This is a genomic window from Actinoalloteichus sp. AHMU CJ021 (assembly GCF_002895405.1).
GTDB lineage: Bacteria > Actinomycetota > Actinomycetes > Mycobacteriales > Pseudonocardiaceae > Actinoalloteichus_B > Actinoalloteichus_B caeruleus.
Window position 1 is genome coordinate 6,622,469 of the sequence record NZ_CP025990.1, and the last position, 57,671, is coordinate 6,680,139.

General features: G+C 72.7%; 34 protein-coding genes and 2 pseudogenes (2 of these 36 running past the window's edge). 18 read left to right on the forward strand and 18 right to left on the reverse strand.

The window, feature by feature from the left end:
- Nucleotides 1–1,019, reverse strand: partial view of an alpha/beta fold hydrolase gene (locus C1701_RS26380; protein ID WP_211237596.1) — the 5' portion only. Its footprint begins 34 nt before the window's first position; the window shows 1,019 of its 1,053 coding nt (coding positions 1–1,019); the start codon lies at nucleotides 1,017–1,019; its stop codon lies beyond the left edge, outside the window.
- 1,503 nt (nucleotides 1,020–2,522) lie between these two features.
- On the opposite strand from C1701_RS26380, the gene C1701_RS26385 reads away from it, so the two are divergent.
- The 4 genes from C1701_RS26385 to C1701_RS26400 all read left to right on the forward strand — a co-directional run bounded on the left by C1701_RS26385 (nucleotide 2,523) and on the right by C1701_RS26400 (nucleotide 7,790).
- On the forward strand, nucleotides 2,523–3,422 hold the full coding sequence (locus C1701_RS26385; protein WP_103056867.1) for a helix-turn-helix domain-containing protein: 900 nt from the start codon (nucleotides 2,523–2,525) through the stop codon (nucleotides 3,420–3,422).
- 853 nt (nucleotides 3,423–4,275) lie between these two features.
- Complete coding sequence (locus C1701_RS26390) at nucleotides 4,276–5,454, forward strand: acyl-CoA dehydrogenase family protein (RefSeq protein WP_103056868.1); 1,179 nt, start codon at nucleotides 4,276–4,278, stop codon at nucleotides 5,452–5,454.
- 27 nt (nucleotides 5,455–5,481) lie between these two features.
- Nucleotides 5,482–5,925, forward strand: coding sequence for an SgcJ/EcaC family oxidoreductase (locus tag C1701_RS26395; protein ID WP_103056869.1), 444 nt, complete (start codon nucleotides 5,482–5,484; stop codon nucleotides 5,923–5,925).
- A gap of 644 nt (nucleotides 5,926–6,569) precedes the next feature.
- Nucleotides 6,570–7,790 carry a class I SAM-dependent methyltransferase gene (locus C1701_RS26400; RefSeq protein WP_103056870.1) on the forward strand — a complete coding sequence of 407 codons (1,221 nt, stop codon included), beginning with the start codon at nucleotides 6,570–6,572 and terminating at the stop codon, nucleotides 7,788–7,790.
- A gap of 180 nt (nucleotides 7,791–7,970) precedes the next feature.
- Here the strand turns inward: C1701_RS26400 and C1701_RS26405 are convergent, their stop codons facing one another.
- On the reverse strand, nucleotides 7,971–9,125 hold the full coding sequence (locus tag C1701_RS26405; protein ID WP_026420243.1) for a DegT/DnrJ/EryC1/StrS aminotransferase family protein: 1,155 nt from the start codon (nucleotides 9,123–9,125) through the stop codon (nucleotides 7,971–7,973).
- A 336-nt stretch (nucleotides 9,126–9,461) separates the two neighbouring features.
- On the opposite strand from C1701_RS26405, the gene C1701_RS26410 reads away from it, so the two are divergent.
- Entirely contained in the window at nucleotides 9,462–10,808 is a 1,347-nt protein-coding gene (locus tag C1701_RS26410) for a nucleotide sugar dehydrogenase (protein ID WP_030107032.1), read from the forward strand.
- 305 nt (nucleotides 10,809–11,113) lie between these two features.
- On the opposite strand, the gene C1701_RS26415 is transcribed toward C1701_RS26410, so the two are convergent.
- The 5 genes from C1701_RS26415 to C1701_RS26440 form a co-directional block, all read right to left on the reverse strand.
- Nucleotides 11,114–12,478 carry an aminotransferase family protein gene (locus tag C1701_RS26415; protein ID WP_337662011.1) on the reverse strand — a complete coding sequence of 455 codons (1,365 nt, stop codon included), beginning with the start codon at nucleotides 12,476–12,478 and terminating at the stop codon, nucleotides 11,114–11,116.
- A gap of 206 nt (nucleotides 12,479–12,684) precedes the next feature.
- The gene (locus tag C1701_RS26420; protein WP_026420240.1) at nucleotides 12,685–13,950 is read right to left on the reverse strand and encodes a cytochrome P450; all 1,266 of its coding nucleotides are present in this window, start codon (nucleotides 13,948–13,950) and stop codon (nucleotides 12,685–12,687) included.
- Nucleotides 13,951–14,551: 601 nt separating this feature from the next.
- The gene (locus tag C1701_RS26425; RefSeq protein ID WP_026420239.1) at nucleotides 14,552–15,289 is read right to left on the reverse strand and encodes a DNA alkylation repair protein; all 738 of its coding nucleotides are present in this window, start codon (nucleotides 15,287–15,289) and stop codon (nucleotides 14,552–14,554) included.
- Nucleotides 15,290–15,353: 64 nt separating this feature from the next.
- Entirely contained in the window at nucleotides 15,354–16,334 is a 981-nt protein-coding gene (locus C1701_RS28030; RefSeq protein WP_337662012.1) for an SRPBCC domain-containing protein, read from the reverse strand.
- The gene (locus tag C1701_RS26440; RefSeq protein WP_026420238.1) at nucleotides 16,334–16,684 is read right to left on the reverse strand and encodes an ArsR/SmtB family transcription factor; all 351 of its coding nucleotides are present in this window, start codon (nucleotides 16,682–16,684) and stop codon (nucleotides 16,334–16,336) included. Before C1701_RS26440 ends, C1701_RS28030 begins: the two co-directional genes overlap by 1 nt.
- 395 nt (nucleotides 16,685–17,079) lie before the next feature.
- Between C1701_RS26440 and C1701_RS26445 the strand changes: the two genes are divergently transcribed.
- From C1701_RS26445 to C1701_RS26455, 3 genes are all read left to right on the forward strand, one after another.
- Nucleotides 17,080–18,126, forward strand: coding sequence for a methyltransferase (locus C1701_RS26445; protein WP_026420237.1), 1,047 nt, complete (start codon nucleotides 17,080–17,082; stop codon nucleotides 18,124–18,126).
- Nucleotides 18,127–18,201: 75 nt separating this feature from the next.
- Nucleotides 18,202–23,469, forward strand: coding sequence for a type I polyketide synthase (locus C1701_RS26450; protein ID WP_103056873.1), 5,268 nt, complete (start codon nucleotides 18,202–18,204; stop codon nucleotides 23,467–23,469).
- On the forward strand, nucleotides 23,466–25,106 hold the full coding sequence (locus C1701_RS26455; protein ID WP_103056874.1) for a (2,3-dihydroxybenzoyl)adenylate synthase: 1,641 nt from the start codon (nucleotides 23,466–23,468) through the stop codon (nucleotides 25,104–25,106). Before C1701_RS26450 ends, C1701_RS26455 begins: the two co-directional genes overlap by 4 nt.
- An 871-nt stretch (nucleotides 25,107–25,977) precedes the next feature.
- Here C1701_RS26455 and C1701_RS26460 read toward each other — a convergent pair.
- The 3 genes from C1701_RS26460 to C1701_RS26470 all read right to left on the reverse strand — a co-directional run bounded on the left by C1701_RS26460 (nucleotide 25,978) and on the right by C1701_RS26470 (nucleotide 29,934).
- The gene (locus C1701_RS26460) at nucleotides 25,978–26,826 is read right to left on the reverse strand and encodes an alpha/beta fold hydrolase (protein WP_026420234.1); all 849 of its coding nucleotides are present in this window, start codon (nucleotides 26,824–26,826) and stop codon (nucleotides 25,978–25,980) included.
- Nucleotides 26,827–26,882: 56 nt separating this feature from the next.
- Nucleotides 26,883–28,421, reverse strand: coding sequence for an MFS transporter (locus tag C1701_RS26465; RefSeq protein ID WP_035292886.1), 1,539 nt, complete (start codon nucleotides 28,419–28,421; stop codon nucleotides 26,883–26,885).
- A 112-nt stretch (nucleotides 28,422–28,533) separates the two neighbouring features.
- Complete coding sequence (locus C1701_RS26470; RefSeq protein WP_026420232.1) at nucleotides 28,534–29,934, reverse strand: nucleotide disphospho-sugar-binding domain-containing protein; 1,401 nt, start codon at nucleotides 29,932–29,934, stop codon at nucleotides 28,534–28,536.
- Nucleotides 29,935–30,487: 553 nt separating this feature from the next.
- Here C1701_RS26470 and C1701_RS28035 point away from each other — a divergent pair.
- The 4 genes from C1701_RS28035 (at nucleotide 30,488) to C1701_RS26485 (ending at nucleotide 34,474) form a co-directional block, all read left to right on the forward strand.
- Nucleotides 30,488–31,705 carry a cytochrome P450 gene (locus C1701_RS28035; RefSeq protein WP_030107044.1) on the forward strand — a complete coding sequence of 406 codons (1,218 nt, stop codon included), beginning with the start codon at nucleotides 30,488–30,490 and terminating at the stop codon, nucleotides 31,703–31,705.
- Between the two features lie 133 nt (nucleotides 31,706–31,838).
- On the forward strand, nucleotides 31,839–32,618 hold the full coding sequence (locus C1701_RS28040) for a hypothetical protein (RefSeq protein ID WP_155886246.1): 780 nt from the start codon (nucleotides 31,839–31,841) through the stop codon (nucleotides 32,616–32,618).
- Nucleotides 32,619–32,755: 137 nt separating this feature from the next.
- On the forward strand, nucleotides 32,756–33,730 hold the full coding sequence (locus C1701_RS26480; protein ID WP_103056875.1) for an NAD-dependent epimerase/dehydratase family protein: 975 nt from the start codon (nucleotides 32,756–32,758) through the stop codon (nucleotides 33,728–33,730).
- 60 nt (nucleotides 33,731–33,790) lie between these two features.
- Nucleotides 33,791–34,474, forward strand: a complete 684-nt coding sequence (locus C1701_RS26485) for an O-methyltransferase (protein WP_103056876.1) — start codon at nucleotides 33,791–33,793, stop codon at nucleotides 34,472–34,474.
- Nucleotides 34,475–34,778: 304 nt separating this feature from the next.
- Here C1701_RS26485 and C1701_RS26490 read toward each other — a convergent pair whose 3' ends face one another.
- Both C1701_RS26490 and C1701_RS26495 read right to left on the reverse strand, forming a co-directional pair.
- A complete protein-coding gene (locus C1701_RS26490) occupies nucleotides 34,779–35,891 on the reverse strand; it encodes a hypothetical protein (RefSeq protein WP_051712837.1) in 1,113 nt (370 codons plus the stop codon).
- Between the two features lie 44 nt (nucleotides 35,892–35,935).
- Nucleotides 35,936–37,162, reverse strand: a complete 1,227-nt coding sequence (locus C1701_RS26495) for a cytochrome P450 (RefSeq protein WP_026420229.1) — start codon at nucleotides 37,160–37,162, stop codon at nucleotides 35,936–35,938.
- Nucleotides 37,163–37,601: 439 nt separating this feature from the next.
- Here C1701_RS26495 and C1701_RS26500 point away from each other — a divergent pair, with 439 nt between their 5' ends.
- Nucleotides 37,602–39,125 carry a 4-hydroxyphenylacetate 3-hydroxylase family protein gene (locus C1701_RS26500; RefSeq protein WP_337662013.1) on the forward strand — a complete coding sequence of 508 codons (1,524 nt, stop codon included), beginning with the start codon at nucleotides 37,602–37,604 and terminating at the stop codon, nucleotides 39,123–39,125.
- Between the two features lie 100 nt (nucleotides 39,126–39,225).
- On the opposite strand, the gene C1701_RS26505 is transcribed toward C1701_RS26500, so the two are convergent.
- Genes C1701_RS26505 through C1701_RS26520 form a run of 4 tightly spaced genes read right to left on the reverse strand, consistent with a single transcriptional unit; the run spans nucleotide 39,226 to nucleotide 45,681 of the window.
- Nucleotides 39,226–40,584 carry a condensation domain-containing protein gene (locus C1701_RS26505; protein ID WP_051712839.1) on the reverse strand — a complete coding sequence of 453 codons (1,359 nt, stop codon included), beginning with the start codon at nucleotides 40,582–40,584 and terminating at the stop codon, nucleotides 39,226–39,228.
- Between the two features lie 2 nt (nucleotides 40,585–40,586).
- A complete protein-coding gene (locus C1701_RS26510; RefSeq protein ID WP_030107054.1) occupies nucleotides 40,587–42,086 on the reverse strand; it encodes an FAD-dependent oxidoreductase in 1,500 nt (499 codons plus the stop codon).
- 39 nt (nucleotides 42,087–42,125) lie between these two features.
- Nucleotides 42,126–43,733: a tyrosine 2,3-aminomutase gene (gene cmdF, locus C1701_RS26515; RefSeq protein ID WP_026420225.1), complete on the reverse strand. Its 1,608-nt coding sequence runs from the start codon at nucleotides 43,731–43,733 to the stop codon at nucleotides 42,126–42,128.
- Between the two features lie 28 nt (nucleotides 43,734–43,761).
- Nucleotides 43,762–45,681, reverse strand: coding sequence for a non-ribosomal peptide synthetase (locus tag C1701_RS26520; RefSeq protein WP_337662014.1), 1,920 nt, complete (start codon nucleotides 45,679–45,681; stop codon nucleotides 43,762–43,764).
- Nucleotides 45,682–45,949: 268 nt separating this feature from the next.
- Between C1701_RS26520 and C1701_RS26525 the strand changes: the two genes are divergently transcribed.
- Entirely contained in the window at nucleotides 45,950–46,186 is a 237-nt protein-coding gene (locus C1701_RS26525; RefSeq protein ID WP_337662015.1) for a phosphopantetheine-binding protein, read from the forward strand.
- Nucleotides 46,187–46,407: 221 nt separating this feature from the next.
- A complete protein-coding gene (locus C1701_RS26530) occupies nucleotides 46,408–46,947 on the forward strand; it encodes a hypothetical protein (RefSeq protein WP_156038634.1) in 540 nt (179 codons plus the stop codon).
- 413 nt (nucleotides 46,948–47,360) lie between these two features.
- Here the strand turns inward: C1701_RS26530 and C1701_RS26535 are convergent, their stop codons facing one another.
- A complete protein-coding gene (locus tag C1701_RS26535; RefSeq protein ID WP_103056879.1) occupies nucleotides 47,361–48,758 on the reverse strand; it encodes an FAD-dependent oxidoreductase in 1,398 nt (465 codons plus the stop codon).
- Between the two features lie 751 nt (nucleotides 48,759–49,509).
- Here C1701_RS26535 and C1701_RS26540 point away from each other — a divergent pair.
- The 3 genes and pseudogenes from C1701_RS26540 to C1701_RS28295 all read left to right on the forward strand — a co-directional run.
- Nucleotides 49,510–50,532 carry an alcohol dehydrogenase catalytic domain-containing protein gene (locus C1701_RS26540; RefSeq protein ID WP_026420223.1) on the forward strand — a complete coding sequence of 341 codons (1,023 nt, stop codon included), beginning with the start codon at nucleotides 49,510–49,512 and terminating at the stop codon, nucleotides 50,530–50,532.
- Between the two features lie 57 nt (nucleotides 50,533–50,589).
- Nucleotides 50,590–52,020 carry an FAD-dependent oxidoreductase gene (locus C1701_RS26545; RefSeq protein ID WP_051314281.1) on the forward strand — a complete coding sequence of 477 codons (1,431 nt, stop codon included), beginning with the start codon at nucleotides 50,590–50,592 and terminating at the stop codon, nucleotides 52,018–52,020.
- A gap of 407 nt (nucleotides 52,021–52,427) precedes the next feature.
- Nucleotides 52,428–52,682, forward strand: a pseudogene (locus C1701_RS28295) (23S rRNA methyltransferase); the annotation flags it as partial.
- 388 nt (nucleotides 52,683–53,070) lie between these two features.
- Here C1701_RS28295 and C1701_RS28050 read toward each other — a convergent pair.
- Nucleotides 53,071–57,671 (reverse strand): annotated as a pseudogene (locus C1701_RS28050) (amino acid adenylation domain-containing protein); its annotated part runs 9,634 nt beyond the window's last position; the annotation flags it as partial.

Below are 57,671 nucleotides of genomic sequence, written 5' to 3' on the forward strand. Positions count from 1 at the left end.
GGCCCTCCGGTGGACGCTCCGAAGAACAGCTCGGCGCAGTCGATCAGGAACTCGGGGTTCTCCTGCGCCACGAAGTGGCCGGCATCGGGTGCGATGACCGGGCGCACGTCGTCGGCGACGTGCTCGAAGGAGGCCGGAATGGCCTCACCGAACGCGTACTCGGCGCCCATCGCGAGCACCGGGATGTCGATCTTCGGTTCGGCGTGCGCCAGGTTGTCGGCCGCGTCCTCGGGGAAAGCCCGGTAGTACTCGTAGCCGGCGGAGCGGACGGCGGGATCGGAGTACGCCTCGAAGTAGACCTCCTGGGAGATCCGGTCGGGGCGGTAACTGCCGTCGTAGAGATAGCCCAGGTACACCTCCACGTCCTCGTCGTCGAGGATTTCCTCGGGAACGGGGGCCGGGGCCATGTTGAACTGGAAGTGGAAGCTCGCCGAAAAGATGTCCTCGAGGCCGAGTCCGGCCAGCGGGGCCTCGATCACCGCCAGTTTGTTGACCTCCTGGGGAAAGTCCCGCGCGTAGTTGTAGGCGACCATCGCTCCGAGGTCGTGCCCCATGAGGGCGACTTCCTCGTATCCCAGTTCGCGCACCGCCGCGCGAATTCGGTGCGCCGTGGTGGCCTTGTCGAATCCGTCCTCGGGAATCTCGGAGTCCCCCAGTCCGGGGAGGTCGAACGCCAGCACGGTGTGCGTCCTGGCGAGGTCGGGCATGACCTCGTTCCAGTGGTACCAGGTTTCGGGCCAGCCGTGCAGGAGGACCAGTGGTGGGCCCTCACCGGTGCGCACGTAGTGGAGGCCGATTCCGTCCACGTCGACGGTGCCGTGCTCGTAGCCGGTGTGCTCCGCGCCCGCCAGCGGCGCCGGGCCCCGGTCCTCGTCGAAGGCCGCGGCGCTGGTCGAGACCAGCATCGTGCCAGCCAGCAGGCCCGCTACCAGCAGGCGTCCCCGTCTCGCGCCGCGTCGAACCGACACCCGGCCGTGCGGCTCGCGAGTGCCACCGAACGCGTTGTCCCCAGTTGTCATCAGCGATCCCGTCTACGCTCCGTGCGGCAAGTCCTGATCACCCGGCCGACATCTTTGCTCACGAAAGCAAGAACGTCCAGGTGCCGGATCCAGCGAAACGAGGGGGAGGACCAGTGCTCCTACGGGGACACCGTGTTCCACGCCTGGATTCGCGCTGGCCAAGCTGGTCGGAATGCGGGTGAACACTGTTATGCCCCACCCGGGGCTGACCGCCCCGGGAGGGTTTACCGACAGCGGTCCGATCGGGTGAGAAAATCACCACCCGCCCCCGGGAACGGAAGCCCGGCGCCCGTCGGCGCTGGTTCTCCACGGCACCCGGAATGGGAGCGGGAACGGGCCCGGTGGGGCGGCGACGGCTCACGCACGGGGAGGGTCGTCGACTGGGTCGTCCCGGTCGGGCGGCGAGATCATCCACCGGGGTCGTGGCGGCCCCATACCCGGAGACACCCCGGCTCGCCAAGAGGCCCGGATGACTACCACAAACCGTCCGCACCGGGGCCCCGGGAATGGTTCACTGCCGTGGACAGTCCGCAAGTTTGAAGTGGACGGGGCAACGGGGGCGCTGTGAGGATCTGTCGTCAAAGGAATCCGGGGAAAACACCCCGTCCGATTGGGGGCGCCTTGCGCAGTGGTCAGCAGGCTCGCGGACCTCGCCACCGGGCACTCGGGGGGCCAACCGGAGCCGAGTCCGCCTCCGGGGCGGGTACTCGCTCCAGTTCGACAGAACATCACCGGAGGATGTCGATGTTCCGCCGTGGTACCAGTTCCCGGAAAACGCCGGTCACCCTTTTCGGGGAGCCGGCCACGGATCATCGGGACACGAGTCCGTCCGCGTCGGAATCCTATTCCGGCGACCCCGTGCGGCGTGCCGCCGGGTGGTGGCGGTGATCCCGCTACCCGGCTGGTCGAGGCGACGGGAGATCGGACCGGACCACCCGTGTGGAAACCGACCGCCGGTACCGGAACCAGAACGGGCTCACGTTCCGCGTCACCGTTCTCGTTCGTGGTCCCCGGCGCTCGTCGCCGGTGCCGAGCATCCCGGACCGAGTGGTTCGGGGGCTGTCCCCGACCACGCGGTGACCGCCGATGTGGTGGGCGGGCCGGGGCTCGGGCGGACGCGGCGCGGCTCGCCGTCCGTCCGGGACGACGATGCCACCGGCGCGGCACCGGTCCCGCCGGTGTCGAGGCGGGGTCGTCGCTGGTCGGGCTCGGATCACGACCTCACCAGCGGCTCGGCCCGGGCGGGCCCTCGGCGGGCTGGCCGGAGCGGGGCGACCCTGATCCCGGCCGGCTCCGGGAGCGACCGGGAGCCGAGCGGTGCCGGAGCACCGGGCTCCACGGTCGCTGGGGGCTCGGCGGGCGACGCCCTTCCCCTCCTGCTCGGGGACTCCGCACCGACACGCGTGCCTCCACTCCGGCGCCGCCACCGGGCCGCGAACGCGCACACCGAACTTCACTCCGCCGGACCGACGGCGACCCGGCTCCAAGTCGAACGGAGGAGATATGACATCGGGGGTTGAGAAAGCGGTCGAGCGTGTCATCGAGATGATGTACGACCACCTCGGCGAGCAGTTGACGATCGACGATCTGGCGCGGACCGCGCTGTTCAGCAAATTCCACTTCACCCGGGTGTTCCAGCGGGTCACCGGTGTGTCCCCCGGCCGTTTCCTGTCGGCGATCCGGTTGGCGAGGGCGAAGGAGTTGTTGGTCTCGACCAGCCTCACCGTCGCCGAGATCAGCCACCTGGTGGGCTACTCGAGCATCGGCACCTTCAGCTCGCGGTTCCGGTACAGCGTGGGTGTCTCGCCCACCACCTACCGCCAGTGCGACGGGTCGGTGTCCGAGCCCTTCGGGCGAGCGGTGCCCGAGCAGCCGACGGGACCGGCGAGCCGCGTCCGGGGGACCGTGGAGTCGGCGGTGTGGGACTGCTCACGGGTCATCTTCCTGGGGTTGTTCGCCGGTCGCCTCCCCGAGGGGGAACCCGCCGAGTGCGTGGTGCTGGACGGGCCCGGTCCGTACACGATGGACCGGGTTCCGGCCGGGATCTGGTACGTCCTCGCGCACGCGCTGCCAGCGGGCCGTCCGCACCGCGGGTGGGGGGACCGCGCGGCCGGGCCACCCGCCGAACGAACCCTCCTCGGTACCACCGGCCCGGTCACGGTGGAGGCGGAGGGAGTGTGCGCCGCGGACGTCACCCTGCGGCCGCGCTCCATCTTCGATCCGCCGATCCTGTTGGCGAGCGCCTCGGACCGCTGCCGGGCGCGGGACCGGCTCGTCGACCTCCGGGGCGGTCAGCGGGATGGCGGGCAGCCGGACGGGCCGGGGGGTTCCGTCCCGCTCCCCCGGGTGGCTGACGCTCGCCCGTCCGGCGCCGTACGAGAACCGGCCGGCGGAGGCTTGTGACGGTGGTCCTCACCGCTCCGGACCCACGTCCGGAGCGGTGAGCGGACCGCCGTCAGGTCCGGGTGGCGGCGGCGGTCGAGCCTGGTGCCCTCCCAGGCGGAGGACCTGATCCGGTCGTCGTGCACCGACCGGGCCGCCGCCTGGCACGGCCTGTCCGAGGTCGAGCCCGGCCGAGCGGGTCGGTTCGCTGGCCGCGCCGGGCTTCCTGGGGGCACGCGGCCCCAGGGCGAGCCAGCGGGTGGCCGGGGCTGGGTTCGCGGGAGCCGGGTGGATGGGGGTCGCCGCACGGCCGAGGTGTGGACGGGGACGCCCCGCTCCCCCCGGCCGTCGGTGCCGCCTCAGGCCTGACGGGTCCCGGTGGCGGCCCGCTCGTTGCCCCGCGCGGTCTCGCGTCCCGCCGGCCGCGCGGTGCCCCCCGCGCTGTCGCCCCCACCGGAGCCGAAGCCCCGTGCCACGGCGAGCCACGGGTGCCCCGAGGACTGACGGGGTGGGTCGCGGAGCCAACCGGGGAACGCCCTGTCCCGCGAGGCGCCGAGCCCGGCTCCACCCGGCCCGCTCGAACCGGGTTCGAGGGCGGCACCACCTCCTCACGGACCGTTCCGGTGGCCGCCCTGGCCAGTCTGGCCGCGCGGTTCCGCACGGCGACCTGGTGCGCCACGGGGCATCGACCCTGCTGGGCCACGCCCCGCCCTGGTCCCGGCACGGTGGAAGATGCGGCCGCCGGCGCCGGTGCGGAAGTGTCGGACTGGGTACCTCGTCCCCGCACCGCCTGGGGGTAGGCGCACGGCTCCACGGCGCTGACAGGACACCGGGTACCACCAGAACCGTCGTCGCTCGCACTCAGGGAGGACATGTGTCGACCACTCAGGTTCCGACGAGGGAGGAACTCGTCCGCCGCGCCTCCGAGGCGGCGCCGGTGCTCCGGGCCAACTCGACCTGGTCGGAGCGCAACCGGCGGTTGCACGAGGACACCGTCGCGGCGCTCGCCGAAGCCGGTGTGTTCCGCCTGCGCACCCCTGCCCGGTACGGCGGGTACGAGGCCGACACGGGAACGCTGCTGGACGTGGTCGCCGAACTCGGCGCGGCAGACGGGGCCGCTTCCTGGGTCAGTTCGGTCTACTGCATCCCCACCTGGATGGCGTGCCAGTTCCCGGACGAGGTGCAGGACGAGGTCTTCGCCACCCCGGACGTGCGGATCTGCGGAACGCTGAGCCCCAGCGCCGTCGCCACTCCGGTCGGCGGGGGCATCAGGGTCAACGGCAAGTGGGGTTTCATCAGCGGTGCCCTGCACGCCCAGTGGCAGGAGATCATCGCCGTGCTGGTCCCCGAGGACGGCGAACCCTACCCCGTCGTCGCGCTCGTTCCGCTGTCCGACCTGTTGGTCGTCGACGACTGGCACACGTCGGGGCTGAAGGGGACCGGCAGTGTCAGCACCGTCGCCCAGGACGTGTTCGTTCCCGAGGAGCGGGTGCTCCCGCTGCCGGCGGTCCTCGAGGGCCGGACCGCGTCGGAGGGCAACGCGAACACGGCGATCTACCGGAACCCGCTGCTCCCGGTCGCCGCCGCGTCGTCCGTCGGCACGATGGTGGGTCTGGCGAGGGCCGCGCGGGAGAGCTTCCTCCGGCGGCTCCCCACCCGCAAGATCACCTACACCGCCTACGAGAGCCAGCGGGACGCCCCGCTGACGCACCTGCAGGTCGCCGAGGCCTCGATGAAGGTCGACGAGGCCGAGTTCCACGCCCGCCGGCTGACGTCCCTGGTCGACGCCAGCGGCGTCGACCAGGAGTGGGACCTGCTCGACCGGGTTCGCGCGCGGGCCGACATGGGTGCGACATGCCGCCTGGCGAAGGAGGCCGTCGACGTCCTCGCCTCGGCCAGCGGCGGCTCCTCGATCTACGAGGACGTTCCGATGCAGCGGATCGTGCGTGACGTCCAGGCGATGACGTTGCACGCGCTGATGAACCCCAACACGAACGCGGAGCTGTACGGCCGTGTCCTGTGCGGCCTGGAGCCGAACACCCAGTACGTCTGACCACCACCTCGGATCGAAGGGACGACCATGAGCTCGAGCAGCCCCCGCGCCTCCGCCGGCGACCAGGCAGCCGTCGCGGCGCTCACCCAACGCGTGATCGCCGCCTGGGCCTACCACGACGCCGACGCGTTCGCCGACGTGTTCACCGAGGACGGCACCATGATCCTGCCGGGGATCTACCGGAAGGGGCGGGAGGAGATCCGGTCCTTCCTCGTCGACGCCTACGCGAACGAGTACCGGGGCACCCAGGTCACCGGCAGGCCGGTGGACATCCGGTTCCTCACCGAGGACACCGCGCTACTCCTCACCCGGGGCGGGGTGTTGGCCGAGGGTGAGTCCGAGGTGTCCGACGACCAGGCGATCCGCGCGTCCTGGCTGGTGGTCAGGCAGGACGGTGAGTGGCGGCTGGCCGCTTACCAGAACACCCCCGCCGTGCACCGTCTCCCCACCCCCGGAGCCACCGGCCGGTAGTGCGGGGTGGTGGTCGGCCCGCCGCCCTGTGAGTGCGGCGGGGGCCGTGGTCCCCGACCCGGCTCCGGCTCCCACCGGCGGTGTTCGCCGACCGCGCGGCCGCTGTCCGCGCCGGGCGGTGTCCTGGCACGGTGACGCGGTCGCGGTCGTCGGGCCGCCGGGGTCGATCACCTCGTGAAGCCGCGCGGCACCCAGGGCACCGCCCGCCCCGGGCCGGGTTCCGGCGGGGCGGGTTCGGTGCGGTCGGCCGACGCCGGAACGGGGCTGGCGGAGCGCCCCCGTCCGCCCCCCTCCTCCGGACACGGGTTGCGTGGCCGGTTCGGGCCGCGCGGTCACCCGCGGCCCGGGCACCCTGGGCGATCAGCAGCGTCGCCCTCCCGAGGTGTCGACGGCTGGTCCACCGGCGGGCGGGGCCGGGTTCGCCGCGCCCGCTCCCGAGAACACGGGGCACGAGGACGGCCCAAGGTTCTGTCGCGCCACCGGAGTGGTCCTCCCGACCCGGGCCTCCACGACGCACCCCGAACCGTTCGGTCGGCGTCGCCCACCGCCTTCGTTCCGCCGATCCCGGAACGGTGCCGAGTGCGGCCCGGAAAGGGCAATTCGAGAGAAGTCCCATTCCCCCGGACCTGCCTAGACTTCTCGCCATGAACAGGAGATGTCGCGTCTGCGGTAGCCGGGTCAGCGAATTCCTCGACATGGGCAGGCAGCCGATGGCGAACGGTTTTCTCCTGCCCTCGGAGACGGCCGACGAGTTCCACTTCCGGCTCGCCGTCGGTTCCTGCGACCGCTGCTCCCTGGTGCAACTCGTCGACGAGGTTCCGGCGGAAATGCGCTATCACGGTGACTACAGGTACCACGCTTCCGGATCGGACGGCCATCGACGCCACTTCGCGGACGTCGCGACCCAGTTCCTGGAGGACGAGCTGACCGAGCGGGATCCCTTCCTGGTGGAGATCGGCTGCAACGACGGGGTCATGCTCTCGACCATCGCCAGGGCCGGTGTCCGGCACCTCGGCGTGGACCCGGCGACCACGGTGACGAGGGTCGCGCGGGAGAAGGGGGTCTCGGTGCGCAACACCTTCTTCGACGAGACGAGCGCGGCCGAGATCCACGAGGAGAACGGGCCGGCGGACGTCGTGTTCGGCGCCAACACCATCTCCCACATCGGTGGCATCGGCTCCGTGTTGCGCGGCGTGCGGACCCTGTTGTCGCCCGACGGGGTGTTCGTGTTCGAGGAGCCCTACCTGGGGACCATCGTCGAGGGGCTCGCCTTCGACCAGATCTACGACGAGCACGTCCTGTACTTCAGCGTGACCTCGGTCCAGGTGATGGCGGAGCTGTTCGGGTTCGACCTCGTCGACGCGCGGCGGACTCCCCTGCACGGCGGGCAGATCCGCTACACGCTCGCGCGGAGGGGGACCCGGGCGGTGCGGTCCCGGGTGGCCGACCTGCTGGCCGAGGAGCACGCGCGCGGTCTGTCGCGTCCGGACACCCTCGCGTCCTTCGGTCAGGCCGTGGGCCGGATCAGGGACGACCTCCGCACCCTGCTCGGGGACCTGCGGGCCGAGGGGCGCACCGTGGTCGGTTACGGCGCGCCGGGAAAGTGCGCCACGGTGACGAACTACTGCGGGATCGGGACGGACCTCGTGCCCTTCGTGTGCGATTCCACTCCCGCCAAGCAGGGGCGTCTGGTGCCCGGGTCCCACCTCCCGGTCCGCCCGCCCGAGGCGTTCGCCGACCCGTTCCCCGACCACGCGCTGCTGTTCGCCTGGAACCACGCGGAGGAGATCATGCGGCGGGAGCGGGACTTCACCCGGGCGGGCGGGCGGTGGATCACCTACGTGCCCGAGGTCCGCGTGAGCTGATCCCCTCGGGGCGCGAGCCGACGCCGAGCCAGGACCTCCGGGTCCTGGCTCTTCGCCGTGCCAGCGGCCCCTCCCCCTCGCGCCGCCGGGAGGCCTGGTCGCCCGCGCTCCGGCCCGCGCTGGTCCCGGGTGCCGGGCGGGCCACCCGGTGAGCCGGCGGGTCACCAGGTGGCCGGAGGATCAGGAGCGCCGGCTGGCCGCCCGGCGGGTGCGGACCGCGTCCCGGGTCGCCGTGACGACCTTCTCGACGTCCCCGTCGGTCAGGGACTGGTGCATCGGCAGGAGCAGCGTCCTCGCCGCCGCCCGCTCCGCCCCCGGCAGCACCGCCCGGGAGCCGTAGGCGGCGACCCTGTGCAGCAGGGGGTAGCGGAAGGTGGTGTAGATCCCGCGCTCGTACAGCTCGCGGGCGACGTCGTCCCTGATGTCGTCCTCGAACTGGACCCAGTACATGTAGTGGGACGTCTCCTGCCCGGCGGGCAGCGGTGGCGGGGTCCACATCCCGCCCAGGTCGGCGAACTCCTGGTCGTAGTGCCGGGCGACCTCCCGGCGGCGGCGCATGAACTCGGGCAACCTCTCCAGCTGCACCCGGCCGACCGAGGCGAGGACGTCGTTGGTCACCGAGCGGCGGGAGAAGGACGAGATCTCGAACTCCCACCACCGGGTGCGGCTGCGCAGCGCCTGGTCGTAGCCGCTGGTCTGTTCCAGCCCGAAGTAGGCGCGCTTCCTCGCCTCGGCGACGAGCTCGGCGTCCCGCGCGTGGAGCATCCCCCCGTCGACGGTGACGACGATCTTGCCGTGGTCGAAGCTCCAGACGGCCAGGTCCCCGAAGGTGCCGCACGCCTGCCCGTCCACCCGCGAGTCGACCGCGATCGCGGCGTCCTCGATCAGCAGGACACCGCGCTCGCGGCACATCTCGGCGATGCGGACGATGTCGCCCGGCACGCCGCCGTAGTGCAGGACGACGACGGCCCTGGTCCGCTCCGTCATCACCGCCCGCACCATGTCGACGGTGGGGTTCAGCGTTCGCGGGTCCACGTCGCAGAACACCGGGTGCGCGCCGCGGGCCGCGACGGCGTTGGCGGCGCCCACGAAGCTCACCGTGGGCAGGACGACCTCGTCCCCGGCTCGAACACCGGCGAGGCGCATCGCCAGGAACGTCGCCTCCGTGCAGGAGTTCAGGGACGTGACGTTCGCCGGATCGACCCCGATGTGCCGCGCGAAGTCGGACTCGAACGACTCGGTGCGGTGGCCGCGGCCGATCCAGTTGCTCTCGAACACCTCGCGCACCGCCGCCAGCTCCCGTTCCCCGAGGGCGGGCTGGAATATGTTGATCATGCCGCTCACGCGACGCTCCTCTCCGTCGGCGAATGTCGTTTTCGGCACTCATCTTCCCCGGCGGAAACGCCTGGAGTTCGGTTCCGCACCGAGGTGGGCACGCTGCGACAAATTCGCGTCGAACGCCGGGAGGAAAAAAGTTCCTCGGCCGACGGGGAACCTTCTTCCCCCGCTTCCGCCGGTGCGCTTTCGAGCATTGTGGGACACGTTGTCCCGGTTCCCCCGCTGCTACCGTCGAATGGACGCGCGGGCACGGTTCGTCACGCGGTTCCGGGCCGGCCGTCCACCATTGCACGCGCGACGGAGAACGGCGCCGACGGCGACGGAGAGGCAGACATGCGATTCGTTTCGGATTCCCCCCGCGTCGCGGTCATCGGTTTCGGTTATGTCGGGTCCTGCCTCGGCGTGACGCTCGCCGAACTGGGCGTTCCGGTCGTCGCCGTCGACGACGACGCGTCGCTGGTCGAGCGGCTCCGGGCGGGCGAGTGCCCCATCCCGGAGCCAGGGCTGGCGGAGGCGCTCGGACGGGTGCGGGGCACCGGCCTGCTGACGTTCACCACCGACCACGACGCCGTGCGGGAGGCCGACGTCGTGGTCATCACGGTCGGGACCCCGGTCGACGAGGACGGGGCGTTGCTCACCGGTGCGTTGGAGCAGGCCTGCGTCCAGGTCGCCGCCCGGATCCGACCGGGGTGCCTGGTGATCCTCAAGAGCACCGTGTCGCCGGGGACGACCACGAACCTCGTCATCCCGCTGCTGGAGGGGTCCGGCCTCCGCGCCGAGCGGGACTTCGGCCTGTCCTTCTGCCCGGAACGGCTGGCCGAGGGTGCCGCCCTCGCCCAGCTCCGGACGCTCCCGATCATCGTGGGGGGCCGGGGCCCGGCCAGCACCGCCGCGACGGTCCGCTTCTGGTCGGACACCCTGGGCACGGTCACCCACCCGCTGCCGAGTCCGGAGGCGGCGGAGGTCGCCAAGCTCGCCACGAACTGGTGGATCGACGCGAACATCGCCATCGCCAACGAGGTGGCCCAGCTGTGCGCGGCGTTCGACGTCGACGTGCTCGACGTCCTGGGGGCCACCAACCAGCTCCCCAAGGGGGACCGCCACGTCAACATCCTGCTGCCGAGCATCGGCGTGGGGGGTTCGTGCCTGGTGAAGGACCCGTGGATGGTGTGGCGGGCGGCCCGCGACCGGGGCGTCGAGCTGCGGACCGTCCCGGTCTCCCGGGGGGTCAACGACGGGATGCCCGCGCACACGGCGCGCCTGATCGGGGCGGAGCTGGCCGGCCTCGGGGTTCCGCCGGCCGGGGCGGTGGTGGCCGTGCTCGGCGTCAGCTTCAAGAACGACACCGGTGACCTCCGGAACACCCCGGTCGCCGGGGTCGTCGAGGCGTTGCGTTCGCAGGGGTGCGCGGTGCGGCTCTTCGACCCGTTGGCCGACGCCGAGGAGGTGCGGGCCCGCTTCGGGATCCGCCCGAGCGCGACCCTCGAGGACGCCGTCCAGGGAGCGAACTGCGTCGCGGTCCTCGCCGGTCACCGGTCGTTCCACGACCTCGATCTCGCGGTGCTGCGCGCGCGGGCCGCCCACCCGTGCCTGGTGTTCGACGGGCGCAGGTACTTCCCGAAGGCCGACATCGAGGAGATGCGGCGGTTGGGCCTGCGGTACCGGGGCATCGGGCGGTGATGATCCGACTGGCGGCCCGTTCCCGATGTCCCGCTGGTCCCGGCGCTGAGCTCTGAGCTCTGGCCCTGAGTGCTGAGTGCTGACGGCTGTCCGTCGACCGGTGCGGAGGTGTCCCTCGCCGTCACCCACCGGGTCCGTGTCGCGCCGCGCTCCCCGGCGGACCAGCCGCGCGACCGCGGTCCGCCGACCGCCCACCGTCGCCCCGGTGGTCCCTCGTGCCTCAGTCCCGGGACGCCCCGCGCACGGCGGCGGGGCGGGCGATCTCATCGCGCCCGCCCCGCCCCGCGCCGAGGGCCACCCCGACGTCAGCGGCTCACCTCGCCGAGCACGTCGACGATCGCCTCGGTCGTCCGCCGGGCCTCGTCGTCGCTCATGACCAGCGGCGGCGAGAGGATGATGTTGTGGGCGTAGGGGCGGACGATCACGCCCTTCTCGTCCCTGATCCTGGCGGTCAACGCGAAGACCTCGGGGAACGGCATCGGTTCGCGGGTCTCGCGGTCGAGGACCATCTCGACCGCCGCCGCGGCGCCCTCCACCCGGATGTCACCGACGAGCGGGTGGTCCGCCAGCGAGGCCAGGCCCTCCCGGAAGCGGGCTGCCAGCGGTTGGGAGCGGGCGACCAGCCCCTCCCGTTCGATGATGTCGAGGTTGGCCAGGGCCACCGCGCTCCCGACCGGGTGGCCGCTGAAGGTGTAGCCGTGGAAGAAGCCGTAGTCCTGGCACAGGACCTCGGCGATGGCGTCGCTCATGAGCACGGCGCCGAAGGAGAAGTACCCGCTGGTGATCCCCTTCGCCGTGACGACGATGTCGGGGTCCATGCCCCTGGTCTCGGAGTCGAACCAGGATCCGGTGCGGCCGAACGCGGTGATGACCTCGTCGGCGACGAGGAGGATGCCGTGCCGGGACAGCACCTCCCGGACACGGGGCCAGTAGTCCTCGGGCGGGGTCAGCACGCCACCGCCGCCCATCACGGGTTCGCCGACCATCGCCGCGATCCGGTCGGGTCCGATCCGGTCGATCGTCTCCTCCAGCTCGGCGATGAGGAAGTCAGTGGGGTCGGCGTCCCCGTAGAGTTCGGACGCGCGGTAGAGGTAGGGAGGGGACACCTTCACGACGTCGGGGAGGTTGGGACCGACCCCTGCCTGCATCGCGTCGAAACCCGTCAGGGTGCCCGCGCCGTAGCTCCCGCCGTGGAAACCGAAGTTGCGGGAGATGATCCAGGTGCGGTCCGGTTCTCCGCGCCGACCGTGGTAGAGGCGGGCCGCCTTGATGGAGGTCTCCACGCCGTCCGCTCCACCGCTGGTGAAGAACACCCGGTTCAGGTCGCCGGGCGCCATTCCGGCGAGGCGGGCGGCCAACGCGACGGTGGTGTCGGTGCTGAACTCCTGGTAGGCGGTGAAGTACTCCAGCTCGGCGATCTGCTTCGCGGCCGCGTCGGCCAGCTCGCGCCGCCCGTGCCCGACGTGGGAGTGCCACAGCCCCCCGCCTGTCGCGTCGATCAGTTCCCTGCCCTCGGCGTCCCAGACCGTCGACCCCTTCCCCCGCACGATCACGACCCGTTCGGACACCGAGTCCGCCTGCATGGGGTGGAGGAGGTGACGGCGGTCCAGATCGGCGAGTTCGGCCGCGGAATATGTCGTCGTCTGCTTTCCGGAGGAATGGATCGTCACGGGATTTCCCATCGTCGAGGACCACGGGGGTCGCTGGCAGGAGGTGGTGGGCGGCGGTGATGTCCGCGAACGGCGTGATTTCCTCCCGCACCTTTTCCGGGAGTCAGGACTCACGCTCAACCGATGCTAGATCGGTGGACCGGGCCGCTCGTACTTCCACGTTGCTCGTTCTCCCGGGTGGGGGCCGACGGTCGCCCCGGGGGCGCTCACCAGGAGACGGGCAGGGCACGGAGCCGTGCCAGGGTGAGGTCGTCGTACCAGGGGACCTGCTCGGCGGGCACGGCGAGCCGCAGACCTGGGAGCCGGCCGGTGAGGGTGCGGAACGCGATCTCCAACTCCAGCCTGGCGAGGTTGTGCCCCATGCAGTGGTGGATTCCGTGACTGAAGGCGAAATGTCCCACCGGCGGCCGTTCGATGTCGAATTCGTCGGGGTGGGAGGACAGGTCGGGACCGAAATGCATCGCGGCGAAACCGATGAGTATTCCCTCGCCCTCCCGGATCAGCGTGCCCGCGATCTCGATGTCGGCGAGCGCGACCCTGGCGAGTTGTTCGACGAGCGAGAGGTGGCGCATCATCTCGTCCACGGCTCCGGGCACGAGTTCCGGCGAGCTGGCCAGCAGCGCGTACTGCCCCGGGTTGTCCAGGAGTGCGAGGGTGCCGAGGGCGAGGGTCTGGGTGCTGGTGACGGTGCCGGCGACCAGGATGGCGAGGGCGAACGCGACCAGCTCGTCGACGGTGAGCTCCCCCGTCCTGAGGTGGTCGTCGATCACGCGGTCGAGGAGACCGGGGGTGCCGCCGACCTCGGCCGTCTCCCGGGCGGCCTTCCTGCGGACCAGGTCCTCCAGGTAGGAGGTCAGTTCGGCCTCGGCGGCCTCGGCGCGGGCGGGGTCGAACAGCGTCGAGGCCGGCCCCTCGAAGCGATCCCGTTCCTGGTAGGGGACGCCGAGGAAGGAACAGACGACCATCATCGGCACCGGGCGGGCGAAGGCGTCGACGAGGTCGGCGGACGAGCCGCGTTCCACCATGCCGTCGAGGACCTCGTCGACGATGCGTTGGATCTCGTCGCGGTGGGCCTGGACGCGTCGCAGGGTGAAGCTGGGCAGCAACATGCGGCGCTGCCGGGTGTGGTCGGGCGGGTCGACCCCGAAGAGGACACCGGCGAAGCCGCCGTCCTCCTCCCGCGCCATCTCCCGGGTGGCGCGCATGTGGAGGTGGCTCTCGTGGAGGACGGGGTGGCCGGGGAGGTCGGCCCGGCTGGACAACCGGGGGTCGGCCAGCAGGGCACGGGCCTCCTCGACGCCCGTCACGAGCCACGCGGTGCGTCCGTCGTAGAGCCGCACCCTGCTGAGCGGGCGGGGGCCCCGCAGGTCGGCGAGGGCTGGGGACGGCCGGTAGGGGCACTCCCTCGGGCGGGGGTAGTGGGGGAGGTCCTCGGTCGTGGCCCGCGGTGACCCGTCCATCGGCTGTGCCATGTCGTCTCCTCCTGTCGTCGGCGGCCACGGGCGTGGACGCGGCAGGAGCGTTCGTCCCGGCCCGCGCCCGTGCCAGCCCCTCGGCCGACCCGGCCGTCGCACCGGTCGCGGTGACGTGCTGCCTCGGGGAGGCGCCGCTCCCGGCCGGTCCGGGCCGCTCGACGGGAGGGGCGGTGGGAGTGCGCCCGGCGGCGCGGGACACGGGCGGTGCGCCGTCCCGCGCCGGGTGCGCGGCGCGGCGGGACCGCCGTCGTCGACTCCCGCCGTGCGGCGTGGTGGACGCCGGGGCGAGGGGTTCACCGTCCATCGTGCCGGGGGGCGGGCCGGTTCGTCGTCTCCTGTCGTGCCTGACGGGGGCCGAGGGCCGGGAGTCGGGGGCCGGCGGGGCTCCGCCGGGACGGCGGCGTGCGGGGACGCGGCGCGGGCCGAGGAGGGAGTGGAGGCGCGTGGAGGGGCGCGTGCAGAGGCGGTTGGCCGGCACCGGGCGGATCCCGGCCGGACGGAGAACCCGTTCGCCCGCGTGGCGCGACGCGGGCGAACGGGAGCGAGGACACCGTGGAGGGCACGGGCGGTGGGCGGCTCCGCCCGACCGCCGAAGGGTCTACCTGCCGCGCTGGGCCTTGCCCAGCCCCCGGTAGTGCTCGCGACGTTCCTTGTCGAGGTGCTCGATGGCGTAACGCAGCATCGTGCGCGGCATGGTGGCCGCGTGCTCGTCCAGGAAGGCGATGAGCCGGTCCGGCTGTCTCCTCCCGGCCTCCCGCACCCACCCTCCGACCGCCTTGTGGATGAGGTCCTCCTCGTCGTGCAGCAGGATCTCGGCGATGCGGAAGGTGTCGTCCACCTGGTCGTGCCGGATGAAGTAGAAGGTGCTCACCACCGCGGTCCGGCGTTCCCAGATGTTCGACGAGCGAGCCAGCTCGTAGAGGATGTCGCGGGGTTTGTCGAACAGGTAGCCGCCGACCACGTGGGGGGCGGCCACATCGACCAGGTCCCAGTTGTTGATCCGGTCGATCCGCCGCAGGTAGAGGTCGAACAGTTCCTGCCGCCTCGACTCCGGGGTCCTCCTGCGCCGGGCCTGTTTGTCCATGATGCTCAGCCCGCCAGCCCTGACCTCGTGGATCGGGCTTTCCAGGAGCCGTTCGACCTCGTCCGGCTCCATGTCGATGAACTCCTTGGCGAGCGCGAACACCTGTCCCATGCGGACGCCGAGGAAGGTGTCGCCCTCTCCGTACTCCCCCGCGCCGGACTTGAAGTAGCGCTGGATCTTCTGGAGTTCCTCCTCGGAGCGGTGCTCCTCGAGGCGTTCGACGAAGTGGTCGGCCGTGAGTGTGGTCGTCATCCACCCATCCCTGTGCTCTCGCCTCGGCCGGAGCCGAGTGCCACCAGCAGTACGAGCCCGGCGATCAGGTGCGGGACGAGATCTGCTGGAGCGCCCAACGGTTGCCGTCGGGGTCGGAGAAGAACGCGAAGCCCACGTTGTTCAGGTCCTCGCCCTCCTCCGCCGGCCGGAAGCCCTCCGGACCGGGGACCTGGACCTCACTGACCTCGACGCCCCGGCCCAGCAGTTCCTCCCGGGCCGCGCGGATGTCGCGGACGACGAGCTGGAGCCCCTGCATCGAGCCTGGCTCCATCTCCACCAGGCCGACCCCCAGGACGATGGAACAGCCCGACCCCCTCGGTGTCAACTGGACGATGCCGGGGCCGCCGTCCACCCGGGTGTCGTGGTCGACCACGAAACCCATCTGCTCCCCGTAGAACTTCTTCGAGCGGTCGATGTCGCTGACCGGCATCGCGACGACTTCCAGGGTCCAGTTCATGGGTGTGGCTCCTTCCTGCCTGATTCCGATGTTGCTTCCGCCGTCCGGGCCTGGGCCCACGCCCGCCCGGAGTCCTTCGACCGACGTGAGCAGGGCGTCGAGCCGGGCGTGGCTCTCCCGCAGTCCCCGCTCCATCGGAGTGCGCAACGTCCTGTCCCTCGCCTCCGGTGAGGGGTGCAGGATCGTGCTGGTGACGGTGGTCCGACCGGCGCGTTCCACGAACCTCGTCGTGACGAGCGAGGTGAGGTCGGGGTGTTCGGCGCCGTCGTAGGACTCGGTGTGGACGAGCAGGCCCGGTGTCTCGATCTCGCGGTACACCCCGGACTGGGTCATCTCCGCGCCGCCCGGGCCTCGGGAGACGAAGCGCCAGGTGCCGCCGACCCGCAGGTCCACCTCGCAGGCCACCAGGTTCCACCCGCGCGCGCCGAACCAGCGGACCAGCAGGTCGGGTTCGGTCCAGGCCGCGAAGACCAGTCGCGCGGGGGCGTCGAAGGACCGGCGCAGGGTGATCTCGCGGTCCGTGGGGGTCGTGACGCGCGTGGAGGTGGCGTCGCCGGCGAGTGACATCAGTGGTCGTCCGACTTCCCGTCGCGTTCCGCCCTGAGGTCGGCGAGGACGGCGTCGAGCCGTTGGAAGCGCTCCTCACTGGCGGAGCGGAACTCCTCCAGCCAGTCGACCGCCAGGCGGATGGGGGCGACGTCCAACCGGGAGGGGCGGCGTTGCGCGTCGCGGCCCCGCACGACGAGACCGGCCCGTTCGAGCACCTTGAGGTGCTTGGAGATCGCCGGCTGGCTGATCGCGAAGGGCGCGGCGAGTTCCGTGACGGTCGCCTCCCCCTGGGCGAGGCGGGCGAGGATGGCGCGTCGGGTCGGGTCGGCGAGCGCGGCGAACGTCCTGTCGAGCACGTCGGAGTCCATCGTCCATAACCCCCCGGGTTTATTACCTTGCGGTTTTATACCGGTCTCGTCCGTTGAGGTCAAGCACGACGGAAGAAGGCTCACCCGGTTCAGCGACGGTGCCTTGGTGCCGACGGGGTGGTCCCCGCCGCCGGGGGCCGGTTCGGCCCGGGAGCCGCCCAGGTCGCTCCGCTGGTCCGTCGCCGCACGGAGGAAGGTGCGAGGCGGTCGCCGCGCGATCAGGATTGACCCCGACAGCGGGGCCGAGGGACGCCCCGGACGGGCGCCTCCGGACGCGGACGAGCGAGCAGCTCGGCCCCGGCACCCACCGCTCGGGTCCCCTCGGCTGGCCCCCGTCCGGCGCCGGCGGGAAGCGGCCTCGACCCCCTCTTCCCCTCGGACCGGCAAGGAGAACCATGACCGGCAGCGGCGACGTCACCCTGAGCGAGGCCGACTACCTCCGGCTGATCATCCACGGCACGACCGCCTTCGAGCTCCTGCGCACCGCGATGGAGTTCGACCTGTTCGAGCGGCTCGAGGCCGAGAACGGGCTGACCCTGGAACAGGTGGCCGACGCCATCGGCGTCGCCGAACAACCCGCGCGGATCCTCCTGCTGGGGCTCGCCTCCCTGTCGTTGGTGACCAGGGAGGGCGAGCGCTACGTCAACAGCCCCGTGATCCGCCGGAAGATGCTCCGCGACGCTCCCCGGTTCCTGGGGCCGCTGCTGGACGTCCAGGCGGAGGTCATCAACCAGTCGATGGGGGACTTCGCCGAGTCGATGCGGCAGGGCACCAACGTCGGGCTCCGGCACATCCCGGGACCCGGCACCACGCTCTACGAGCGCCTCACCGCGCACCCCCGGCTCCAGGAGGTCTTCTACGCGAACATGGGGGACGCCTCGCGGAAGGCCTTCGCGCGGATCCTCGACTTCCACGACTTCTCCGGCGTCCGCCACCTCGTCGACCTCGGTGGCGGCGACGGCACCAACGGCCGCGAACTGGCCAGGCGTTACCCCGAGCTCACCGTGACGGTCGTCGACCAGGAGAGCGTCACCCGGCTCGCCTCCTCCCGGGTGGAGGACCCCGAGCTCCTCGGACGCATGCGCTTCCACCCCGGCGACCTGTTCACCGTGGACCTCCCCCGCGACGCCGACGCGATCCTGTTCTTCCACCTCTTCGAGATCTGGTCGCTGGAGCGCAACACCGAGCTGCTCCGGCGCTGCCACGACGCCCTGCCCGAGGGCGGCGTCTGCCTCGTCTACAACTTCGTCTCCAACGACGAGGGCACCGGTTCGCTCAGCGCCGGTCTCGTCTCCCCCTACTTCCTCACCCTCGCCTCCGGCGAGGGCATGACCTACTCGCCGCGCGACGTCGAACGCGCGGTCCGGGACGCGGGCTTCTCCCACGTCGAACGCCACGACGACCTCGGGTTCAGCCACACGTTGGTCATCGGCCGCAAGTAACCGCGCCCCCGATCGTTCCCACCAACGCCGCCGTGGTGAGGGGCACCGGCGGCGTCGAAGGAGGTTGTCCCCACGATGAGTTCCTCCGAGCCCGTCGCCGTCATCGGGATGGCATGCCGATTCGCCGGGGACGTCGACTCCCCGGAGGCGTTCTGGGACCTGCTGAGCACCGGTGGCGTGACCGTCGACGACATCCCCGAAGACCGCTGGGAGTCCTACGCGGCACGTGGCCCGGACCACGCGGCGGCGGTGCGCCGCGCCCCAGGGCGGGGCGCGTTCCTGCGCGACGTCCGGGGGTTCGACGCCGACTTCTTCGGCATCACGCCACGCGAGGCGGCGCAGATGGACCCGCAGCAACGCCTGGTGCTGGAGGTGTCCTGGGAGGCGCTGGAGCACGCCGGGATCCCGCCCACCGACCTCGCCGGCACGGACACCGGCGTCTACGTCGGCGTCGGATCGGACGACTACGGCCGCAGGCTGTTGGAGGACCTCCCCCGGATCGAGGCGTGGACGGGGATCGGCACGGCCCACTGCGGGGTCGCCAACCGCGTGTCGCACGCCCTGGACCTGCGGGGTCCGAGCATGGCCGTGGACACGGCCTGCTCCTCGTCACTGGTGTCGCTGCACCTGGCGGTGCAGGCGCTGCGGGCGGGCGAGTGCCCGGTGGCGCTGGCAGGCGGCGTCCTGGTGATCACCTCACCCGGGCTGTCACTCGTGCTCGACGCGGCGGGAGCGACCGCCGCCGACGGGCGGTGCAAGACCTTCGACGCCGACGCCGACGGGTACGGGCGGGGCGAGGGCGCCGGCATGGTGGTGCTCCGGCGGTTGTCCGACGCCCGCCGCGACGGCGACCGCGTCCTCGCGGTCATCCGGGGCAGCGCCGTGCGCCAGGACGGCCGGACCAGCGGGATCATGGCCCCCGACGGGACCGCGCAGGCGCGGCTGATGCGACGGGCCTGCGAGAACGCCGGAGTCGACCCGTCTGAGGTCGACTACGTGGAGGCCCACGGCACCGGCACCCCCACCGGCGACCCGGTCGAGGCCGGGGCGATGGCGTCGGTGTTCGGCCGGGGCAGACCGCCGGAGCGGCCCCTGCTCACCGGCTCGGTGAAACCCAACATCGGTCACCTGGAGGCCGGCGCGGGCATCGCCGGGGTCCTCAAGGCGGTGCTCGCGCTCCGCCACGAGCTGATCCCGCCGACCGTCAACCTCACCCGGCCGAACCCGGCCGTCGCCTGGGCGGACTCCGGCCTGCGCGTGGTGACCGAACCGACCCCCTGGCCGAGGTCCGACCGGCCCCGGCTGGCCGGCGTCTCCGGGTACGGCTACGGCGGGACCATCGCCCACGTCGTGCTGGCGGAGGCGGACCCGCCAGACCAACGACGGCCCGAGGACCCCGGCGGCGCGGACCCGTCGGGACACGGCCTCGTCCCGACCGCTCCGCCCGCCCTCCACCCCGTCTCGGCGGGGTCGGCGGCCGCCGTCCGCCGGCACGCCGGCCGGCTGGCCGACCGGCTCGCAGGGGTCGGGAGCCCGCTCGGCGACCTCGGCCACACGCTGGCCCGCCGCCGCTCCCACCTCACCCACCGGGCGGCGGTCGTCGCCCGGGACGGCGCGGAACTGGCCCGGGGTCTTCGGGAGGTGGCCGAGGCCGACGCCGACGCGCTGGTCGGCTCGGTCCTGCCCGGTTCCGCGTTGGGTGCGGTGTGGGTGTTCTCGGGGCACGGGTCGCAGTGGACCGGGATGGGACGGGAGCTGTTGACCGGCTCCCCCGAGTTCGCCGCCACGATCGACCGGATCGCCCCCCTGTTCGAGGCGGAACTGGGTCTCTCCCCGAGGGCCGCGCTGCTCGGTGACCTCCCCCGGTCGGCCGACGTCGTCCAACCGTTGATCTTCGCCGTCCAGGCGGGGCTCGCCGCCGTCTGGTCCTCGCTCGGCTTACGACCGGCCGCCGTCCTCGGCCACTCGGTGGGCGAGATCGCGGCGGCCGTGACCGCCGGTGTCCTCACCCTCGAGCAGGGCGCTCGTCTGGTGGCGCGGCGTTCCGCGCTGCTGCGGCGGGTGGCCGGGCACGGCGGCATGGCCATGATCCGCCTGCCCGCCGAGGAGACCGAGCGGCGGCTGGCCGACCACCTCGACGTGGTCGTCGCCGTCGAGGCCTCCCCGTCGTCCACCGTGATCTCCGGTCCCGCCGGGGCCGTCGCCGAGGTGTGCGCGCGGTGGCGGGGCCAGGGGGTCGCCGTGCGTCGCGTCGACGCGGACGTCGCCTTCCACGGGCCGGCGATGGACCCGCTGCTGGACCCGCTGCGCGAGGGCCTGTCCGACCTGGCCCCTGACTCGGCGGCCCTGCCGGTGTACGGAACGGCCGATCCGGACCCGAGGTCGGCGGCGATCCGGGACGCCGACTACTGGGCGCTGAACCTGCGTGGCCGCGTCCGCTTCGCCTCCGCCGTCGCCGCGGCGGTGGAGGACGGTCACCGCCTGTTCCTGGAGGTCTCCCCGCACCCGGTGGTCGAGCACTCGCTCAGGGAGACGCTGGAGCACCTCGGTATCGACGACGCGTTCGTCACGCACTCGCTGCGCCGGGGCCGCCCCGAACGAGAAGCGCTGTCGCGCGCGCTCGGCGCGCTGTACTGCCACGGCGCCGACGTCGACTGGACGCGGCACTGGCCGGGGGGCGCCCTCGTCGACCTGCCCACCACCCCCTGGGACCGGCGACCGCACTGGGTGGAGGAACACCGACGCCCGTCGACGTTCGGGGCCGGCCACGACCCGGCCCGGCACACCCTGCTCGGGTCCCGGCTGCGGCTCACCGACGGATCGGGGGCCCAGGTCTGGGTGACCAGGCTGGACCGCGAGTCCCGCCCCTTCCCCGGCGAGCACCCCGTGCGGGGGGTGGAGATCGTGCCCGCCGCGGTGTTGCTGTGCACCCTCCTCGCCGCCGCGGGGTCCCGAGACGACTCCCACCGGATCGCCGATGTCGCGTTGCGGACGCCCGTCAGCCTCTCCGCTCCCCGGGACGTCCAGGTCACCCTGCGCGACGGCGCGCTCCAGATCTCCGCGCGCCTCGACGAGGACGACGTCGACGACCGGGGTTGGGTCACCCACACCACCGCGAGGCTGCCTGCCGAGGACGACGACGGGCGAGCGGCGCCGGAGGGCGCGGACCCCCGGGTGCCGGCCGGGGACGACCTGCCGGAGTTGCCCACGTCCTGGGTCGTCGAGGTGCTCGCCGAACGCGGCGTCGGGGGCATGGGGTTCCCGTGGGCGGTGGAACGGCTCCGGGGTGGGCCGTCGCGGGTGGAGGCGACCGTGGTCGCCGATCCCGGGGCCGCCCCGCACAGCTGGGCCCCGCTGCTGGACGCGGCCCTGTCGACCGCGTCCGCGGTGTTCCCCGGTTCCCGGTCGCTGCGGATGCCGGCGCACATCCGCCGGGTCTGGCTGGCACCCCGCCCACCGGGCGAGGCCGTGGTCCGCGTCGAGGTCACCGATGAGGACACCGTGGAGGTGCTGATCGGTGACCGGGAGCGGCGCCTGGTCGGCCGGATCGCCGGGCTGCGGTACGGGGTGCTCGACGGGGACATCGCCGCCTCCCACGATCCGGGGGCGCTGCTGCACGAGGTGGCGTGGCGGCCCCGGGGTCTCCCGAGTGCCCCGGCCGGCCGGCTCCCCGGACTGGCGGTCCTCGTCGGACCGGACTCCCCGACGCGGCGGGCGGTGGGGACCGCCTTCGACGCGGCGGGCCTCCCCCACGTGGTCGTGGCGGACGCCGACGGGCTGGACGCCGCCGAGGGCGCCGAGGACGTGGCGGTGGTCGTCGTCCCCGGCGAGCACGGCGCGGACGGCGCGGACGGCGCCGGGCCGGCGGAGGCGACCAGCGCGGCGACCTGGCTGCTGGCGGACACCGCGCGGCGCCTCGCCTCGGCACCGGGTGGGAACGGCGCCCGGCTGTGGTGCGTGACCAACGCCGTCCGGGAGGCGAGGAGCACCGCGTCCCTCGTCCAGGGGGCGCTGTGGGGGCTCGGTCGCGTCGTCGGCGGGGAACACCCCGAGCTCTGGGGAGGCGTGATCGACCTCGCCGACCCGGTGCGGGACGCCGGGACCGTGGTGGACGTGCTCCGCGCGGGCCCGGGCGAGGACGTCGTCGCCGTGCGGGACGGCACGCAGGAGGTTCCCCGGATGCGGGAGCTGGCGGGCGTCCCGACGGGGCGGGAGCCGACGTTCCGCCCCGAGGCGACCTACCTCGTCACCGGCGGGCTCGGCGCGCTCGGCCTGGAGGTCGCGCGGTGGATGGCCGGGCGGGGTGCCCGGCGGATCGTCCTGGCGGGCAGGCGCGGCCTGCCGCCCCGCGGCACCTGGGACTCGCTGTCCGATCCGGACGAGCGCGGCCGGGTGGAGGCGGTACGCGCCCTGGAACGGCGGGGGGTGGCGGTCGTGGTGGTCGCCGTGGACCTGGCGGACAGGGACGCCTCCGCTCGCCTGCTCGACCCCTCGGCGCTGGGACTGCCCCCGATCCGGGGTGTGGTCCACGCCGCCGGGGTCCTCGACGACCGGGTGGTGCGGGAGCTCGACGCCTCGTCGCTGCGCGCCGTCCTGCGCCCCAAGGTGGACGGCGCGTGGGTACTGCACGACCTGTTCCCGCCGGGCACGGTCGACTTCCTGGTCCTGTTCTCCTCCTGCGGGCACCTCCTCGGGCTTCCCGGGCAGGCCGCCTACGGCGCGGCGAACGCGTTCCTCGACGCCGTGGCCGCGCACCGGCGGTCGCGGGGGGACCTGGCCGCGTTGAGTCTGTCCTGGACCTCGTGGCGGGGCTTGGGGATGGCGCGCAGCACCGGTGTCATCGCCGAGGAGCTGGCCGCGCGGGGCACCCGGGAGATCACCGCCACCGAGGCGTTCCCCGCGTGGGAACTGGCCGCCCGCCACGAGCGGGCCCAGGTCGCGGTGCTGCGCACCGTCCCGCTCGGCCCGGGTGACCGACGGCCCCCGTTGTTCTCGGAGCTCGGCGTGGACCACGCCGCCGACCAGGCCGGGGAGGGCGCTGGCGCGTCGTCACCCTCGGCACGGGAGGCCCTCGGGTCGCACGCCTCGCTCGTCGAGGAGATCAGCCGCCAGGTGGCGGAGGAGACCCGGCTCCCGGCGGACGACGTCGACCCCCGCCGGCCGCTGGTGGAGATGGGCGTGGACTCGGTGATGACCGTGCGCATCCGGCGGGCGTTGGAACGCCGGTTCGGGTTGTCGCTGCCCACCACGCTGTTCTGGGACCAGCCCGACATCGACTCGGTGGCCGCGCTGCTGGTGGAGCGCGCCGGGTCGGGAGACGACACGAACGGGGAGGCACGATGAACCCGGACCTGGTGGTGCCGTGGCCGGCCGATGCGGCCGAGACCCACCGGCGGAACGGTTGTTGGCTCGGTCGCCCGTTGGGGCGGTTGCCCTGGGAGTGGGCCGGGCGCTGGGGGGACCGGGTGGCCATCGTGGACGGGGAGCGGCGGTTGACCTACCGCGACCTCGCGGCCTCGGTGGACCGCCTGGCCGAGAACCTGCTGGGGCTCGGCCTGCGCCGCCACGACGCCGTCCTCGTGCAGTTGCCCAACGTGGCGGAGTTCGTGGTCGTCACGCTGGCCTGCCTCCGCGTCGGTGTCGTGCCGGTGATGATGTTGCCGCCGCACCGCGAGTACGAACTGTCGTCCATCGGCGCGCACGTGGACGCCAGGGCGGTCGTCGTCCCGGACGAATGGCGGGGGCACGACCACCAGGACCTCGCCGTGCGGGTCGCCGAGGCCCTCCCCTCCCCCGCCCGGGTGCTGGTCGTGGGGGACGAGGTCCGGCCCGGGTGCCACGACGTCCGCCACCTGGCCCGCCCGGACGGGGACGAGCGGCGACGCCGCCGCACCCTGGACGCCCAGGCACCCCCGTCCTCCGACGTGGCCCTGTTCCTGCTCTCCGGTGGCACGACGGGGGTTCCCAAGGTCATCGGGCGCACTCACGACGACTACGAGTACAACATCCGCCGGAGCGCGGATGCCTGCGGTTTCGGGGAGGGCACCGTCTACCTGGCGGTCCTGCCCGCCGGGCACAACTTCCCCCTCGCGTCACCGGGGATCCTGGGAACCCTCCACTCGGGAGGACGGGTCGTCCTGGTGCCGACCCCCAACCCGGCGGTGGTCTTCCCCGCCGTCGAGGCGGAGCGGGTCACGGTCACCTCCGCCGTCCCGGCCGTGGCGCTGCGCTGGGTGGCGGCGGCCGAGGACACCCGGCACGACCTGTCCAGCCTGCGGTTCGTCCACGTCGGTGGTTCGGTGCTGTCGCCCTCGGTGGCCGAACGCATCGGACCGGCGCTGGGCTGCCGCGTCCAGCAGGTGTACGGGATGGCGGAGGGGTTGATCTGCTACACCCCGACCGACGCGCCTCCCGAGGTGGCGCACACCACGCAGGGACGCCCGATCAGCCCGTACGACGAGCTGCGCGTGGTGGACGAACGGGGCCACCCGGTGCGGCCGGGGGAGGTCGGTGAACTGCTCACCCGGGGTCCGTACACCCCGCGCGGGTACTACGGCGTCCCCGAGCAGAACGCGGTCTCCTTCACCTCCGACGGTTTCTACCGCACCGGGGACCTGGTGCGCCTCACGGCCGAGGGCGACGTCGTCGTGTGCGGACGGGTCAAGGACCTGATCAACCGGGCTGGCGAGAAGGTGTCGGCCGGTGAGATCGAGACGCTGGTGCAGGAACTGCCGGCGGTCGCCGAGGCCGCCGCGATCGCGGCCCCCGACCCGGAGGTGGGCGAACGCGTGTGCCTGTTCGTGCGTCCCCACCCGGGACGACCGCCGTCCCTCGACGAGATCGCCGCGGCGCTGACCGCGCGCGGGGTGGCGGCGTTCAAGATCCCCGAACGCCTTGAGATCATCCGCGACATGCCGCACACCCCGGTGGGGAAACCGGACAAACCGGCGCTGCGGGCGTTGTTGGCCGACCTCGACTGACCACGTCCCTGACCCCGAGGTGCGCTCCCACCGGGGGCGCACCGGGGGCCGGGTCGGCGATCCAGGGTGCTCCGCTCCGCTCGGGCCGGCGCCAGCCCCGACCGCCTCCCTCGGCCGCGCCAGCACCTGGCGGTAGCGCGGACGCGGGTGGCCGCCCCTCGGCGGGCCACCCGGTCGGCCCCCGGTCCTCCGAGGTCGCCCGGGACCGGGCACCGGCCTGGCTCGTCGCGCGCCTCGGGTGCGTGAGCCGCCGAGGGTGCGAGTGGGCCCGTGCCACCACCTCGGGTGCGCCGGGTGACCCCGTTCGAGGCCACCACGTCGCGACCGCCGAGCTGGGCGCGGCCCCGCCTCCGCTCCGGTCGTCCCGGGCAGGGGTGCGGTGGGGCGTTCAGTCCGGGCTGCGGTGGGGCGTTCGGTCTGGGCGTTCCGGCTGGGCTGCGGTGGCGCGTTCACTCTGGGCGTTCCGGCTCGGGTCGCCGGCCGGCGGGAGGACCTCGTCCGGCTCATCCCGGTGGGGCGGCGTCGGCCGGTCTCCCGCTCCCGGAACGACACCGGTCCGCCCCTGGCCACGGGAGTGCCGACCGGCCGTTCCTCACCCCGGGGAGGGTGGGACCACCGCGGCGGCGAGGCTCCGACGGCACGCTGCGCCGCCCGGGTACCGGTTGCTCGGGGACGACCCCGGCGCGGTCCGCGGCGGAGTGGCCACGGGACACGCCGGCGCCCCCGGGACCAGTCCCGGGGGCGCGTCGCCGGAAGAACGGACCGAGGGACTGGACCACCCACTACGCCTGACGGACAACCAGGCACGGTTCACCGTCCACGACCTGTCCACCGACAAGCCGATCCCGTGCGGGCCGGCGATCCGCGGGCCTCAGTGCTCCCGGGCCCGCAGCAGTCCGCCCAGCTCCGCCGCGAACTCGTCCGGATGGGTCACGTAGCCGACGTGACCGCCGGAGAAGTGCGTGATGTCGAGGCCCAGCCGCTCGGCGAGCACCAGGTTGGGCCGGTACGGGAAGTGCTCACGGGAGTCCGCTCCCCCGGCCAGCACGAGCCGGTCCGAGACCGACCGGAGCACGTCCAGGTCCGGTCGGTGGGCCGGGTAGGGGATCACCTCGTGTTCGAACCAGAAGAGCTGGTTGCGGCGCAGGCGGTCCAGCATCTCCGCCAGGCGTTCCGGGGACTGCTCGGTGTGCGCGGGAGCCCGGGTCGACGTCGTCATCCCCATCGCCGTCCTGAACATCCGGCGTGCCTCCTCGACACCCGACCGCTGGTAGGTGGCGTGGAGGTCGCGGTAGAAGCCGAGCCAGCGCCGGGAGTCCGCCATGACCGAGGCCAGCGGCGGCTCGTGGGAGACGGCGGTGCGCAGCCCCTCCGGGTACCGCTCGACCAGCGCGAGGGCGATGATCGCCCCGGAACTGCTGCCGAACACGTGGGCCGGCCCCGACGACAGGTGGTCCAGGAGAGCGCGGATGTCCTCGACGTCCTCCCCGATCCGCCGGTCGTCCTGGACGGGCCCCTCGAGCGTGCTGCGGGAGAAACCCCGGCGGTCGTAGGTGATCACGGTGTGCCGCCGGGCGAGCCGGTCCGCGAGCGGAGCGAACGGAGCCGCGTCACCGTTGCCGGTGGGGATGATGAGCAGCGGCGTTCCCGACCCCCGTACCTCGTGGTACAGGCGCGCCCCGGGCACCCGGAGGAACCCCGTCCTCGGTTGGTGTTCCACGTGTCCTCCTCATGGGAGCGGCCGTGGCGGGCGTCCCACCCGCCACGGCGCGCCGGTCACGGGGCGGGAGCCCTCGGGGTCGGGACGTCGCGCAGCGCGACGAGGGCGAGCCCGGTGAGCACCACGAAGGCGACCGCGCAGATGCCCGCCGCGGTGTTCAGCCCGGCGACGAAAGCCGCGCGGGCCGACTCGACCAGTGACGCCGCGACCGGACCTGGCAGGCCCTCGGCGACGACGAGCGCGCCAGCGAGGGTCTCCCCGGCGACCGCGCCGGCGCCGGTGTCGGCGACCTCGGCCGGCAGTGCGACCCCCGAGCGGTAGACGGCCGCTCCCACGCTGCCGAGCAGCGCGATGCCCAGGGCGACACCGAGTTCCCCACTGGTCGACTGGAGGGAGGAGGCCGACCCGGCCTTCTCCGGTGGCGCCGAGGGCACCACGATGCGGGCCACGAGCGGGCCCACCGGGCTGACCCCGAAGTAGACGACGGTGAACCCGGTCATGAGGACCGGCAGCCCCGTCGTCGGCCCCACCTGGGTGAGGACGAGCATGCCGACGGCGGCGACGGTGGTGCCGATCGCGATGAGGTGCGCGGGCCGCAGCAGACCGCTGACGGCCTGGCTGACGAAGATCCCGACCGTGAGGGCCAGGGTCGGGACGAGCACCCACAGCCCGGCCACCAGGGGCGAGAACCCCTCCACCATCTGGAGGTGCTGCGCGACGAAGAAGCCGCTCCCCGACTGCACCCCGGCGACCAGCAGGCCGATCAGCAGGGCCGCGCTGACCGCCCTGATGGAGAACAGGCGCAGGTCCAGGAGCGGGTCGTCCAGCCGCCGCTGGCGGAGGACGAACGCCAGGCCCATCAGCGCCCCGACGAGGACGGCCAGCACCGGTCCGGGCTGCCAGCCCAGCCGGGCGATCTCCTTGAGCCCGTAGATGAAGGGCAGCAACGCGCCCAGGGAGAACAGCACGCTCACCGCGTCCGGCCGGCCCGCCGAGGGGTTGGCGAACTCGGGCAGGACGGCGCGGCCGGTGACCAGCAGGAGCAGCATGATCGGCACGGCGACGAGGAAGACCGAACCCCACCAGAACCACTGCAACAACACCCCGCCGAGGACGGGTCCGAGCGCGACGCCGGCGGTCAGGGAGGCCGCCCACACCGAGATGGCGATGCCGCGCTGCCGGGCGTCGCGGAACATGACCATGATCAGGGCGAGGCTGGAGGGCACGATCGTCGCCCCGGCCACCCCCAGCGCCGCGCGGGAGGCGATGAGCATCTCGGGCGAGGAGGAGTAGGCGGCGACGACGGAGACGACGGCGAACACGGCGGCGCCGACGAGCAGCAGCCGCCGGCGTCCGATGCGGTCACCGAGGGTGCCCATCGTGACCAGGAACCCGGCGGTGAGGAAACCGTAGGCGTCGGTGATCCACAGTTGCTGGCTGGCGCTCGCGGACAGCGTCGCGGTCAGTTCCGGCAGGGCCAGGAACAACACCCCGATGTCCAGCATCGTCATCATCGTGGGCAGCGCCAGCACCGCCAACGCCAACCATTCCCTCCGGCCCGCCGTGGACGGCGGACCACCAGCGGACACGGGCATGCTCTCTCCTCCTCGACGTGGGTTCCTGGTCGTCCCGGTCGCCGCCGGGAGCCGGTGGTGGCTCCCGACGGCCGGAACCGACGCGGCCGGCGGGCCGCGGGTGTCACCGCCGTCAGCGGCGTTCCGCCGTCATCCCCTCCAGCAGGGGCACCACGTCGGCGGGGCTGGGCATCGCCAACCAGGACTCCCGGACGTCGCGGGCGCCCCGCTGGAAGGAGGGGTCCTCGACGACGGCGGTGATCATCCGCCGGATGTCCTCGACGGAGGTGGTGCGGTGGTTCAGGCGCAGGCCGGCACCCCGCGCGACCACGTAGTCGGCGGTGAGGGTGGCCTCGAGCTTCTTCGCGGGCAGTTCCCACGAGGTGACCTTCTCGACGACGTCCTCGCTGATGCCGAACTCGAAACCGACGCGGTAGGTGCCGTCCCCGGGGCCCCGGGGATCGACCTCCACCGGGCGCATCATCAGGGTCTCGCCGGTGTCGCAGACGATCTGCGGAACCCTCATGGCGGCGGGCGCGGCGAAGGTGCCGATGCCACCGTGGTGGATCAACGCCGAGCAGGTGGGCATCAGGTGGGTCAGCGGCACCCACTCGATGACGCGGACGTTGTCGGGAATCCGATCGACGCCCTCCAACTGCGGCTCGTTGAGGGTCGCGACCAGCTCGACGTCGAGGTCCGCGACGGCCTCCAGGATCATCGGGGTCCGCCCCCAGTCCCCCTTGATGAACCGGCGGGTGGACTCGCCGAGGGACAGCGCCACCCTCGGCCGCTCCGGCCGGTCGGTCAACCAACGGGGGAAGGCCTCCGCCCCGTTGTAGGGCACGTAGCGCATGGCCAGCGTCGTGGTGCTGGTCGGCAGCACCATGCCCGGCGGCATCGGGTCCATGCTCCACTGGCCGTACAGGAGCTCGTCGTCGATCTCCATGCCGTACTTCTCCGCCAACGGGGTCATGAGCTCGACCTGCGGGTTCGGGGAGAGCCCCGCCGCGAGGAGTTCGGTCCCGCGCTCGGCCAGCCGGTCGAGGCTCCAGGCCAGGATGTCCGGGCCGATCAGCATCCGGGCGTGGGCCGCGCCGCACGCGCGGGCCGCGAACGGCCCGCAGGCGAAGGTCGGGTCCCAGATCACCAGGTCCGGCTTCCACTGGCGTGCGAAGTCGATGAGTTCGTCGGCGTAGGGCAGGTCCGTGCGGATGTAGTCGGAGATCGGGTTCAGCAACCACTGGTAGTAGGCGATCCAGTGTTCGCGGCCCTGCTCGTCGAGCCCGAGGGCGTCGGCGTACCGGAGGACCTCCTCGGGGTGGGCGGGTGCCCGCGCGTCGGGCCGCGTCCGCGCCTCGTCGACGGAGGCGTCGCCGAGCCCGACCGGGGTGAGCCCGGCGGCCGTGACCGATCCCTCGAACCGCGCGTGGGTGGCCACCCGGACCTCGTGGCCCGCGCTCTGGAGCCCCCAGGCGAGCGGCACGGCCGGCCAGAAGTGGGCGTGCGACGGGTAGACGATGAACAGCACTCGCATGGGGTCTCCTCCGGAACGTGTCGGCCCCGCCCGGCGACGGCGGGCCGCGAACGGCGTCGGGCGGCGGTCGCCGACGGAAAACGGTTCGCCACTGCTGTCGGCCAGTCGAAATCGCGCTCATCATGGTTCGCGGCGAGGAGACCGACCGCACCTTCCAGAATGCGCTCCGGCCCGCTGGGCCGGAATGGTGTTCGGGGCCGCGTCGCGAACGGTTCCGCGCGCGGTCCCGCCACGCGGGGAGCCCGCTTCCCGGTCCCTGGCCTCGGGTTTCGGCGATTCGTTCCCCGCACGCAGGAAGAACCGAGGACGCGCGTCGATTGCTAGGTTGGGCGTGGTGATCGGGGCGGGCCGGTTCACGGTCACCACTCGATCCCGGTGGTCCGCACCATTTCGGCGGACCCACCCCGAATTCCCCTGAACCGGATCTCCCTTTCCCGGTGGTTCCCCGGACGTCGATTCCGGTGGATTCGCGTGGGAGTCCGGGACCACTGACGAGGAACCGCCCAGGGCCCGTGGGTCACGAGCGAGGACCGAGAGGAAGAGCTGAGCCGTCATGCGTGGATATGAGGACGCGGTAGCGCTCCCCGTCGAGGTGTTCGCCGACCCCGAGGCCCTGTTCGCCCGGCTGGGGCACCGGGGCCCGGTGCACCGGGTCACGCTCCCCGACGGGATGCCGACCGTGCTCGTCACGGGGAACCAGGCGGCCAGGGACGCGTTGTCCGACCCCCGCCTGGTCCGGGGGATCGGGGCCGCCGCGCCGGAACTGCACCCGTACCACCCGATGGGGGGCGAGGACTTCCCGCTCTCGCGGCACATGCTCTTCGCCGATCCGCCGGATCACGAGCGGCTTCGGCGGTTGGTGTCGAAGGCGTTCACCCGGCGCCGGGTGGAGGCCATGCGTCCCCGCGTCCAGGAGATCACCGACTCCCTCCTCGACGCCGTCGCCGACCGGGGTTCCACCGACCTGGTCGAGGCGGTGGCGCTGCCCCTCCCGATCGCCGTCATCTGCGAGATGTTGGGCATCCCCCGGGAGGACCGGGGGGAGTTCGAGCAACACGCCGAGGTCCTCACCGGCATCAACTCCTCGTCGTCCTACGAGGACATCATCACCGCGGGCCGCTGGCTGGACACCTACCTCGGCGGGCTCGTGGAGGACCGGCGCGCGCGCCCCGGCGACGACCTGGTGTCGGCGATGGTGCTCGCGCAGGAGCGGGACGACCGCCTCAGCGACGTCGAGGTCCGGTCGAACTCGATGCTCCTGCTGAGCGCCGGGTTCGAGACGACGGTGAACCTGATCGCCAACGGGATGCTCACCCTGCTCCGCCATCCCGACGACCTGGACCGGCTGCGGGCGGATCCCGGGCTGGTGCCCGCCGCGCTCGAGGAGCTGCTGCGCTTCGACAGCCCGGTCTCCAGCATCACCTACCACTTCGCGCGGCAGGACCTGGAGCTCGCGGGTGTCCGGGTGCGGGCCGGCGAGCACGTCGTGATCTCGGTGGCGGCCGCCAACCACGACCCCTCGGTGTTCCCCGACCCGCACCGCCTCGACACCGCGCGGGAGACCGGTGGACGGGTGCTCGGTTTCAGCCACGGCATCCACTACTGCCTGGGTGCTCCCCTCGCCAGGATCGAGGGGGAGATCGCCGTCACGACGATGTTGCGGCGCCTGCCCGGCCTCCGGCTCGCCGTCGACGTCGCGGACCTGAGGTGGCGGCCCACGTACAACCTGCACCGGTTGACGGCCCTGCCCGTGCGGTTCGACGCCGGCTGACCGCGACCCCGACCGCAGCCCGTCGCCGCGCCCGAGGAGCCCTGGCCAGGCGTACCGGGGGCCCGCACCCGCGCCGCGCCCCGCGACCAGCCCCACCACACCAGCTGACGAACCCACGAATGGAGCCATGACCATGCGAAGCCGAACCAGGACGAGGACCGTGCTCGCGGCGACCGCCGCGGCCGCGATCGTGGTCGCGGGGTGCAGCCCCGAGTCGAGCACGGATCCGGTGGTCTCGGAGGCCGCCCAGGAGACGGCCTCCGAGACCGTCGCGCCGGCCGGGCCGGCCGACCTCCAGTCCGTCCTGCTTCCGGTGGAGGAACACCCGGAGGGCAGCCAGATCCACGCGGAGATGCCGCTGCGGGAGGCCACCGCCCGGATGATGCCGGGGACCGGCGAGCCTTCCGGCATCGTGGTCATGCCGCGCTGCGTCAGCTACTTCTCCGTCATCGGTGGTCTGGAGGAGCTGGACGGCTGGTACCAGTTCGGCAACCGCGCCGACGGCGCCCTGTTCATGGCCTTCGTCGCCGAGGCCCCGGACGAGAACGTGCTGGACCTGATCCGGATGCGCGTCGAGGGCTGCGGTGAGGGTTTCCAGACGATGCAGGGCTGGCCGCCCAGCGCGACGGGGGGCGGCGAGATCGTCTCCAGCACCCTGTCGTTCTCCGAGCGGGAGGTCGCCGAGGTCCCCGACGCCCAGACCCTGGGCATCACCCAGTCCATCTCCTTCCACGACGAGGAGAACGAGCTGGTCAGGACCATCCGGGAATCCTGGCAGTGCACCGAGGGGCCGTGCGACTCGCAGGACTCCATGGTGTTGACCGACGACGTCTTCATCTGGGTGCACGAGGGCGGCGCGGACACCACCGCGGACACCGTCGCCGCGGCCATGCGCGAACGGGTCGGTTCCTGACGGGCCTCGACCCGCTCGCCGACCGGATGCGGGGGCGGTGCTCGCACGGGCACCGCCCCCCGACCCAGCCCGACCGATCTCCCAGCTCCGCCCCCGTCCCGGGGGCGTTTCCCCGTCCAGGAAACCGGAGGAACCCGATGGCGCGCGCACTGGTGACCGGCGGCAACGGCTTCGTCGGCGGCCATCTCGTCGACCGACTCGTCGCGGACGGCGACGAGGTGACCGTGCTCGACGTGGCACCGCCCGGCGGGGCGGGGGGCCACCGGAGCGACGTGGAGCACCTGCCGCACGACGTCCTCGACCGGACCGCCCTGGCCTCGGTGCCCGCGAGGTTCGACGTCGTGTACCACCTGGCGGCCGTCGTCGGCGTGGACCAGTACCTGGCCCGCCCGCTGGAGGTCATCGACGTGAATCTCCAGGGGACCCGCAACGTCCTCGACCTGGCGCACCGGTGCCGGGCCAGGGTCGTGGTGGCCAGCACGAGCGAGGTGTTCGGGAAGAACCCGGCCGTGCCCTGGAGCGAGGACGCCGACCGGGTGTTGGGGCCGACCTCCGCCGACCGGTGGGCCTACTCGTCGAGCAAGGCGTTGATGGAACACCTGACCTTCGCCTTCGCGAGGGAACACGCGCTGCCGACCACCGTCGTCCGCTACTTCAACGTGTACGGCGCCCGCCAGCGACCGGCCTACGTGGTCAGCCGGTCGATCCACCGCGCGCTCAACGGCGAGGAGATGGTCGTCTACGACCGGGGCGCGCAGACCCGGTGCTTCACCCACGTCGACGACGTCGTGGAGGGTACCGTGCTGGCCGCGCGCAGCCCGAGGGCGGTCGGTGAGACTTTCAACGTCGGCAGCATGCGCGAGACCAGCATCCGCGAGGTGGTGTCGCTGATCGCCGAGGCCACCGGCGGATCGTGGACCGAGGTGGACACGACCCGGCACCTCGGCTCGGCCTACGAGGACCTGCCGCGGCGGGTGCCGGACAACACCAAGGCCCGCACGCTGTTGGGGTGGAACCCCGACACCCCGTTGGACGAGGGCATCGCGCGGACGGTGGCCTGGGCCCGGGACACCCCCTGGTGGTTGGCCCAGTCGGACACCGGGGCTGGCTGAGGTCCCGGCGGGCCGGCCGCGGCCCCGTCGTCACCCCCGGAACGAGGTGGGAGGAACGAGATGCGCCACGGGAGCGACCCCAAGCACTTCCTCGTCGACCGGGCCACCGGCGACTACCTGGCCCGGTCGAGCACCACACCGGTTCCCGCGCTGCGGTCCCTCGCCGCGCGGACCGCAGCCCTCGGGGAGGCGGCGGGCATGGCCGTGCCCCTCGAACAGGCGGCGCTGCTGACCCTGTTGGCCAGGACCCTGTCAGCGCGGAACGTCGTCGACCTGGGCACCTTCACCGGGCTGTCCGCGTTGTCGCTCGCCCTCGGGGTGGCCGAGGGCGGCCAGGTGACCACCTGCGACGTGTCCGACCGGTGGGTGGGGCTCGCCCGGGAGCACTGGCGGCTGGCCGGGGTGGCCGACCGGGTGCTGTTCCGGCGGTCGTCCGGGGCACGGGTGCTGCGGGAGCTCGCGCAGGGGCCGCCGGTGGACCTGGTGTTCGTGGACGCCGACAAGATGAACTACCCGGCCTACTGCCGGGCCGCGGTCCCCCTGCTGCGACCCGGGGGCCTGCTGGTCGTGGACAACGTGCTGATGGAGGGGTGGGCGGTGGCCCCGGAACGGGCGGAACCGGGCCTGCCCCGCCGGTGCGCCGAGGCGGTGCGCTCGGCCAACGCGTCCCTGGCGGAGGACGACAGGCTGGAGACGGTGATGCTGCCGGTGGCCGACGGTCTGACGATCGCCCGCCGCCGCTGAGGCTGGTTCGCCCCGCCCCGACCGTGCCGCCCGGCGCTCGCCCACCCCCGGCGGTCCTCACTGGTCCCGTTCCCGTGTTCGCCGTCCGCTCGGGCACCGTCCCGTCCCCCTCGCCCCGCACGGCACGACGTCCCACCTCGTCCCGCTCCCCCGGGTACCGCGACCAGGCCCGGCCTCGCCCCACCGCCCCCGGTCCCCACCCGGTCCACGCGCCGTGCCGCCGCGGGTCGGGCACGGCGGTGGGGCCGACGTCGTCCCCGGCGGGAACGTCGTCGGCCCCGGCGCGCGCCCCGGACCTCCCGCGTCAGCGGCGGACCCGCCGTTGGAAACCCAGGTGGGCGTAGTGGTCGGCGACGGCGTGGAAGGCCTCCTTGGGTTCCACGCGGTAGGGCGAACCGTGCTTGGTGATGTCGTCCCGGATGGTCTTGACCAGGGCCATGCTCGCCATGTCCAGGTCCAGCGCCGGGTCGTCGGAGTGGGGGTGGGTGGGGTGGATGAACTCGGAGATGGTGGCGCCCCTGACCCCGGCCCGCTCGAACACGTCGAGCATCCGCAGGTGGTAGTCCGCCTGCGCGCCCTCGTCCCGCGTGTACCCGTCCAGGATCGTGGGCACCGGGCCCTCCCGGTCGACGACGTCCCAGAAGAAGAACGCCTTGTCCTCCGCTCCCCGGTAGGTGGCCGTGCCGTACTCGGCGACGTCCACCGGCAGTCCCGTCTCCCGGTAGGAGGCCAGCAGGTCGAGGTGCTCCTCGGCGGTGCGCGCCGCGGGCAGGTACTGGTACATGAGGGCGACGAAGTCGAAGAGGTCCCAGTCGACGTCCTCGAACGGCGCCGCCGCGTAGCCGACGTCACCCCCGAAGACACCCCGGACCAGGTTCTGCGCGTCGTCGAGGAAGGCGTTCAGCCGGGGCGCCGCGGCGGCGACGTCCACGGTCCGGGTGGGGACCAGCAGGTGGTGCTGCGCGTCGGCGTAGATGTTCGCCATCCGCTCGTGGTACTGCCCCTCGTCGAGCAGCCCCGGGGTGAAGAGCAGGTGGACCGCGCCCACCGTCATGTCGATGTCGGCGCCGTCCACGCGGAGCCGCTCGGCGATCCGGGCCGCGGTGACGAGGTGTTCGAGGACCTCGGTGCGGGGGCGGTCCACCAACCGGGGTTGGAGCCGGACGTGCAGCCCGCGTTCGGCGACGGCGGTGGCCGTGATCTCCAGGCGCCGGGGGTCGCTGCCGTACACGGTGACCGAGTTGGCGTTCAGCTGGTCCGTGATCAGGCTGATCTCCTCGAGCATCCGCGTGGAGCTCCACACGTCACGTGACAGCGGGCCCTGCCCCGTCTCGAAGTTCGTTCCGGTGTCGTAGGCGACGCCGCGGCGGGCCAGGACCCCGTCCGTCGGGGAGCCCTGGCTGTGCGGAGCTGTCATCGTGGTCGTTCCCTTCGTGGTCGCGGTGGTACCTCGGGCGGCTGTCACCAGGTCACCGGGAGTTCGTAGAGGCGTTGCAGCGTGCCGTCGGTGTTGTTGCTGGGCAGTTCCTCGGTGGGCACGGCGGACCGCAGGTCCGGGAACCGTTCGACGAGGCGGCGGAAGGCGATCTCCAGTTCGAGGCGGGCGAGGTTGTCGCCGGGGCAGCGGTGGATGCCGTGGCTGAAGGAGAACGACGGCCGAGGGGGCCGGCGGATGTCGAAGGCGTCGGGCGAATCGGTGAACCGGGGGTCGAAGTTCACCCCGGCGCAGCTCACCAGGATCCCCTCACCGGCCCTGATGACACCGCCATCCAGCTCGATGTCCTCCACGGCGACGCGGGCGAAGACCTCCACGAGCGACACGTAGCGCAGGATCTCCTCGACGGCGGCCGGGACCAGGTCGAGGTCGTCCCGCAGCGCCTGCCACTGCTCGGGGTGGTCGAGCAGCGCCAGGGTTCCGAGGGAGATGACGTTCGTCGTGGTGTCGGTGCCGGCGACGAGCATCGACATCGCGATGTGGGCCAGCTCGTCCCGGCTCATCTTCCCCGGGTGGAGCTGGTCGACGATCAGGTCGTCGATCAGCCCGGTGGCGCCGGCCCCCGGGTCCCGTTCCTTCCTGGCGATGAGGCGGTCGAGGTAGGCCATCAGCTCGGTGGTCGCCTCGTCGGCCAGTTCCGGGACGAACAGCTTGTGGGCGGGCGTCTCGAACTCCTCGTGGTCCTCGTAGGGCACCCCGAGGACCAGGCTCATCACCATCGACGGCACGGGCTGGGCGAACCGGGTCACCAGGTCCGCCGGTTTCCCGGAGCGCACCAGGTCGTCGAGGCTGTCGTCGACGATCCGCTGGATGTCGTCCCGCAGCTCGGCGGTGCGCCGCATCGTGAAACTCGGCATGATCGTCTGGCGTTGCCGGGTGTGCTCGGGTGGGTCGACGCCGAACAGCACGTCGGCGTAGCCGCTGTCGACGACCTTCTCGAACTCCTCGTTGAGCAGCGGGTAGTTCCCGTGCTGGGGGCGGATCGACACGCGTCGGTAGTCGGAGAGGACGGCGCGGGCCTGCGCGGCGCCGGTCACCAACCACGCGTCCCTGCCGTTGTAGAGCCGGACCTTCGTCATCGGTCCCGACTCGCCGAGCCGGGTGTGCCGGGTGGAGGGCCGGTACGGGCAGGTCGCCGGGCGGCTGATCGGGAACGACGGCGGTCCGTCGGCGCTGGCTGCGGAATCGTTCATGGGTACCCCTCGATCGGATGTCGGCCACGGCGCGGGAACTCGCGGGACCGCGTCTCCTCCCGCTGGACTCCGGGCATGGCGGGTCCGTCCCGCCCTCATCGTCGTGGCGTCGCGCTCCGGGCCGCATCTCCCGGCGTGCGGGGCTCCTCCCGGCCCCGGCCGGGGCGGGTGGGGGCGCGCCCACACCCCTCCACCACGGTGTTCCGCCGACCGGGGGCGAGGGTGCGGACGGGGCACGTCCCGGGGTGCCCACCCGGTCGGCATGTCGCTGCGTGCGGCATCGCCGGGGAACGCTTGTCAGCCCAGGACGGCGCCGTGATCGTGGGTTCCGGCCCAGTCCACCACCGACACGACGGGGGCGTCATCCATGAGCACAGGCCAGGATTCTCGTGCGGGTGGGGCGGCGCCACCCCCCGACCGCGACCGTGGCACCCGGCCGATGACCGGGGACGAGTACGTCGAGAGCCTGCGGGACGACCGGCAGGTCTTCCTGCACGGCACGCGGATCGAGGACGTCACCCGGCATCCGGCCTTCCGCAACCCGGTCCGGATGACCGCTCGCCTCTACGACTCCCTGCACGACCCGGAACGCCGTGACGTGCTCACCGCGCCGACCGACAGCGGCGGCGAGGGTTACACGCACCGCTTCTTCCGGGCGCCCCGCACGGTCGACGACCTGGTGGCCGACCAGCGGGCGATCGCGGAGTGGGCGCGGATCGGCTACGGGTGGCTCGGGCGGGGGCCGGACTACAAGGCGTCGTTCCTGGGGACCCTCGGCGCGAACGCCGACTACTACGGCCCGTACGCGGACAACGCCCGCGCCTGGTACCGGCGGGCGCAGGAGAAGGTCCTGTACTTCAGCCACGCGATCGTGCACCCGCCGGTGGACCGGGACCGCCCGCCGGAGGAGGTGGGCGACGTGTACGTGCACGTGGAGCGGGAGACGGACGCGGGGCTCGTCGTCAGCGGGGCGAAGGTCGTCGCCACGGCCTCGGCGCTCACCCACCACGTCTTCGTCGCGCACTACGGCCTGCCGATCCGGAAACGGGAGTACGCCCTGGTGGCGGCGGTGCCGACCAACTCCCCCGGTGTCCGGTTGATCTGCCGCCCCTCCTACTCGGCGACGGCCTCGGTGATGGGGAGCCCCTTCGACTACCCCCTGTCGTCCCGGTTGGACGAGAACGACAGCGTCCTGGTGTTCGACCGGGTCCTCATCCCCTGGGAGAACGTGTTCGTCTACGGCGACCTGGGCAGGGCGACGCTGTTCACCGCGCGGTCGGGGTTCCCGGAACGCTTCATGTTCCACGGCTGCACCCGGCTCGCGGTGAAGTTGGAGTTCATCGCGGGCCTGCTCGCCAAGGCGCTGGAGATCACCGGCACGGCCGACTTCCGAGGCGTGCGCGCCCGCCTCGGGGAGGTCCTCGCCTGGCGGAACCTGTTCTGGGGCCTGTCCGACGCCGCCGCCCGCAACCCGGTGCCCTGGAAGGGCGGTGCCCTGCTGCCCAACCCCCAGTACGGGATGGCCTACCGGTGGTTCATGCAGCTCGGGTACCCGAGGGTCCGCGAGATCGTCCTCCAGGACGTCGCCAGCGGGTTGATCTACGTCAACTCGGGCGTCGAGGACTTCGACGACCCCCGCATCCGCGGCGACCTCGACAGGTACCTGCGGGGGTCGGGTGGGGTCGAGGCGACCGAACGGGTCAAGGTCATGAAGCTGCTGTGGGACGCCGTCGGCTCGGAGTTCGCCGGTCGGCACGAACTGTACGAGCGCAACTACGCCGGCAGCCACGAGAACACCCGGATCGAGCTGCTGTCCGCGCAGCTCGCCGACGGCACGGTGGACGGTTACCGGGCGTTCGTGGACCAGTGCCTCGACGAGTACGACCTCGGCGGTTGGCGCGCGCCGGACCTGGAGTCCTTCGAGGACCTGCGGCGGGCGGGACGTGACCTGCTGGGTCCCTGAGACGCCGGTGAGGTGCCGGGACCGTCTCCTCGACGGTCCCGGCACCGGGGGCGGCGCGGCGGGCTCGGGAACCGGCCTCCGCCGCGCGGGGCGCGGGGCGCTACTCGGCGGCGGAGGCGACGACCGAGTCGCGGAGCACCGAGGTGAGGTCCCGGACCTGGGCGGCCACCGAGTCCTCGTCGAACATGTTCGTGGTGTAGCCGACCTTGCCGTACACGACGCCGTCAGGTCTCGGTTCCAGGGACCAGAGCAGGCCGTCCGGCAGTTGGGATCCCTCGGCTGCGGACAGGGTGCGGCTCCGGATCGCGCTGAACGTCACGTCTCCCGCCGTCCGCTCACTCATGATGAACGGCGACTGCACCACCTGGAAGACCGCCGCCGCTCCCCCGGGGTCCTGCACCGGGTCCATCAGGTCGGGGGCCGCCGCCGAGAGCTGGAGGAAGGGGATCTCGTGGTCGTAGGCGGCCAGGCAGGCGGTTCGCGTGCGTTCGATCACCGAGGCCAGGTCGCCGCCGCCGATGTCGACGCGCAGCGGCAGGAAGTTGTAGAAGCTGCCGACGGTGTCCTGGATCCACCCCGGGCTGCGGCCGGGCGTGAAGGTGGGGACGACGAGATCGCTGCTCCCGGTGCGGTCCCGCAGATAGGTGAGGTAGGCGGCGAGGTACACCATGAACGGTGAGGAGCGGGTCCGCCGGGCGACGAGGTCGACGGCCCGCCCGTACCGCTCGTCGAGGACGAAGCGGTGCCAGCCGGTGCGGAACTCGCCCTCGCTCGGGCGGGGCCGGTCGGTGGGGATGGCCGTCATCCGCGCCCCCCGCAGGTTCTCCCGCCAGAACGCCAGGGCCCGAGCCGTGGACGGCCCCTCGGCCTGGGCACGCTGCCACGCCACGTACTCGCGGGGCTGCCGCACCTGCGGCAGCACGGGGAGCCGGTCTCCCCGGCGGGCGGCGTAGAACTCGGCGAGGTCCCGCATCACCACCTGCGCCGACCACCCGTCGACCATGGTGTGGTGGGCGATCAGGACCAGGACGCCGTCCTGGTGGTCGAACCGTCCCAGCACCATCCGCAGGGCGGGGTGCTCGGTGGCGGGGAACGGGCCGGCCTCGATCTCGCAGGCGAACCGTTCGGCGGTCTGGTCCCGGTCGCCGTCGGCGGGCAGGTCCCGCAGCGTCAACTCCGGCTCCGCCGCCGGCCGCACCGCCTGGTGGGCGTCGTCGCCCTCGACGACGATGGAGGTGCGCAGCGCCTCGTGCCGGGCGACGAGGTCGGTCATGGCGGCGCGGAGGACCTCCACGTCGATCCTGCCGTGCACCCGCCAGCCACCGACGATGTGGTAGTAGGGCCCGAAGGGGCCGCTGTCGTCACCGTGGTCCATCGCCCGCAGGAACTCCTGCTGGGCGGTGAGCGGCACCCGTTCCGCCCCCTGGCCCGGCGGGGTGCGTGACGTGTCGTGCGCCATGATCAGACCTTCCCTTCGGTGGTGGCCCCCACGGGTGGGGTCCAGTGGAAGCCGTCGGCGGACGGGACCAGGCCCCCGGGACGCACGGGGCGGGTCTCGTCGAGGTTGTCCCCGGTCGCCGCGTGCACCTGGATCCGGGCCCCGGCCCGGGCGACGTCCTTGGCCAGTGCCGAGCTGAGCAGGTCGCGGTCCTCGCCCTCCCGCTCCACGGGCTGGTCGACGATGTCGGCCAGCTCCTGGAAGGCGGCCTGCCGCTGGGCCGCGTACGCCTCGGGGGTGACCAGCGCGAGCTCGGCCGAGGCGCCACCGCCGACGAGCTCCACGAAGGACTCCATGCTGGTGGCCTGGCGGCCGAGGACCTTCTTCGCCCGCCAGAAGTAGGACTCCTCGTCCTGGTGCATGTCGTAGAAGCCGACGAGGAAGTCGTGGAACCGGGTGTACTCCATGCGGTACCGGGTCTCGAACTCCTCGAACGCGGTGGTGTCGTCCAGATCTCCCCGCAGCACGGTGTTCAGGGATCGGGCGGCGAGCAGCGCGCCGTAGGTGGCCAGGTGCACGCCGGAGGAGAACACCGGGTCGATGAAGCAGGCGGCGTCACCGGTGAGCACGAGACCGGGCCGCCAGAAGCGTTCCTGGATGTAGGAGTAGTCCTTGCGGACCCGGATCTCGCCGTAGGGTCCTTCGGTGACCCGACGCGCGTCGGCCAGCAGCTCGGCGATCATCGGGCAGTCCTGGATCAGCCTGGTGAGCGCCTCCTCCCGGTCGCCCCGCACCCGGTCGAGGGCCTCGGGGAGCACCACGGCGCCGACGCTGGTCAGCTCGTCGGTCAACGGGATGTACCAGAACCACCCCGAGTCGAAGGCGGCGGCGACGATGTTGCCCTGGTTCGGCGCCGGCATGCGGCGCCCACCCTCGAAGTAGCCGAACAGCGCCAGGTTCCGGAAGAACTCCGAGTAGCGTCGACGGCCGCCCACGCGTTGGTGGATGCGGCTGGTGTTGCCGGAGGCGTCGACCACCCACCGGCACCGCACCTCCCGGCGGCGGCCGTCGGCGGAGGACAGGACGACGCCGACCACCCCGCCGTCCTCCTCGACGACGTCGTGGACGGTGGTCTCCTCGACGACCTCCACCCCGTGGCGCCGGGCGTTGTCCAGCAGGATCTGGTCGAAACGCATCCGTTCGACCTGGTAGGCGGTGGAGGAGTCGCCCGCGAAGCGGGGTGACGCGCCGAAGGAGAACGTCCAGGGCGTGGGGTTGCGGCCCCACCGGAACGTGCCGCCGCGCTTCACCACGAACCGGGCCCTCTCCAGTTCCTCGGTGACGCCGAGGAGTTTCCCGATGCCGTGCACGGTGGCGGGGAGCAGGGACTCCCCGATCTGGTAACGGGGGAACCGTTCCCGCTCCACCTGGAGGACGCGGTGACCCTGTCGGGCCACCAGGGTCGCGACCGTCGAGCCGCTGGGTCCGCCGCCGACCACGACGACGTCGTAGGGATCACTCACCGTTGCTCCTTGTCGGGTCTCGGGGCATTCCGCTCGGTGTCACCGCAGCCCTCCGATGGCGGCCTCCACCGCGGCGAGGAACTCGCCGTGCTGGAGGGCCGAGGCTGTCCGCTCGATGTCGTCCGCCATGTACCGGTCCCGGTCCAGGGTGGGCACGACGTCCCTGACGTGCTGGTACGCGGCCGCCGCCGCGGGACCGAGCTCGTCGGGGCCGCCGGCGAGGTCGACGGCCTGCGCCGCGGCGAGGAACTCCACGGCGAGGATGCGGTCGTTGTTGCGCAGCACCCGGCGGGCGTTGCGCGCCGAGATCAGGCCCATGCTGACGATGTCCTGGTTGTCCCCGTTGGAGGGAACGCTCTGGGTGCTGGCGGGGCCGATGGTGCGGTTCTCCGCGACCAGGGCGGTGGCCGGGTACTGGGCGCCCGCGAACCCGCTGTTCAGCCCCGGGTCCCCCGCGACGAGGAACTCGGGGAGCCCGTAGCTCAGGTGGCGGTTGAGCGCCCGGTTGAGCTGCCGCTCGGCGAGCACACCGAGCTGGGTGAGGCCGATGGTGACGAAGTCCATCGCGAAGGCGATGGGCTGGCCGTGGAAGTTGGCCCCGTGGAAGACCTCCCGGTCCTCGAAGAACAGGGGGTTGTCGTTGGCGGAGTTCAGTTCGATCCGGAGCTTGCCCTGGGCGTGCGAGAGCACGTCGCGCACCGCGCCGAGCACCTGCGGTGTCGCGCGCATCGAGTAGGCCTTCTGGAGGTACAGCTGGGTGCGCCGCACCCCGCTGTCGCCCTCTCCGGCGTCCCGCACCTGGTCGCGCAGCACCGCGTGTTCCACGGTGCGGCCGCTGCCCGCCAGCAGCGCCCGCATGTTCGCGGCGGTGTCGACCTGCCCGGGGTGGGGCCGCGCCACCTCGTGCCCCTCGGCGAGGAACGGGCTGGTCGACCCGCGCAGCGCCTCGGTCAGCAGCGCGGAGACGATCTCCGCCTGCCGGACCTGGGTCAGGGCGCGGTCGACGACCAGGGAGCCGAGACCGGTCATCGCGGAGGTCCCGTTGATCAGCGCCAGGCCTTCCTTGAACCGCAGTTCGAGCGGTTGGATGCCCCGTTCCCTCAGCACCGGGCCGGTCGGGACGGCGGCGCCGTCCCGCAGCAGGTAGCCCTCCCCGATGAGGGTGGCGGCGATGTGGGACAGCGGGGCGAGGTCACCACTGGCACCCAACGAGCCGATCTCGGGGACGGCGGGGGTCAGCCCGAGGTTGAGGTACAGGGCCAGCCGTTCCAGTACCTCGGGGCGCACCGCCGAGTGCCCCTTGGCCAACGCGTTCAGCCGCGCGGCGAGGACGGCCCTGGTCTCGTCCTCGGCGAAGAGCGGCCCCACCCCGGCGCTGTGGCTGCGGACCAGGTTGGTCTGGAGTTCCACCTCGTGGTCCGGCCCGACGAGCATGTAGATCATCTCGCCGAACCCGGTGGTGACCCCGTACACCGGGGTGCCGTCGTGGACGATGTCCTCGAACAGCTCCCGTGACCGCGCCACCTTCTCCAGGGCGGACGGGGCGACCGAGCACGGGGTGATCCCCTCCGCCACGCGGACCACGTCGGGGATGTCCAGGCTCTCGCCGTCGAACACGACCGGGCGTGGGCTCTCCTGCTGTGTCAACTCTCGCTCCTTCTCGTGGCGTCGCGGCTCAGCCCGCTGACGGACCCGGTTGTGGTCGATTCCGGACGGCCGCCCCGACCAACGCGGCCATGCCGGCGGGGGTCGGGTTGGCGAGGAGGTCCTGGAGGGTCACCTCGACGTCGAACCGGCCCCGGACTCCGACGAGGACGCGCAGCAGGAGCGGGGGACTCCCGCCCTGGGCGAAGAAGGAGACGTCCGGTTCGACGCGGGGGACGCCGAGCACGTCGGAGACGACCGCGAGGACGTGCCCCTCGGCCTGGTCCGGTGGGGGCTCGGTGGTGGGTCCCGGTGGGGCGGTGGGGCCGGCGGCGATCAGCGCCCGCCGGTCGACCTTGCCCGCCACCGTGCGGGGGAGGGGTTCGGCGCGGGTGACGAACTCGAGCGGCCCGGTGGGCCCGACGCGCACCCGGCGCAGGTGCGCCCGCCAGACGGCCGGGGTGCCCTCGGACGTCGCCTCCGCTCCGGCCGGGCCCGTGACGACGTGGGCGATCAGCCGGCCCACGAGCCCGTCGGCGTCCACGGCGGGCACGACCGCGCACTCCCGTACCGATTCGTGGCTGGCCAGGTCCGCCTCCAGCTCGGCGGGTTCGACGCGCACTCCGGCCACCTTGACCTGGTCGTCGCGGCGGCCGAGGAACTCGAGGAGGCCGTCGGGCCGCCGTCGTCCCCGGTCGCCGGTGCGGTAGCACCGGGTGGTCGGCGGGGCGGCGGCGGTGCCGGCGAGGGGCGCGAACGCGGCCGAGGCGCCCTCGTCCCCGAGGTAGCCCTTGGCGACGCACCGCCCCCGCACGACGATCTCGCCGGCGACGCCCACCGGGCACGGCAGGTCCTGCTCGTCCACGACGAGGACCTCCCGGCCGGGGATCGGACGTCCGATGGGAACGCGCTGGCCCTCGTTCCCGGTGACCTCGTGCCAGGTGGCCGCGATGGTCTCGGTGGGGCCGTACACGTTGGCCAACCGCGTGGTGGGCAGCACCGCGCGCAGTTCCCGCGCCAGGTTCCCCGGCAGGGCCTCGCCCATCAGCAGCAACGCGCGCAGCGTCGGGGGTGGGCGCCGGCCGTGGCGGGTGATCAGCCGGAGGAGTTCCCGCGCCACGCTGGGCACGGTCTGGAGGAAGGTGACCCGCCGGACGGTGAGCCAGTCGAGGAGCCGTTCGGGGTCGACCCGGACGGACGGGGGGACCGGGCAGAGCGTGGCACCGGCGATCAGCGCGGCGAAGGTCTCGCACAGACTCGGGTCGTGGTCGGGAGCGGCCCACTGGGCTACTCGGGACCCCGGGCCCAGGTCGAACTCCTCGACCAGCCAGTTCGCGATCTCCAGTAGCGACCGGTGGTCCTGGGCCACGCCCTTGGGCACCCCCGTCGACCCGGAGGTGTGGGCCACGTAGGCGGTCAGGTCGAGGGGCACGTCCCGTCCCCGGCGGGTCGGCCCCGGGTGCCTGCTCCCGGAGCGTCCCCGAGGCGGGTGGACGTCCAGCACGGGTCCCCCCAGCTCTTCGCGGTACCACCGGACCAGCTCGTCCGGTTCGCCGGGCGCCGACGTCGTGCGCAGCAGGCACACCGGATCGGTCTGGGTGAGCACGTGGCGGCCCCGGGTCCCCAGTTCGCCGACCCCGAGCCAGACCAGGTGGCCGCCGGCCCGCAGCGCCCCGAGCGAGGCGACGGCCTGCGCGGCTCCGCCGGGCATCCGCACGGCGACGGCCGCTCCCTCGACCACCCCGACGTCCCGGAGGCGGTCGGCGAGGTCGTCGGCCGCCTCGTCCAACTGCTGGTAGGTGAGGACATGGGAGTCCCCGAGGACCGCCCGCGCCCGGGGCGCGCTCCGCGCCCGGGCGCGCACCTCCTCGTGGACCGGGAGGCAGGCCCGGGCGCGGTGGCGCCCCGCCGTCGACGGCGCGAGGCCGGACGGCGGGTCGATCTCGGTCATCTCGTCACTCCGATCACGACCGGAATCGTCACACGCGCCGCGAAGAAAACGCTTCTCGTGAATTGCTCCGCTTTTCTGGCCCCACGGGCACCTTCGCACAGGGCACGTGCGCGGATGCCCGGACGACCCACTTCGGAGGACACTGGCGCTTCGGTCTCCATTCCTTGGGGGACACGACACACCCCACCACCACCGAAACAAGGGAGACGCCACCATGTCGGATGCCGCGGTACCGCCAGCCCCGTCCCGGTCCACCATCAGGGAAACGGTGACGAGAATTTGGTCCACGGTCCTGGAGATGCCTCCGGGCCGGAGCGACCTGACGTTCTTCGAGCTCCAGGGCCAGTCGATCTCCGCGGTGCGGATCACCGCTCGGATCGAGGACGAACTAGGGCTCATCGTGGACGTCGGAGCCCTGTTCGACGACCCTGACCTGGACACTTTCCTCGACACGGTGTTCGAGGGCGCCCACGGGTCCTGCGCCGGGGTCCGCGAGGGGGGATGACGGGGCGCGGTGGGTCCCCCCGAACGGGAACCGGCCACCACCGGTACACCGCCGGAATCATCCGGAAAATGACAAACGGACATTCGGCGGTCCAGGTGGGAAGGCAACTCGGGAGTTGGGAAGGGCGACCCACCACCGATACCGTGGTCCTGCAGGCGAAAAACGCGGGGAAACGAAACCCGGAATCGGAGGATTTCCCCGCACTATCAAGGAGAAAATCCATGAGGCTATCTCGGAAGAATTCCGCGGTGCTCGCCGCCGGCGCTGTGGTGGCCGCCGGACTCGCCACCAGTTTCGGCGTCGCCGCGGCCGACAACGACGACAACTCCCTGGCTGGCACGTCGCGGGTGACCTACAGCTGCGGCGACCCGGCCGACCCCCGGGTCGAGGACATCGACGTCACCATTACGGCGCCGGCGACCGCGACCCAGGGCGACACCGTGACCGTGGAGGCGAGCACCCTCATCCTCCTCGGCGTGCCCTTCGACGCCCCGGCCGGTTCCTTCGCCACGGAGCTCGACATCGAGCTCGGCGGCGACGCGTCCGGCAGCGTCACCGCGGCGGGTCTCAGCAACGTCGAGACTCCCGCGAACGAGCCGATCCGGTTCACCGGTGGCGAGACCCAGATCACCCTGGACGAGCCCGGCCAGGTGTCCCTGACTCCCGCCACCATCACCTCGGTGGTCGACGGTTCGGAGTGCGTCGTCGTCGGCGAGGCCGCCACGGCCGCGACGATCGACGTGACTCCCGCCGTTCGGTAACGAACCCGGTCGGTAGCGCGGTCCCCGCGCTACCGACCCGGCTCGGGGAGTTCCCCTGACAGGACGGCCCCCTCGCCTCGGCGAGGGGGCCGTTCGTCGCTATGGGCAAGTTGCCGGGTGGTGCCGCCGCGGGAATCAGTTCCCCGGCATCCGGACCCGGCGCCGGCTGGTCGCGGCGGCGGCGTGGTGGGCTCGCGCCCCGGGGCGGTCCCAGCCGGTGCGGCGGCAGCGAGGTCCGACGAGCCGGTCGGGGTGGAACGCGTCACGTCCGCCCCGGGGGGTGAGCACCGGCTGTCCCGGAGACACGGCGGTCCGGGTCCGTCCACGTCGCGTGCCGCGTGGACGAACCCGGACCGACTGGTCAACCGTCGCGCCCGGGAACCGGAGTGCCCGACGCGATCCTCCGGCGAGGGTCAGGCGCTCCCGCCTCGCCGCCTGGCGAGGAACCGGGAGAGCCGTACGCCCACGGCGTCCCGCAGCACCCGCAGCACCAGCCCCGGCCGTTGGAGCGCGGTCGGTGGGTCGACCAGGCCCGCGACCCGCATGAACGCCGCCGTGAACCGGCCGTCACGGGTGGCGGCGTCGTGCAGGAGCCGGGAGAAGACGTGCATCATCCGCACCTTGGGGGTGCGCTCGCCCTCCACTCCGGGGAAACCGAGGTCCACGGCCGTCGTCATCTCCCAGGCGGGTCGGATGATGTCGGCGACCGCGCGCTGGAACTCCGGGGTGTCGGGTGCGCGACCGGCGCTCAGGCGCTCGCGCAGGGCCAGGGCCTCCAGCGCGGACAGCGACTGCGCCTGGGCGTAGACGGGGTTGGGGGTGCACACCGCGTCACCCATGATCAGCAGCCGCTCCGGCAGGGTCTCCATCAGGTCGTACCGCCGCCACATCGTGGTGGGGAACTTGAACAGCGCGATGTCGTCGATCGGCTCGGCGACGGAGATCGTCTCGTGGATCTCGGGGGCGGCGAGGGTCTTGACGAACGCGTTGAAGCCCTCGGGGTCGGTGGGCGGGTGGTCGCCGAGGATGCCGTAGGTGGTCAGCTCCACCATGCCGCTGTCGGTCTTGGTGAAGATCGCACCCCGGGGCAGCGTCGGGGAGGCCACCGGGTTGATCGAGTGGTCCTTGCCGAAGGGGTCGGTGGTGAGCTTGTAGTGCCGGCTGGCGTACCCGATGCCGACCTTGGTGCCCTGCTCCTCCACCCGCTGGTAGCCGAGTTCCACCAGCCACTTCGGCGACCGGGAGCCGCGACCGGTGGTGTCGATGACGAGATCGGCCTCGATGACCTCCTCCGCGGTCTCCGCCTTGCGGCGGGCGTTGGAGTCCGCCTTGCGCCGGTGGATCCTGGCTCCGGTGACCCGGGCGCGGTCGGGGGAGGTCGTCAGACCCACCACGTCGCACTCCTCCAGGAAGGTCACGTTCGCCATCGCCTCGACTCGACGCCGCACGTGGTACTCGAGCATCGGACGGGTGGCCGCGACACAGCTCAGCCCTCCCCGGAGCTGCTGGAGCCGCTTGCCGTAGAAGTACCACCGCACGGTGCCCGAGAGGTCGGAGAAGGGGATCCCGTCGTCCGCCATCTCCTCGGTGATGCCGGGGAACAGCTCCTCCAGGGCCTGGTGGCCACGGGCGAGCAGGCCGTTGATGTGCCTGGTCTGGGGTGCGCCGCGACGCCACTCCCGGACGCCGACCAACCGGTCACGGTCCACGATGACCACCTCGCGGTAGGACGGTGCGAGCGCCGCCGCCGCGAACAGACCGGTGATGCTGCCTCCGAGCACGACCGCGCGCGCTCCGATTCCGCTTCTCATTGCGAGAACTCCCTCCGTGCCGACCCAGAACGGGAAATCCGCCGGGTGTCGTGCGAGTGGGGCGAGCCGAACCGCCACCCGGTCCGCGATTCGCGTTTCGTGATTCCTGATCCGTGATCCGTGATCCGTGATCCGTGAATCGCGATTCGCGGCCAGCGCTGGCGAACGGCTCGGTGTCCCCCTCGCCCGCCCGGCGGAGAAGGGAAGGCGAGGACGGGAACACCGTGGCCGAACGACGGGTGACGGGTGACGAGTGGCCTGCTCGCACGCGGTGTCCACGCCCCGGCTGCCTCGTCGCATCCTCACAGGACGCTCGGAGTGCCGGCACCTCCGAACGTGCCACGACCAGCGACCATCCCCTCGCGGGGCGCCGCCGACCTCGTCGACGGGGAGAGCGCACGACGGGAGATGAGGCCCGCCGCCGGCCGGCGGGAGGATGGGTCCCGCGGCACCCGACGTGCCGACGCGGCTCACCTCGCCATTCCCGTTGACACGACGGGATCGGCGTGACCACGTCGGAAACCCCCGATCGGGCGCGGACGGTTTTCCCACCGCGTTCGACGACCCGCCCACCAGAAAAGGGAAAAGCGGGCACGTCCTCCACCAACGCGCCGGACCGGGACGACGGGGAACGCCTTTCCCGCCCCCGTTTCCCACGGCCGGCCCGAAGCGCTCGACGACGCGCGTTCGTTCCGCCCGTCGCCGCCGACCAGACCACCCATCCATTTCCGACGAGCGGAGAAGGCCGACCATGAAGGCAACGGTGATTTCCTCGGTTGGCGAGCCCTGGCGCCTCGCTGAGATCCCCACCCCGAGCGCGGGGCCCGGCGAGGTGCTGGTCCGGGTTCGTGCCTCCGGGATCTGCCTGAACGACGTCCTCGCGTCCCGGGGGATCATCCCGTTCCCGTCCACGGCACCGGCCGTCCCCGGGCACGAGGCGGCCGGGGAGGTGGTGGAGGTGGGCGCCGGTGTGACGTCCCGGCGTCCCGGGGACCGGGTGGGCGTGCCGTGGATCCAGGGGACCTGCGGGCGGTGCGCCCACTGCTCCCGGGACCCGAGGCTGTCCGGCCACGCGGCGTTCGCGTGCGTGGCGCCGGCGATGACCGGGTTCACCGCGCCGGGTGGGCAGGCCGAGTACGTGGTCGCGCCGGCGTCGGGCACCGTGCTGCTGCCCGACGACCTCGACTTCGAGCTCGCCGCGCCGGTGCTCTGCGCGGGTTACACGGCGTTGAGCGCTCTCCACGTGGGCGGCCCGCGCCAGCACGAACGGGTCGCCGTGGTCGGCATCGGCGGCATGGGCCACCTGGCGGTGCAGTTCGCCGCCTCGGCCGGCTTCGAGACGATCGCCGTGACGAGGTCGGCGGACAAACGGGGCCCCGCGCGCGATCTGGGGGCGGCGCTGGCGGTGGCTGATGCCGACGAACTGGCCGGGGCGGGCGGGGCTGACGTCATCCTGATCACCGCGCCGTCCTACGGCCTGGCCAGCGAGTGCCTGCGCGGGTTGCGCCCCGGGGGTCGGCTGGTCCTCGCCGGCATCGACGGGCGCACCCCGTTCAGCATCGAACCGGACCTCGGCCGCCCCTTCTTCGCCCAGCGCCAACAGGTCCTCGGTGCCACCCACGAGGGGACCGAGCTGCTGACCGAGGCCCTGCGCATCGTCGCCGACGGTCAGGTGGAGCCCCGATGCGAGGTCTTCCCCCCGTCGCGGATCAGCGAGGCGGTCGAGGCGGTCGAGCGGGGCTCCGTCCGGTTCCGCGCGGTCGTCACCTACTGACGTGTTCACCCACAACGACACGAGACCGGGGCGCGCCCCGCGAGGAGAGGTGGTCCGATGAGCCCCCAGAACCGAGGCCGTGCCGTGGTGCTCGGCGGCAGCATGGCTGGCTGCCTGACCGCCCGCGTGCTGGCCGAGCACTTCACCGAGGTCGTCGTGGTCGACCGGGACACGGTGCTCGGTGTGAAGGGCGCCCGGCGGGGAGCTCCCCACACCCGGCACGCGCACGGCCTCCACGCCCGGGGCCACCTGGCGTTGGAGGAGCTGTTCCCCGGCCTGACCGAGGAGCTGGAGGCCACCGGTGTCCCCACCGGGGATCTCGGGGAGATGCGGTGGTACTTCGACGCGCGGCGGCTCCGCCCGGCCCACACCGGACTGCTCTCGGTGACCGCGCCGCGCCCGGTGCTGGAGCACCACGTGCGCACCAGGGTGGCCGCGTTGCCCGAGGTCCGGTTCCGGGAGGGCCAGCAGGCCCAGGGGTTGCTGACGTCCCCGGACCGGAGCCGGGTCGTGGGGGTCCGACTGGTCCCGGCGGCGGGGGGCGTCGAGGAGGAACTACGGGCGGACCTGGTGGTGGACGCGTCCGGAAGGGGGTCCCGCCTTCCCGTGTGGTTGGAGGAGCTGGGCTACCAGCGTCCTGAGGAGACGAAGGTGCGGGTCGGCCTGGCCTACACGACGAGGCACTACCGGACCCGCCCCGAGTGGTTCGACGGCGTGCAGTCGATCAACCCGGTGGCGTCCCCCGCCCACCCCCGAGGTGCCTTCTTCGGCCAGGTGGGGCGCGACGTGTGCGTGCTGTCGCTCACCGGGATGCTCGGGGACCACCCGCCCACCGAGCCGGGGGCGTTCCTGGAGTTCGCCCGGTCGCTGCCGGTGCCGGAGATCTACGACGCGGTCCGGGACGGTGAGCCGCTCGACGAGCCGGTGTCCTTCCGGTTCCCGGCCAGCGTGCGGCGCCACTACGAACGGCTGGGTGCCTTCCCCGACGGGCTCCTGGTCACCGGGGACGCGGTGTGCAGCTTCAACCCGGTCTACGGCCAGGGCATGAGCGTCGCGGCGATCGAGGCGTTGACCCTGCGCGACCACCTCCGGCGGGGCACGCCGCCCTCCCCCGCCGCGGTCATGTCCGACCTGGCCCGGGTGGTCGACGCCCCGTGGGAGGTGTCCGCCGGCGGGGATCTCGACTTCCCCGGCGTGGAGGGGCGGCGCACCCTGAAGACGCGGCTGGCCAACGCCTACATGGCCCGGTTGCAGTACGCGGCGAGCAGGGACCCCGCCGTCACGAACGCCTTCATGCGGGTCGCCGGCCTCGCGGACCCGCCGCAGGCGCTGTTCCGCCCGAAGACCGTGTTCCGTGTCCTCCGGCACGCGACCCGACGGCCGGCTCCCGGACTGGCCCGCCCCTCGTCCGCAGCGCCCCCGGCCGACGTCGACCGGGGCCCCACCCCGGGTGGGGCAGGTCGGGGCGCTCGCCGGAAGACCACCTGACCGGTCCCGTCTCGGCGGGGTGGACGGGGTCCCGTTCCAGGGCTGGGACGATGGCCGGTACCCCGGGCGCGACAGGCGGTCGGGGTACCGGGGCATACCCCTGGCCCCGGTTCTCGCTCGTGGCGTCGCCGCCACGCCGAGCGCGGCCCCGGCCCACCTCGAGATCCGGGCGGGCCACCGCCCCCCGGGGCGGCACCGGTGGAACGGGTCAGCGGTCCCATCGGCCGCGGGGCGGAGACCCGTTCACCGCTCAGCCGGGGCGCGGCCCGCCTCGGCCAAGGCCGAGACGAGCAGGTCGGCCAGCAGCCGCCCGTGGCGGAAGTCGGGGTCGGGTTCGCGGTCCGGGTCGTAGATGGTTGAGCCTGCTGACCGGACGCCACTCCGGGCACGGTGGGGACACCGCGGGCATGGTCGCCGACCGGGCGGACTTCCTCACCGCTGGCCACTACGCGCCGATCCGCGACCTGGTCGCCACCGCCGCCGGATCAGCCGTCGAGCCGGGGCGCGACGGCACGTGCGTCGTGGAGGTGGGCGCGGGGACCGGCTACTACCTGGCGGGTGTCCTCGATCGGCTGGCCGGCTCCCGGGGCGTCGCGGTGGACGTGTCCAGGTACGCGGCGCGGCGCGCGGCCCGCTGCCACCCGAGGGCCGGCGCGGTGGTCGCCGACGCCTGGGCGGGGTTGCCGGTGCGGGACCACGCGGTCGACCTGGTGCTGGACGTGCGGGTGGTGCCCCCGGAACGGGGGTCAGAGGAGCGTGAGCTGGGTGGCGTGCTCCCGGCTCGGACGGCTGGGCGGGGTCGCCGACGACGTCGCTCCGGCGCCCCGGTGCTCCCCGGGCCGTTCGCGGAGCAGGCCATGCGCACGGGCGGCCAGCCGGACCCGTTCGGCGACGACGCGTTGGTAGGCCTTCGGCGCGTACGCACCATCCCGGTACAGCCGTTCGTACCGCTCGACCAGGCCAGGGTGCTCCCGGGCCAGCCACCCCAGGTACCACTCCCGCGCCCCGGGGCGGAGGTGGAGCACCACCGGCGTCACGCTCGTCGCGCCAGCGGCGGCGATCCCCACCGGCCAGGACCTCGGCGAGACCGGCCACGGTGGGGTGTTCGAACACCGCCCGCACCGGCAACTCCACCGACAGCAACGATCGCACGCGACTCACCAGCCGGGTGATGAGCAGCGAGTGCCCACCGAGGTTGAAGAAGCTGTCGTCAATGCTGACCTCGGGCAGTCCGAGCACCTCGGTGTAGATGTCGCACAGGATCGACTCCTGGGGCGTACGTGGAGTTCGACCGCTGGCGGTGGCGAAATCTGGTGCGGGAAGCCGGGAGTGGTCGAGCTTGCCGTTGGTGGTGAGTGGAAGTTCGGGCAGGGTGACCACGGCTGCGGGAACCATGTAGTCGGGCAGTGCACGGGCGGCCGAGGACCTCAGCTCCTCGGCGAGGACCTCCTCGTGTCCGGGCTCGGGAACCACGTAGGCCACCAGCCTGCGCACCTCCGGTGAACCCTCCCGCACGGTGACCACCGCTTGGCCGACCCCGGGGTGCGCGGCCAGGACGGTTTCGATCTCACCCAGCTCGATGCGGAACCCCCGCAACTTGACCTGGTCATCCGCCCGCCCCGCGAACTCCAACACCCCCGACCGGCTCCACCGACCCCGATCCCCGGTCCGGTACATCCGCCCCCCACCACCGGTGAAGGGATCCGCCACGAACCGCGACGCGCTCAACCCCGCCCGACCCGCATACCCCCGGGCCACCCCAGCACCCGCCAGGTACACATCCCCCACCACCCCCGGCGGCACCGGACGCAACCACCGGTCCAGCACGAACACCCGGGTCCCCGCGATCGGACGACCCACCCGCACCGGCACCCCCGGCTCCAACACCTCCCACGTCGACCACACCGTGGCCTCGGTGGCCCCGTACAGGTTGACCATCCGCCGGCCCGGCGCCCACCGACGCACCAACTCCGCCCCGCACGCCTCCCCACCGGTGGCCAGGGTCACCAACTCCGGCAACGCCGTGGTCGGCACACTGGCCAACGCCGTAGGCGGGACCAACGCGTGGGTGATCCGGCCCTGGGACAGGAACCGGCCCAACTCCTCCCCCGCCAGCGGACCCGGCGCGGCGGGCACGACCAGCCTGGCCCCGCAGGCGAAGGGCATCAGCAGTTCCATCACCGCCGCGTCGAAACTCGGCGAGGCCACCTGCGAGACCCGCGAGTCCGGGCGCAGCCCGAACAGGCGGACCTGCTCGAGGGCCAGAGTGGCGATCCCGGTATGCGGGACGACCACGCCCTTGGGACGACCGGTCGACCCCGACGTGAAGATCACATACGCCGCCGCGTCACCGGGAACGGCTACCCGCACCGGGGAGTCATCGGTGGCCTCCAGCTCAGCCAGTGTGGCCGCCTGGTCGAGCACCGCGACGGGTACGTCGAGATCCAGGTCCTCGGGCTGCCAGCCGGTGGCGGTGAGGACGTGGGTGATCCCGGCGTCGGAGAGCATGAACCCGATCCGCTCGGCCGGGTACCACGGGTCCAAGGGCACCATCACCCCACCAGCCCGCATCACCGCGAGCATGCTCACGACCATCTCCACCGACCGGGGCAGCAACAACCCGACCCGGGTCTCCAGGCCCACACCCCGACCCCGCAGGAACCGGGCCAACCGGTTGACCCGGGAGTCCAACTCGGCGTAGGTCAGCGTGGTCGTCCCGGATTCCACCGCGACCGCCCCGGGACGGGCCTGCGCCTGCCGGGACACCAGCTCGGCGAAGGGCACCGGGTCCACCGCCGCACCCCGGTCGTTCCACTCCACGACCTGGGTGTGCCACTCCGCCGGCGACAAGACGGCGAGGGCACTCAGCCTGCGGGTAGGGTGGTCGGCCATCCCGGCCAGTGTCCGGATGAGACGGACCACCAGCGCGTCGACCGTGGAGCGGTCGAACAGGTCGGTGGCGAACTCGACGAAGCCGTCGACGCCTCCGGCTCTTCCACCTTCGGCGTGCCGTTCGGTGACGCTGAACAACAGGTCGAACCGGGCCGCCCCGGTGTCCGCCTCCACGGGGGCGACCCGGAGGCCGGGCAGCTCGAACTCGGCGTCCGGGGAGTTCTGCATCGCGAGCGCGACCTGGAACAGCGGGTGGTGCGCCGGGCTGCGGTGGGGGTTGAGCACCTCCACGAGCTGGTCGAACTGGATGTCCTGGTGCGCGTATGCGGCGAGGCTGGTTTCCCTGACGCGCCCCACCAGTTCCTCGGCGGTCGGGTTGCCGGAGGTGTCGGTCCGCAGCACCAGGGTGTTGACGAAGAATCCGACCAGGCCGTCCAGTGCCTCGTCGCCCCGCCCCGCCGTGACGGTGCCGAGCGGGATGTCGTTACCGGCGCCGAGGTGGCTGAGCAGTGCGGCCACTCCCGCCTGGAGAACCATGAAGACCGTGGCGCCGCACCGGCGGGCGAGGCCGGTGATCCGCTGGTGCAGTTCGGCGTCGATCTGGAACGGGGCGGTGCCGCCCCGGTAGGTGGCGGTGGCCGGGCGGGGGCGGTCGGTGGGGAGGTCGAGTACTTCTGGGGCGCCGGCGAGTTGCCGTCTCCAGTAGTCGAGCTGGTGGGTGAACAACGGGGTGGGCGTGTCGTGGTCGCCGAGCAGCTGCCGCTGCCACCGCGCGTAGTCGGCGTACTGGACGGGGAGCGGCGCCCACTCCGGCGGGCGGTTCTCCTGACGGGCCGCGTAGGCGGTGACCAGGTCCTGGGCCAGCGGGGCCAGCGACCATCCGTCGCCGGCGATGTGGTGCAGCAGGACCAGGAGTACGGCCTCGGTCGGCCCCGTGGTGAGGAGGCTGGCGCGGACGGGGATTTCCGACGTCAGGTCGAACGTGTGCTGGGCCGCCTCGGTGAGGGCGTCGGCCAGTCCGTCCTCGGGGACGGTGGTGTCCAGGAGGTCGGGGATCGCGCTGTCCGGAGCGAGGACCACCTGGTGCGGTTGGCCGTCGGTCTCGGCGAAGACGGTGCGCAGCGCCTCGTGGCGTCGGACGACGTCGGCGAGGGCGGCGCGCAGCGCGGCCCGGTCGAGCTGGCCGGTCAGGCGCAGCGCGATCGGCATGTTGTAGGTGGTTGAGGGGCCCTCGAGCTGGTGTTGGAACCAGAGCCGCCGCTGGCCGTAGGACAGCGGCAGCACTGCGGGTCGTTCGGTGCGGGCGGTCACGGTCACCGGGTCCCCTGCTCTGGTCGCGTCGGTGAGCCGGGTCGCCAGCGAGGCCGGGGTGGGTGCCTCGAAGAGTGCGCGGATGGGCAGTTCGACCCCGAGCGCCGTCCTGATTCGGCTGATCAGCCGGGTGGCGAGCAGGGAGTGGCCACCGAGGTCGAAGAAGCTGTCGTCGACGCCGACCTTGGGCAGGGTGAGCACCTCGGCGAAGGCTGAGCAGAGGATTTCCTCCTGGGCGGTGCGGGGTTCCCGGCCGCTGGCCCCGGCCAGCAGTTCGAAGTCGGGGGCCGGCAGGGCCCGCTGGTCCAGTTTGCCGTTGACGGTGAGGGGCAACGTGGACAGGGTGACGAACGCGCCGGGGACCATGTGTTCGGGCAGGGTTTGGGCCAGGTGGGTCCGCAGGTCGCTCGCCGTCGGCGGTGAGTCGGGGTTCTCGGGGACGAGGTAGCCGACGATCCGCTGGTCACCTGGTTGGTCCTCGCGGACGATGACCGCGGCCTCTGCTACCTGGGCGTGGGTGCTGAGCACGGTCTGGATTTCGCCGAGTTCGACGCGGAAACCTCGGATCTTGACCTGCCGGTCGGCCCGCCCCAGGTAGTCGAGACCGCCGTCGTCCAGGGGGCGGGCGAGGTCACCGGTGCGGTACAGCCTCGCGCCGGGCGGGCCGTAGGGGTCGGCGACGAAACGGGTGGCGGTGAGGCCGGGGCGGTGTTGGTAACCGCGGGCGAGGCCGGCTCCGCCCACGTAGAGCTCGCCGACGACGCCGGGCAGCACGGGGCGGAGGAAGTCGTCCAGGACGTGGACCCGCAGGTCGGGGATCGGTACCCCAATGCGGCTCCCGGTGTCCTCGTCGGCCATTTCCCTGGTCAGGGCGAGATGGGTGACGTGGACGGTGGTTTCGGTGATGCCGTACATGTTGACCAGGGACGGCCGCTCGGGTCGTGCTTCGTACCAGTCGCGGAGACGACCGGGTTCGAGCGCCTCGCCGCCGAAGACGACGGCGCGCAGTCGCGACAGCGCGGAGGCGTGGGCGCGGTCCCGGTCGGCGCGGGCCAACTGGTAGAAGGCGGAGGGTGTCTGGTTCAGGACGGTGACGCCTTCGGCGTCGAGCAGGTCGAGGAACTCGTGGGGAGATCGAGTGGTGGTGTGGGGCACGATGACGAGGCGCCCGCCGTGCAGGAGGGGTCCCCAGATCTCCCAGACGGAGAAGTCGAAGGCGTAGGAGTGGAACAGCGTCCACACGTCGTCCGGGGAGAAGTGGAACCAGGGGTCGGTGGCGGTGAAGAGGCGGACGACGTTCCGGTGTGGGATGACGACGCCCTTGGGGATGCCGGTGGACCCGGACGTGTAGATGACGTAGGCCGTGTTGTCGGGCAGGAGCGGTGCGGGGCGGTCGCGGTCGGTGAGGTCCTCGGTGGGGAGGGCCGCGAGCTCGGCGAGGGTGCCGG

Bases quoted from the DNA above. Each gene is read 5' to 3' on its own strand.
- C1701_RS26385 (WP_103056867.1), top strand. From the start codon at position 2,523: ATGACATCGGGGGTTGAGAAAGCGGTCGAGCGTGTCATCGAGATGATG.
- C1701_RS26395 (WP_103056869.1), top strand. From the start codon at position 5,482: ATGAGCTCGAGCAGCCCCCGCGCCTCCGCCGGCGACCAGGCAGCCGTC.
- C1701_RS26400 (WP_103056870.1), top strand. From the start codon at position 6,570: ATGAACAGGAGATGTCGCGTCTGCGGTAGCCGGGTCAGCGAATTCCTC.
- C1701_RS26405 (WP_026420243.1), bottom strand. From the start codon at position 9,125: ATGATCAACATATTCCAGCCCGCCCTCGGGGAACGGGAGCTGGCGGCG.
- C1701_RS26410 (WP_030107032.1), top strand. From the start codon at position 9,462: ATGCGATTCGTTTCGGATTCCCCCCGCGTCGCGGTCATCGGTTTCGGT.
- C1701_RS26420 (WP_026420240.1), bottom strand. From the start codon at position 13,950: ATGGCACAGCCGATGGACGGGTCACCGCGGGCCACGACCGAGGACCTC.
- C1701_RS26425 (WP_026420239.1), bottom strand. From the start codon at position 15,289: ATGACGACCACACTCACGGCCGACCACTTCGTCGAACGCCTCGAGGAG.
- C1701_RS28030 (WP_337662012.1), bottom strand. From the start codon at position 16,334: ATGTCACTCGCCGGCGACGCCACCTCCACGCGCGTCACGACCCCCACG.
- C1701_RS26440 (WP_026420238.1), bottom strand. From the start codon at position 16,684: ATGGACTCCGACGTGCTCGACAGGACGTTCGCCGCGCTCGCCGACCCG.
- C1701_RS26445 (WP_026420237.1), top strand. From the start codon at position 17,080: ATGACCGGCAGCGGCGACGTCACCCTGAGCGAGGCCGACTACCTCCGG.
- C1701_RS26450 (WP_103056873.1), top strand. From the start codon at position 18,202: ATGAGTTCCTCCGAGCCCGTCGCCGTCATCGGGATGGCATGCCGATTC.
- C1701_RS26455 (WP_103056874.1), top strand. From the start codon at position 23,466: ATGAACCCGGACCTGGTGGTGCCGTGGCCGGCCGATGCGGCCGAGACC.
- C1701_RS26465 (WP_035292886.1), bottom strand. From the start codon at position 28,421: ATGCCCGTGTCCGCTGGTGGTCCGCCGTCCACGGCGGGCCGGAGGGAA.
- C1701_RS26470 (WP_026420232.1), bottom strand. From the start codon at position 29,934: ATGCGAGTGCTGTTCATCGTCTACCCGTCGCACGCCCACTTCTGGCCG.
- C1701_RS28035 (WP_030107044.1), top strand. From the start codon at position 30,488: ATGCGTGGATATGAGGACGCGGTAGCGCTCCCCGTCGAGGTGTTCGCC.
- C1701_RS28040 (WP_155886246.1), top strand. From the start codon at position 31,839: ATGCGAAGCCGAACCAGGACGAGGACCGTGCTCGCGGCGACCGCCGCG.
- C1701_RS26480 (WP_103056875.1), top strand. From the start codon at position 32,756: ATGGCGCGCGCACTGGTGACCGGCGGCAACGGCTTCGTCGGCGGCCAT.
- C1701_RS26485 (WP_103056876.1), top strand. From the start codon at position 33,791: ATGCGCCACGGGAGCGACCCCAAGCACTTCCTCGTCGACCGGGCCACC.
- C1701_RS26490 (WP_051712837.1), bottom strand. From the start codon at position 35,891: ATGACAGCTCCGCACAGCCAGGGCTCCCCGACGGACGGGGTCCTGGCC.
- C1701_RS26495 (WP_026420229.1), bottom strand. From the start codon at position 37,162: ATGAACGATTCCGCAGCCAGCGCCGACGGACCGCCGTCGTTCCCGATC.
- C1701_RS26500 (WP_337662013.1), top strand. From the start codon at position 37,602: ATGACCGGGGACGAGTACGTCGAGAGCCTGCGGGACGACCGGCAGGTC.
- C1701_RS26505 (WP_051712839.1), bottom strand. From the start codon at position 40,584: ATGGCGCACGACACGTCACGCACCCCGCCGGGCCAGGGGGCGGAACGG.
- C1701_RS26520 (WP_337662014.1), bottom strand. From the start codon at position 45,681: ATGACCGAGATCGACCCGCCGTCCGGCCTCGCGCCGTCGACGGCGGGG.
- C1701_RS26530 (WP_156038634.1), top strand. From the start codon at position 46,408: ATGAGGCTATCTCGGAAGAATTCCGCGGTGCTCGCCGCCGGCGCTGTG.
- C1701_RS26535 (WP_103056879.1), bottom strand. From the start codon at position 48,758: ATGAGAAGCGGAATCGGAGCGCGCGCGGTCGTGCTCGGAGGCAGCATC.
- C1701_RS26540 (WP_026420223.1), top strand. From the start codon at position 49,510: ATGAAGGCAACGGTGATTTCCTCGGTTGGCGAGCCCTGGCGCCTCGCT.
- C1701_RS26545 (WP_051314281.1), top strand. From the start codon at position 50,590: ATGAGCCCCCAGAACCGAGGCCGTGCCGTGGTGCTCGGCGGCAGCATG.